At 52.6% G+C, this 57671-nt stretch carries 56 protein-coding genes and 2 pseudogenes (2 of these 58 only partly in view); 34 read left to right on the plus strand and 24 right to left on the minus strand.

Going from position 1 to position 57671, the window contains the following annotated elements:
* Window positions 1-953: the 5' portion of an aldehyde dehydrogenase family protein gene (locus LAC65_RS17905; protein ID WP_040113752.1), read on the minus strand. Its footprint begins 424 nt before the window's first position; only the first 953 of its 1377 coding nucleotides appear in the window; the start codon lies at window positions 951-953; its stop codon lies off the left edge, out of view.
* Between the two features lie 397 nt (window positions 954-1350).
* Between LAC65_RS17905 and LAC65_RS17910 the strand changes: the two genes are divergently transcribed.
* From LAC65_RS17910 to LAC65_RS17930, 5 genes are all read left to right on the plus strand, one after another.
* The gene (locus LAC65_RS17910; RefSeq protein WP_040113754.1) at window positions 1351-2286 is read left to right on the plus strand and encodes a RepB family plasmid replication initiator protein; all 936 of its coding nucleotides are present in this window, start codon (window positions 1351-1353) and stop codon (window positions 2284-2286) included.
* Window positions 2287-3317: 1031 nt separating this feature from the next.
* On the plus strand, window positions 3318-4517 hold the full coding sequence (locus LAC65_RS17915) for an AAA family ATPase (RefSeq protein ID WP_071668117.1): 1200 nt from the start codon (window positions 3318-3320) through the stop codon (window positions 4515-4517).
* Window positions 4518-4524: 7 nt separating this feature from the next.
* Window positions 4525-5496: a ParB family protein gene (locus LAC65_RS17920; RefSeq protein WP_040113758.1), complete on the plus strand. Its 972-nt coding sequence runs from the start codon at window positions 4525-4527 to the stop codon at window positions 5494-5496.
* A gap of 258 nt (window positions 5497-5754) precedes the next feature.
* Window positions 5755-6861, plus strand: a complete 1107-nt coding sequence (locus LAC65_RS17925) for an ABC transporter substrate-binding protein (RefSeq protein ID WP_040113760.1) — start codon at window positions 5755-5757, stop codon at window positions 6859-6861.
* Window positions 6862-7103: 242 nt separating this feature from the next.
* The gene (locus LAC65_RS17930; protein WP_040113762.1) at window positions 7104-7925 is read left to right on the plus strand and encodes a Cof-type HAD-IIB family hydrolase; all 822 of its coding nucleotides are present in this window, start codon (window positions 7104-7106) and stop codon (window positions 7923-7925) included.
* Window positions 7926-7959: 34 nt separating this feature from the next.
* Here LAC65_RS17930 and LAC65_RS17935 read toward each other — a convergent pair whose 3' ends face one another.
* Window positions 7960-8361, minus strand: coding sequence for a winged helix-turn-helix transcriptional regulator (locus tag LAC65_RS17935; RefSeq protein WP_040113764.1), 402 nt, complete (start codon window positions 8359-8361; stop codon window positions 7960-7962).
* A 108-nt stretch (window positions 8362-8469) separates the two neighbouring features.
* On the opposite strand from LAC65_RS17935, the gene LAC65_RS17940 reads away from it, so the two are divergent.
* Window positions 8470-9519, plus strand: a complete 1050-nt coding sequence (locus tag LAC65_RS17940) for an NAD(P)-dependent alcohol dehydrogenase (RefSeq protein ID WP_040113766.1) — start codon at window positions 8470-8472, stop codon at window positions 9517-9519.
* Window positions 9520-9861: 342 nt separating this feature from the next.
* The gene (locus tag LAC65_RS17945; RefSeq protein WP_040113770.1) at window positions 9862-10917 is read left to right on the plus strand and encodes a diguanylate cyclase; all 1056 of its coding nucleotides are present in this window, start codon (window positions 9862-9864) and stop codon (window positions 10915-10917) included.
* A 21-nt stretch (window positions 10918-10938) separates the two neighbouring features.
* On the opposite strand, the gene LAC65_RS17950 is transcribed toward LAC65_RS17945, so the two are convergent.
* The 4 genes from LAC65_RS17950 to hpxD all read right to left on the minus strand — a co-directional run bounded on the left by LAC65_RS17950 (window position 10939) and on the right by hpxD (window position 14367).
* On the minus strand, window positions 10939-11205 hold the full coding sequence (locus LAC65_RS17950; RefSeq protein WP_040113772.1) for a DksA/TraR family C4-type zinc finger protein: 267 nt from the start codon (window positions 11203-11205) through the stop codon (window positions 10939-10941).
* A gap of 513 nt (window positions 11206-11718) precedes the next feature.
* Window positions 11719-11922, minus strand: a complete 204-nt coding sequence (locus tag LAC65_RS17955) for a con-10 family general stress protein (RefSeq protein WP_040113773.1) — start codon at window positions 11920-11922, stop codon at window positions 11719-11721.
* Between the two features lie 435 nt (window positions 11923-12357).
* A complete protein-coding gene (locus tag LAC65_RS17960) occupies window positions 12358-13326 on the minus strand; it encodes a PDR/VanB family oxidoreductase (protein ID WP_040113779.1) in 969 nt (322 codons plus the stop codon).
* 9 nt (window positions 13327-13335) lie between these two features.
* Window positions 13336-14367 carry a molybdenum cofactor-independent xanthine hydroxylase subunit HpxD gene (gene hpxD / locus LAC65_RS17965; RefSeq protein WP_040113781.1) on the minus strand — a complete coding sequence of 344 codons (1032 nt, stop codon included), beginning with the start codon at window positions 14365-14367 and terminating at the stop codon, window positions 13336-13338.
* Window positions 14368-14500: 133 nt separating this feature from the next.
* On the opposite strand from hpxD, the gene LAC65_RS17970 reads away from it, so the two are divergent.
* Window positions 14501-15415, plus strand: coding sequence for a LysR family transcriptional regulator (locus tag LAC65_RS17970; protein WP_040113783.1), 915 nt, complete (start codon window positions 14501-14503; stop codon window positions 15413-15415).
* On the opposite strand, the gene map is transcribed toward LAC65_RS17970, so the two are convergent.
* Both map and LAC65_RS17980 read right to left on the minus strand, forming a co-directional pair.
* Window positions 15412-16194, minus strand: coding sequence for a type I methionyl aminopeptidase (gene map, locus LAC65_RS17975; protein WP_394661925.1), 783 nt, complete (start codon window positions 16192-16194; stop codon window positions 15412-15414). The genes LAC65_RS17970 and map overlap by 4 nt on opposite strands.
* The gene (locus LAC65_RS17980) at window positions 16191-16436 is read right to left on the minus strand and encodes a ParD-like family protein (RefSeq protein WP_040113787.1); all 246 of its coding nucleotides are present in this window, start codon (window positions 16434-16436) and stop codon (window positions 16191-16193) included. Before LAC65_RS17980 ends, map begins: the two co-directional genes overlap by 4 nt.
* Before the next feature lie 349 nt (window positions 16437-16785).
* On the opposite strand from LAC65_RS17980, the gene LAC65_RS17985 reads away from it, so the two are divergent.
* The gene (locus LAC65_RS17985) at window positions 16786-17022 is read left to right on the plus strand and encodes a hypothetical protein (RefSeq protein ID WP_040113789.1); all 237 of its coding nucleotides are present in this window, start codon (window positions 16786-16788) and stop codon (window positions 17020-17022) included.
* Between the two features lie 322 nt (window positions 17023-17344).
* Here the strand turns inward: LAC65_RS17985 and LAC65_RS17990 are convergent, their stop codons facing one another.
* Entirely contained in the window at window positions 17345-17833 is a 489-nt protein-coding gene (locus tag LAC65_RS17990; RefSeq protein WP_040113792.1) for a MarR family winged helix-turn-helix transcriptional regulator, read from the minus strand.
* 163 nt (window positions 17834-17996) lie between these two features.
* Between LAC65_RS17990 and LAC65_RS17995 the strand changes: the two genes are divergently transcribed.
* From LAC65_RS17995 to LAC65_RS18025, 7 genes are all read left to right on the plus strand, one after another.
* Entirely contained in the window at window positions 17997-18674 is a 678-nt protein-coding gene (locus LAC65_RS17995; RefSeq protein WP_040113794.1) for an SOS response-associated peptidase family protein, read from the plus strand.
* 78 nt (window positions 18675-18752) lie between these two features.
* Window positions 18753-19013: a hypothetical protein gene (locus LAC65_RS18000; protein ID WP_071668189.1), complete on the plus strand. Its 261-nt coding sequence runs from the start codon at window positions 18753-18755 to the stop codon at window positions 19011-19013.
* A 121-nt stretch (window positions 19014-19134) separates the two neighbouring features.
* Entirely contained in the window at window positions 19135-19983 is an 849-nt protein-coding gene (gene hchA / locus LAC65_RS18005; protein WP_040113796.1) for a glyoxalase III HchA, read from the plus strand.
* A 459-nt stretch (window positions 19984-20442) separates the two neighbouring features.
* Complete coding sequence (locus LAC65_RS18010) at window positions 20443-22371, plus strand: methyl-accepting chemotaxis protein (protein WP_040113798.1); 1929 nt, start codon at window positions 20443-20445, stop codon at window positions 22369-22371.
* 307 nt (window positions 22372-22678) lie between these two features.
* Entirely contained in the window at window positions 22679-23839 is a 1161-nt protein-coding gene (locus LAC65_RS18015; protein WP_040113800.1) for a diguanylate phosphodiesterase, read from the plus strand.
* 242 nt (window positions 23840-24081) lie between these two features.
* Window positions 24082-24345: a hypothetical protein gene (locus LAC65_RS18020; protein WP_040113802.1), complete on the plus strand. Its 264-nt coding sequence runs from the start codon at window positions 24082-24084 to the stop codon at window positions 24343-24345.
* Between the two features lie 102 nt (window positions 24346-24447).
* Window positions 24448-24645, plus strand: a complete 198-nt coding sequence (locus tag LAC65_RS18025) for a hypothetical protein (RefSeq protein WP_040113804.1) — start codon at window positions 24448-24450, stop codon at window positions 24643-24645.
* A gap of 17 nt (window positions 24646-24662) precedes the next feature.
* Here the strand turns inward: LAC65_RS18025 and ycgZ are convergent, their stop codons facing one another.
* From ycgZ to LAC65_RS18045, 4 genes and pseudogenes are all read right to left on the minus strand, one after another.
* On the minus strand, window positions 24663-24905 hold the full coding sequence (gene ycgZ / locus LAC65_RS18030; RefSeq protein WP_040113806.1) for a regulatory protein YcgZ: 243 nt from the start codon (window positions 24903-24905) through the stop codon (window positions 24663-24665).
* Window positions 24906-25132: 227 nt separating this feature from the next.
* Window positions 25133-25441: a hypothetical protein gene (locus LAC65_RS18035; RefSeq protein WP_040113808.1), complete on the minus strand. Its 309-nt coding sequence runs from the start codon at window positions 25439-25441 to the stop codon at window positions 25133-25135.
* A gap of 520 nt (window positions 25442-25961) precedes the next feature.
* Window positions 25962-26612 carry a hypothetical protein gene (locus tag LAC65_RS18040; RefSeq protein WP_040113810.1) on the minus strand — a complete coding sequence of 217 codons (651 nt, stop codon included), beginning with the start codon at window positions 26610-26612 and terminating at the stop codon, window positions 25962-25964.
* A gap of 234 nt (window positions 26613-26846) precedes the next feature.
* A pseudogene (locus LAC65_RS18045) lies at window positions 26847-27107 on the minus strand (hypothetical protein).
* Between the two features lie 980 nt (window positions 27108-28087).
* Between LAC65_RS18045 and budC the strand changes: the two are divergent.
* Complete coding sequence (gene budC / locus LAC65_RS18050; protein ID WP_040113812.1) at window positions 28088-28852, plus strand: meso-2,3-butanediol dehydrogenase; 765 nt, start codon at window positions 28088-28090, stop codon at window positions 28850-28852.
* Window positions 28853-28906: 54 nt separating this feature from the next.
* On the opposite strand, the gene LAC65_RS18055 is transcribed toward budC, so the two are convergent.
* The 5 genes from LAC65_RS18055 to LAC65_RS18075 all read right to left on the minus strand — a co-directional run bounded on the left by LAC65_RS18055 (window position 28907) and on the right by LAC65_RS18075 (window position 30952).
* Complete coding sequence (locus LAC65_RS18055) at window positions 28907-29137, minus strand: YgdI/YgdR family lipoprotein (RefSeq protein WP_040113814.1); 231 nt, start codon at window positions 29135-29137, stop codon at window positions 28907-28909.
* A gap of 22 nt (window positions 29138-29159) precedes the next feature.
* A complete protein-coding gene (locus LAC65_RS18060; protein ID WP_175540442.1) occupies window positions 29160-29387 on the minus strand; it encodes a YgdI/YgdR family lipoprotein in 228 nt (75 codons plus the stop codon).
* A gap of 314 nt (window positions 29388-29701) precedes the next feature.
* Entirely contained in the window at window positions 29702-29953 is a 252-nt protein-coding gene (locus LAC65_RS18065; protein WP_071668136.1) for a hypothetical protein, read from the minus strand.
* Window positions 29954-30003: 50 nt separating this feature from the next.
* Entirely contained in the window at window positions 30004-30207 is a 204-nt protein-coding gene (locus tag LAC65_RS18070; protein ID WP_040113920.1) for a hypothetical protein, read from the minus strand.
* Between the two features lie 127 nt (window positions 30208-30334).
* Window positions 30335-30952 (minus strand): TetR/AcrR family transcriptional regulator, encoded by a 618-nt coding sequence (locus LAC65_RS18075; RefSeq protein ID WP_040113820.1) that lies wholly within the window; start codon window positions 30950-30952, stop codon window positions 30335-30337.
* Window positions 30953-31095: 143 nt separating this feature from the next.
* Here LAC65_RS18075 and LAC65_RS18080 point away from each other — a divergent pair, with 143 nt between their 5' ends.
* The 4 genes from LAC65_RS18080 to LAC65_RS18095 all read left to right on the plus strand — a co-directional run bounded on the left by LAC65_RS18080 (window position 31096) and on the right by LAC65_RS18095 (window position 34747).
* The gene (locus LAC65_RS18080) at window positions 31096-31755 is read left to right on the plus strand and encodes an NAD(P)H-binding protein (RefSeq protein ID WP_040113821.1); all 660 of its coding nucleotides are present in this window, start codon (window positions 31096-31098) and stop codon (window positions 31753-31755) included.
* 24 nt (window positions 31756-31779) lie between these two features.
* The gene (locus LAC65_RS18085) at window positions 31780-32355 is read left to right on the plus strand and encodes a pyridoxamine 5'-phosphate oxidase family protein (RefSeq protein ID WP_040113823.1); all 576 of its coding nucleotides are present in this window, start codon (window positions 31780-31782) and stop codon (window positions 32353-32355) included.
* A gap of 352 nt (window positions 32356-32707) precedes the next feature.
* Window positions 32708-33691: a DUF1852 domain-containing protein gene (locus tag LAC65_RS18090; protein ID WP_040113825.1), complete on the plus strand. Its 984-nt coding sequence runs from the start codon at window positions 32708-32710 to the stop codon at window positions 33689-33691.
* A gap of 24 nt (window positions 33692-33715) precedes the next feature.
* Entirely contained in the window at window positions 33716-34747 is a 1032-nt protein-coding gene (locus tag LAC65_RS18095; protein WP_040113826.1) for a methionine synthase, read from the plus strand.
* 56 nt (window positions 34748-34803) lie between these two features.
* Here the strand turns inward: LAC65_RS18095 and LAC65_RS18100 are convergent, their stop codons facing one another.
* Window positions 34804-35685, minus strand: a complete 882-nt coding sequence (locus LAC65_RS18100) for an AraC family transcriptional regulator (RefSeq protein WP_224144884.1) — start codon at window positions 35683-35685, stop codon at window positions 34804-34806.
* 163 nt (window positions 35686-35848) lie between these two features.
* Between LAC65_RS18100 and LAC65_RS18105 the strand changes: the two genes are divergently transcribed.
* Window positions 35849-36595 carry an SDR family oxidoreductase gene (locus LAC65_RS18105; protein ID WP_040113828.1) on the plus strand — a complete coding sequence of 249 codons (747 nt, stop codon included), beginning with the start codon at window positions 35849-35851 and terminating at the stop codon, window positions 36593-36595.
* Window positions 36596-36698: 103 nt separating this feature from the next.
* Complete coding sequence (locus LAC65_RS18110; RefSeq protein WP_040113830.1) at window positions 36699-37319, plus strand: pyridoxamine 5'-phosphate oxidase family protein; 621 nt, start codon at window positions 36699-36701, stop codon at window positions 37317-37319.
* 68 nt (window positions 37320-37387) lie between these two features.
* Here the strand turns inward: LAC65_RS18110 and LAC65_RS18115 are convergent, their stop codons facing one another.
* A complete protein-coding gene (locus LAC65_RS18115) occupies window positions 37388-37852 on the minus strand; it encodes a YlaC family protein (RefSeq protein ID WP_040113832.1) in 465 nt (154 codons plus the stop codon).
* A 67-nt stretch (window positions 37853-37919) separates the two neighbouring features.
* Window positions 37920-39323, minus strand: a complete 1404-nt coding sequence (locus LAC65_RS18120) for an aminotransferase-like domain-containing protein (protein WP_040113834.1) — start codon at window positions 39321-39323, stop codon at window positions 37920-37922.
* Between the two features lie 423 nt (window positions 39324-39746).
* Between LAC65_RS18120 and LAC65_RS18125 the strand changes: the two genes are divergently transcribed.
* From LAC65_RS18125 to LAC65_RS18135, 3 genes are all read left to right on the plus strand, one after another.
* Entirely contained in the window at window positions 39747-40997 is a 1251-nt protein-coding gene (locus tag LAC65_RS18125; RefSeq protein WP_145339719.1) for a sensor domain-containing diguanylate cyclase, read from the plus strand.
* A gap of 392 nt (window positions 40998-41389) precedes the next feature.
* Complete coding sequence (locus LAC65_RS18130; RefSeq protein ID WP_203025760.1) at window positions 41390-42094, plus strand: hypothetical protein; 705 nt, start codon at window positions 41390-41392, stop codon at window positions 42092-42094.
* A 21-nt stretch (window positions 42095-42115) separates the two neighbouring features.
* Window positions 42116-47455, plus strand: coding sequence for an autotransporter outer membrane beta-barrel domain-containing protein (locus LAC65_RS18135; RefSeq protein ID WP_224144885.1), 5340 nt, complete (start codon window positions 42116-42118; stop codon window positions 47453-47455).
* 68 nt (window positions 47456-47523) lie between these two features.
* Here the strand turns inward: LAC65_RS18135 and LAC65_RS18140 are convergent, their stop codons facing one another.
* Window positions 47524-48144, minus strand: a complete 621-nt coding sequence (locus tag LAC65_RS18140) for a LysE family translocator (protein WP_192415526.1) — start codon at window positions 48142-48144, stop codon at window positions 47524-47526.
* Between the two features lie 621 nt (window positions 48145-48765).
* Here LAC65_RS18140 and LAC65_RS18145 point away from each other — a divergent pair.
* The 3 genes from LAC65_RS18145 to LAC65_RS18155 all read left to right on the plus strand — a co-directional run bounded on the left by LAC65_RS18145 (window position 48766) and on the right by LAC65_RS18155 (window position 52281).
* Entirely contained in the window at window positions 48766-49032 is a 267-nt protein-coding gene (locus LAC65_RS18145; protein WP_192415513.1) for a YdgH/BhsA/McbA-like domain containing protein, read from the plus strand.
* Between the two features lie 344 nt (window positions 49033-49376).
* Window positions 49377-51539, plus strand: a complete 2163-nt coding sequence (fhuE, locus tag LAC65_RS18150) for a ferric-rhodotorulic acid/ferric-coprogen receptor FhuE (protein WP_192415515.1) — start codon at window positions 49377-49379, stop codon at window positions 51537-51539.
* A gap of 268 nt (window positions 51540-51807) precedes the next feature.
* On the plus strand, window positions 51808-52281 hold the full coding sequence (locus LAC65_RS18155) for a hypothetical protein (protein ID WP_192415517.1): 474 nt from the start codon (window positions 51808-51810) through the stop codon (window positions 52279-52281).
* Between the two features lie 200 nt (window positions 52282-52481).
* Here LAC65_RS18155 and LAC65_RS18160 read toward each other — a convergent pair whose 3' ends face one another.
* Window positions 52482-52748 (minus strand): hypothetical protein, encoded by a 267-nt coding sequence (locus tag LAC65_RS18160; protein ID WP_192415519.1) that lies wholly within the window; start codon window positions 52746-52748, stop codon window positions 52482-52484.
* 380 nt (window positions 52749-53128) lie between these two features.
* On the opposite strand from LAC65_RS18160, the gene LAC65_RS18165 reads away from it, so the two are divergent.
* From LAC65_RS18165 to LAC65_RS18175, 3 genes and pseudogenes are all read left to right on the plus strand, one after another.
* Window positions 53129-54013, plus strand: a complete 885-nt coding sequence (locus LAC65_RS18165) for an NAD-dependent epimerase/dehydratase family protein (RefSeq protein ID WP_071668146.1) — start codon at window positions 53129-53131, stop codon at window positions 54011-54013.
* A gap of 59 nt (window positions 54014-54072) precedes the next feature.
* Window positions 54073-54876 (plus strand): SDR family NAD(P)-dependent oxidoreductase, encoded by an 804-nt coding sequence (locus tag LAC65_RS18170; RefSeq protein WP_071668147.1) that lies wholly within the window; start codon window positions 54073-54075, stop codon window positions 54874-54876.
* Window positions 54877-55096: 220 nt separating this feature from the next.
* Window positions 55097-55801 (plus strand): annotated as a pseudogene (locus LAC65_RS18175) (LysR family transcriptional regulator); the annotation flags it as partial.
* A 14-nt stretch (window positions 55802-55815) separates the two neighbouring features.
* Here the strand turns inward: LAC65_RS18175 and LAC65_RS18180 are convergent.
* Window positions 55816-56513, minus strand: a protein-coding gene (locus tag LAC65_RS18180; RefSeq protein ID WP_223429336.1) for an IS1 family transposase whose coding sequence is annotated in 2 segments (ribosomal slippage) — window positions 55816-56264 and window positions 56264-56513 — 699 coding nt in all. Because the reading frame shifts where the segments join, the coding sequence is not laid out codon by codon here.
* A 100-nt stretch (window positions 56514-56613) separates the two neighbouring features.
* On the opposite strand from LAC65_RS18180, the gene LAC65_RS18185 reads away from it, so the two are divergent.
* Window positions 56614-57384: an MFS transporter gene (locus LAC65_RS18185; protein WP_263433222.1), complete on the plus strand. Its 771-nt coding sequence runs from the start codon at window positions 56614-56616 to the stop codon at window positions 57382-57384.
* 25 nt (window positions 57385-57409) lie between these two features.
* Window positions 57410-57671, plus strand: partial view of a Gfo/Idh/MocA family protein gene (locus LAC65_RS18190; RefSeq protein WP_192415521.1) — the 5' portion only. The gene runs 749 nt beyond the window's last position; only the first 262 of its 1011 coding nucleotides appear in the window; its start codon is at window positions 57410-57412; its stop codon lies off the right edge, out of view.

Here is a 57671-nt window from a genome sequence, read left to right on the forward strand (position 1 = left end):
TGCCCATCCAGTTCATCACGCAGATCGTAGCGTGCCATCGGACCGATAAAGGTCTGCTCATCAAGCGGATCGCCAATTTTTAGTGCGGTTACGGCCTGGCTGAAACGCGCTTCAAACTCGGCGGCGATACTCTCTTCGATGATAAAGCGCTTCGCTGCCATGCAAACCTGTCCGGTATTCTGATAGCGCCCCACAACGGCTGAAGCGACAGCAGCGTCAAGATCTGCGTCGGCCAGTACGATGAAAGGATCGGCACCGCCCAGCTCCAGTACTGTTTTCTTCAGTACCGCACCGGCCTGTGTTGCGATAGCGGCGCCTGCGCGTACGCTCCCGGTGACTGCAACGGCTGCAACGCGTGAATCGCTGATTGCTGCTGAAACGCCGTCGTTATCCGTATTGATAACGGTAAAAGCACCGTGCGGCAGTTCTGTTGCCTCAAACAGTTCAGCCATCAGATAAGCCGATCCCATTACGCTGGGTGCATGTTTTAACAGATAGGTATTGCCGGCAAGCAGCATGCTGACAGCGCCACGCAGCACCTGCCAGTAAGGAAAATTCCACGGCATCACAGCCAGTATGACGCCCAGTGGTCTGAATGACTGCCACGCCTGCTGACCCTCTACCGGAGCTGGTTTATCAGCAATCATGGCCGGGCCATGTTCGGCATACCAGTCACATAAGCTGGCACATTTCAGGACTTCTGCACGTGCCTGGGCAACAGGTTTACCCATTTCCCGTGTTGCCATAGTGGCCAGTTCATCCTGACGCTGACGCAGCTGTTCACCCAGCTGACGCAGTACCTTCACACGCTGTTCAATCGTTGTATTACGCCACAGCTCAGCGGCTTCAGCGCTCTGTGCAAGGGAGCGATCAAGTTCCTCAGCGGTCTGGAGTGGATACGTTGCGAGAATGGCACCCGTTGCAGGATTACGTGAAATTACATGGTCAGTCATCAGAATTCCTCAGTACATGGCTGTTGATCATGCCTGTTACGATACGCCTGATTACTATTGATATAAAATGAATAATATTGATCAAGTTGTTCTCTTATTGAAAGCAATTAAGAGAGAGTGTCTGCCGTGGGATCCTGAGTTATCCACTTATACATAAACCAGATCCTAATAAGAGATCATAAAGAGATCAAAGATAGATCCTAAGAGATCCCCGATCGTCGCAGGCCGCACCACACAAGGCCTCAAAGGGTGATCATGTTCACTATAATCAGTAAAGCATTCACTGTAATCAGTGCTATATTCACTGTACTCTGTGGAATGTTCACTATAATCAGTGCTAATGTTCACTGTAATCAGAAAACGATCCCTTTCATCCACAAAATGAAGATCTCATGCCATGGCAGACAAAGAGAGTAAAAACAAGGCGTTACTGGAACCTTTTCTGTCGGTGACAAAAAACAGTGGCGAAGTTATCCAGCTCCATCCTAACAAGAATAATACTGTCCAGCCTGTGGCACTGATGCGTCTGGGATTGTTTGTTCCCACCCTTAAATCCACTGCTCGCGGCAAATCCGGGGCTATGGCCTCCACTGATGCGACCAAAGAGCTGAAAAACCTCTCGCTGGTAAAAGCGGAAGGGTATGAGAAGATCACCATAACCGGTGCCAGACTGGATATGGATAACGATTTCAAAACCTGGGCAGGGATTATTCAATCCTTCTCCCGTTATCCGACCAAAGGCGACACGGTTACGCTGCCTTTTATCGATTTCGTTAAGATGTGTGGTATTCCGTCAGCGAACTCTTCTGCGGCCCTGCGCAGGCGTCTGGATGCCTCATTACGGCGCATTGCAACCAATACGCTCTCCTTTGAAGGTAACGGCAAGGCTTATCATACTCACCTTGTACAATCTGCCTATTACGATCGGGAAAAAGATCTGGTGCGCATTCAGGCCGATCCGAAGCTGTTTGAGTTATATAACTTTGATCACAAGGTTCTGCTTCAGTTGCGGGCCATTTCGCGCCTGAAACGTAAAGAGTCTGCTCAGGCGCTCTATACCTATCTGGAAAGCCTTCCTGTTAATCCGGCCCCTATCTCGCTGGCGCGACTGCGTATGCGTCTTAACCTGGGATCGAAAACCACCACGCAGAACCATGTGGTGCGGCGTGCTATGGAGCAGCTGAAAGAGATAGGCTATCTCGACTATTCCGAGATTAAGCGTGGACGTTCCGTGTTTTTCATCATCCATAGCAGGACGCCCAAGCTGGATGGTATCGGAAATCTGGAGAGCATCGACGTGCTGGATGAGATCGAGTTTGACGACGAGTCGTGATGTTCACTGTAATCAGCAAAACATCTTTTCCCGCCGCTGTGCCGTATCAGCCGTGCAGCGCTACTCTGCTCCTTAATGTTCCCCATGCAGGCTGGCTGTTCACTGTAATCAGTAACGTTCACTGTAAACAGCAGGCTTCTTTAGCCAGGCTGGGAACAATCAGGCACGGTATGCACCAGACGTGGCATAAATTGATAGTAAGCACTAACATATCTTTTCAGGCAGCTTAATCCCGCTCTGTTTACTGATTACAGTGAACGCCTGCTAACCCTCTGCCCTGCCCTGCCCTGCTGTGACCACTGTATAGAGTACACAGCTGCTGTTCACTGTAATCAGCAGAGGGCCAGATAGCGTTACGACAGCTGAAAGCAATACCTTTTACGGCCCGCTCTATTGCCCAGGCCGCCTGCGGACCTGTCTGCTGATTATAGTGAACGCTGCCAGCGATAAGACGGGCCGTTACTGACTACAGTGAATGTGGCCAGGCTTTACTGCAGTGAGAGCGGGCATCCGCTACTGATTACAGTGAACGTGCTGCGTATAGACGATCCAGGCGCCGGTGATACTAAACGACCGCGTTCTGTGGCTCTCCTGATTACAGTGAACGTTACAGCCAGAGAGAGGCTAATTTGCCGGAGAATGCTGACTACAGTGAATGCTGCCGAAGAGGGTCTCCTCTGTTTTTAACAGCTGACTATTGACTACAGTGAACGTGCAGAGAGATACCGGCCAGAGCCTGCTTCACACAGCGTGTTTGCAGCAGCCTGCAGTGAATCTTTTACTGATTACAGTGAACGCTGCGCCCTCATTTACTGATTACAGTGAATCTTTGGACTTCCGACTTATATCTGAACGCCTGCAACTTTACGTTTGCTGATTACAGTGAACGTTTAGCGGCTACTGATTACAGTGAATGCTGCGGGCAATACATTCTGCAGGCATAATTAAGCATTCCGGTTTACAGGATAAGTAATTGCCTTATGTGCAGGATTTAAGTATAAAGTCATAAATCCTACATGTGTGGAGCAGGTATGGCTAATGATGAGAAGCAGATTCTGAAGGTTGCTCAACGTTCAGAAAGAATGCTGATGAGTCTCACCGAGCAGATTCAGGCGCAAAAAGAAGAACTCAAAGAAAATACGTTTTATCAGGTCTATGCGAAAGCCGCGCTGGCTAAACTGCCAAAACTGACGCGCGCCAGCGTTGATTATGCGGTCAATGAGATGGAAGAAAATGGCTACGTGTTTGATAAACGCGCTGCCGGCAGCTCCACCAAATATGCGATGTCGATTGAAAACATTGTCGATATCTACCATCACCGGGGCGTACCTAAATATCGCGATCGCCACGCGGAAGCCTATACCCTCTTCGTTGGCAATCTGAAAGGTGGCGTCTCCAAAACGGTCTCAACCGTCTCGCTGGCACATGCGCTGCGGGCGCATCCGCATCTGCTGTTTGAAGATTTACGTATTCTGGTCATCGATCTGGATCCGCAATCTTCGGCCACCATGTTTCTGAATCATGAACGTTCAGTGGGTCTGGTAGAAGCCACTGCCGCCCAGGCGATGCTGCAGAATGTCAGCGGCGAAGAGCTGAAAAGCGACTTTATTGTGCCCTCAATCATCCCGGGCGTGGATGTACTGCCCGCTTCAATTGATGATGCGTTTATCGCTTCACGCTGGGAGGAGCTTTGTCATGAACACCTGCCAGGGCAGAACGTGCACGCTGTGCTGTATGAAAACGTTGTGGCAAAGCTCAAAAAAGATTACGACTTCATTTTTATTGATAGCGGCCCGCATCTGGATGCGTTTCTCAAAAATGCGATTGCTGCTTCTGATTTGCTGATGACGCCCGTTCCGCCTGCGCAGGTCGATTTTCATTCGACGCTCAAATACCTTACCCGACTGCCTGAGCTGGTAGAGATTATTGAAGCCTCAGGGGCTGAATGCCGGCTGCAGGGCAATATCGGCTTTATGTCGAAACTCTCCAACAAAGCCGATCATAAGATGTGCCATAGCCTGGCTAAAGAGATTTTCGGTGGCGATATGCTGGACGCGGCGCTGCCGCGGCTTGACGGATTTGAGCGCTGCGGTGAGTCGTTTGATACGGTGATTTCAGCTAACCCTTCTACCTATGTGGGCAGCAGTGAGGCACTGAAAAACGCGCGATCGGCTGCAGAGGATTTTGCCAAAGCCGTATTTGACCGTATTGAATTTATTCGTTTGAACTGAGGTTAAGATGAGCGCAAAACGCATTACTATTGGCCGTACTTTCAGCCAGTCACCTCTGCAAAATGAACACACTGCTGCAGAACATACGCAAACGTTTGTGCTGAATACCGGCAAACGCGCGCTGTTCTCACTTCAGCACGTCTCTGCCCGCGATGTGGAAGCAAAGACTTTTGTCGTGCAGGAGACCAACGGTCGCGATCAGTCTGGCCTGACGCCAGAATCGCTGCGTGACATCATTCGTACAATTAAACTGCAGCAGTTTTTTCCCGCCATCGGGGTAAAGCGCGGTGAGCGCATCGAAGTACTTGATGGCTCCCGCCGTCGCGCTGCCGCGCTGCTCTGCAAAACGGGTCTGAGCATACTGGTGACTGATGAGGATATCTCTGCCGAAGAAGCACGTCGCCTGGCTCAGGATATTCAGACTGCGCGTGAGCATAATTTGCGTGAAGTAGGTCTGCGCCTGCTGGCTCTAAAGCAGAGTGGCCTGTCGCAAAAAGAGATTGCTGAGCAACAGGGACTGTCACAGGCTAAAGTGACACGCGCCTTACAGGCCGCGAGTGTGCCGGCTGAACTGATCATGCTGTTTCCTAACCATGCTGAACTCGCTTATCCGGACTATAAGCTGCTGCTGCAGGCATGTGAAAGGCTTCAGGAGAAGCAACAGAGCATAACCACGCTGGTAGAGACTATCAGCGCGGATATTGATGAGATTGCCTCTGAAGATGGCCTGGCTGAAGATGAAGTGAAGAATGCCATTTTGCGTCTGGTGCGCAATGGCAGTAACGCACTGCTTGAGGCTCCGGGAAAAGAGAAAGTCGTGACGACGTCGCTCTGGGACTTTGCTGACAAAGATCGCTTTGCCCGGAAAAAATCCAAAGGGCGCACCTTTAGTTATGAATTTAATCGCCAGCCTAAAGAGCTACAGGATGAGCTGGATAAGGTCATCAGCAGCACGCTTGCTAAATATCTGGAGCAGTAAACATACCGCCTGCGGGCGGTTTATTTGCTTTCGCCACCCCTTTTTCACGCCTAAGTGATTGTCAGTTATAGATTTGAGCTAAAAATTTCAGCCTGAAATCGCCACTGTTTCAGGCTGTTTTACGTAACAAAAGAGAGCCTTTATCCGGCAGGATGACGCATTCCGTTACAACCGCACCCGCACGGACCCTGCTCCGGCTTTACCAGTTATGATAAATTAGATGATAATAATTACTATTCAGTAACGAACGGAGTTCAAATGAAAGTTATTTGCGGCGTGGCGCTGAGCCTGGGTGTGGCTTTATCAGCGTCAGCCACCACCTATCCACTGACCATCACCGATCTGGATGGACAGCAACATACGTTTTCTAAAGAGCCTCGCCATATTATTTTACAGGATGGGCGTGATGTACTGACGCTGGCTCTGCTCGATCGTGATAATCCTTTTGAACGCATTGTAGCCTGGAATAACCTGCCTAAAAAACAGGATACGCAAACCTGGGAAATGCTGAAAGCACGCTGGCCGCAGGCGGAAAAAATTGTTGATATGGGATTCAACGATCAGGGTCAGGTCAACCTTGAAAGCGTGCTGGCGCAGCAGCCGGATGTGATGATTGCACAGTTACGTGCAAAACCGGCGTTGATCCAGTCTGGTGTGGTCAGGACGCTTGAAAATCTGCACATCCCGGTTGTGTTTGTAGACTATGAACTGCACCCGGCGCAGAACACAGCTAAAAGTGTTTCTCTGCTTGGGCAGATCCTTAACCGCGAAGAGCAGGCCCGGGACTATACAACTTTCTATCAGCAAAAAATGTCCGCTATTACGAATAAAGTCAGCGGCATTGAAAAGAAACCCACAGTGTTTATCGAGCCTATTGCCGGCAACAGCGATAACTGCTGTTTTACGCACAGTCATAACGGCTGGGGCGGACTGGTCGAAGCGGTAGGAGGCAAAAATATCGGTTCTGCACTTTTACCGGGCAACTCAGGTTTTGTTTCGCTGGAAAAAATCATCGCGATGAAGCCTGATGTCTATATCATGACCGGTTCTAAACGGCCTAACAGCAACGTGTTACCGTTTGGCTATGGGGTTAAGCCTCAGGAGGTCACTGCAACCTTCCAGACCCTGACGCGCCGTACCGGCGTGGCACAGATTGAGCCGGTGAAGCAGAACCGGGCTTATGGTATCTATCACCATTTCTACAACCATCCGTGGAATATCATCGGCATGGAAATCCTGGCGAAAGATCTCTATCCGCAGCAGTTTGCCGCACTGAATCCGGTTGCCGATTATCACCAGCTGGTTAAAACCTTCACGCATCTGCCAGATGACGCTATTACCCTGAGCTATCCTGACAATAACTGATTGAGCCGGGCGGCCTTAATGCGCCGCCGGCAACCTTCTTTGCCTGGCATCTTCCGCTGTGCAACTCATCTTATTCACTGTAATCAGTAAACCATACAGATGCTCCGCGTCTGCCAGCGAGAAATCTCTGAAAGCAGTGAACATCGTCACTATTAACATTCTCATTAATCCACGTCGCGAGTAAGCTTATACTCTATAACAGGCCGGACGGGCTGACGGCAGATTCTATATGGGAGAGAGTAATGGCAGTTAAGATGATTGCAGTAGATATGGATGGCACCTTCCTTGATGATAACAAGCACTATAATCAGCAGCGTTTTGCCCGCCAGTACGCACTGCTCAAAGAGAAAGGGATCCGCTTTGTTGTTGCCAGCGGCAATCAGTATTATCAGCTGCAACACTATTTTCCTGATATCAAGGATGAGATCGCGTTTGTTGCTGAAAACGGCGCCTGGGTCTCAGACTGCAATGAGGAACTGTTTTGCGGAGAGCTGGCGCCTGAGCGGGTAGAGCAGATCCTGACTATCCTGGCGAAAGAGCCTGATATCAGCGTCGTGGTCTGCGGCCGCAACAGCGCCTATGTGCACAACTCTATGCCTGAACATGTGGTGAATAAACTCAGCAATCACTATCGCCGGCTGGAAAAGCGCGACGATCTGAGCAGCATCGACGACACCATTTTTAAATTCTCATTAAATCTTGAGCATGAAGGCGTTGAGGCGCTGATGGCGCGGCTGCATCATGAGCTGAGCGCAATTGAGAACATTATGCATCCGGTCTCCAGCGGATTCGGCTTTATTGACCTGATTATTCCTGGCTGTCATAAAGCGCACGGCATTGCCATGCTGCAGCAAAAATGGGGCATTGATGATTGTGAGGTGCTGGCGATTGGCGACAGCGCAAATGATATCGAGATGTTGCGACAGGCTTGCTACAGCTTTGCCATGGATAACGCTGCCCCGTCGGTTGCGGCAGTCGCCCGCTATCGTACGCAGAACAATAACGAAGAGGGCGCACTCAACGTCATTGCGCGCCTGCTGGCCCGGGAAACGCCGTTTAACTAAGTCTGACCTGACAGAGCCGCCCGCGGCGGCTCTGTTACTCCTCTGACTCAGCTTTAAGCCGGGCAGCGTGCAGATTAGCCTCCATACTATCCAGCGCGGCCTGGTTCTTAAGCCCCCACGTATACATCTCCTCCACCGGTCGGGCAAATGTCATTCCCAGCGGGGTGAGCCGGTAGTCGACTTTAGCAGGCGTAACGTCATATTCCCGCCGTTCAACCAGGCCGCGCTGTTCCAGCGCTTTTAGCGTCTGAAACAGCATTTTTTTTGATATGCCCTGCAGGCTGCGCTGCAGCTCGCCGGTTCTGGCACAGTGATCTGGCCAGTGATAAAGCGCATGCAGCACCATCGTGCTCCATTTGACAGAGAACAGCTCCAGCAGTCTGCGCGGAGGTGAATCCGCATAAAAGACCAGTTTACCCTCTTCCCAGGCTGGCATGCCTGACTCCTTATAAGGTCACCGTTTGGTGCCTACTGTTAATTCTTTTTCGCATTCACTATAGTCTGCCGCCTCTCAGCTTATTAAGCCATCTTTGCCGGAGGCACAATGAAAATCAATGCACTGGTTGCACATAATGCAACCGCACCCCTGACGTCCGATAGCGTCGCGCTGCGCCCGCTGCAAAAACAGGATGTCAAAATTGAGATCCTCTATTGCGGCGTCTGCCATTCTGATCTGCACATGGCGCGTAATGAATGGGGCGTCAGCCGCTATCCGCTGGTACCGGGACATGAGATTGTTGGCCGGGTAACGGAGGCGGGCAGTGAAGTCAGCAAATTCAGGCCAGGCGATCTGGTTGGCGTTGGCGTAATGGTGGATTCCTGCCGGACCTGCCATTTCTGTCAGCAGCATGAAGAGCAATATTGTGAAGCGGGTTTTACCGCGACCTATAACGGGACCGACAAGTACACCGGCGGCACCACCTGGGGAGGATACGCTGAGAGCGTAATTGTCGATGAGCACTTCGTGGTCGCCGTTCCGCAAAATCTGCCACCAGCCGGGGTAGCACCGCTTCTCTGTGCCGGGGTTACGGTCTGGTCGCCATTACGCCATTTCAATGTTAAAGCAGGCGACCGTGTGGGCGTGGTTGGACTGGGCGGACTTGGACACATGGCGGTTAAGCTGGCCAGCGCAATGGGGGCAGACGTCACTCTGTTTACCACTTCTGCCGCCAAGCGCGACGATGCACTGCGCCTGGGGGCCAGTCGGGTAGTGGTATCTCGCAATGAGGAGGAGATGGCAGCCTGCCAGACTTCGCTGGATATCATCATCAATTGCGTGGCAGCTCCGCACGACCTTAATCCCTATCTTGCCACGCTGAAAACCAATGGACGTATGGTGCTGGTAGGTATTCCGGATCGGCCACATATTTCGCCGGATATCACCCCAATGGTTTTCCGCAGGCTGAGCATCACTGGCTCTTCAATCGGCAGCGTACAGGAAACGCAGGAGATGCTCGATTTCTGCGGCCAGCATAATATTGTGGCGGATATCGAGACTATTACCGGGGATGAGATAGAACAGGCATTTGAGCGTATGCTACGCGGCGATGTGCACTATCGCTTTGTCATCGATATGCAAGCGACTCAATGGTAAGTCTATGATTAACAGCGATTTCAGCCTGAAATCGCCAACAGAGGCTCTTCAGGTGACATGTTAAACGATGTAATCTGAAAAAATAATCTCTTAAGCCGGGCTTTACTGGCAGTCTGAATAGTGCAGCATTTATTTCAGGCTGTCAGATTTATCCAGCTTATCTGTTTGATAAGTATAATTATTTTATTAATGAAAGGATGATGGTAAAAACAGCCGTTGTGCGCCAGCGTAATTACATAAGCACGGTAACTTCAATCGATAAGGGGGAAGCGTCAAAATAATTCGCTGTTTGCGCCTTTTTCCCGATAAACTGCGGTTCCTGTTGATCAGATTTATCTTAGAATGAACTATTACACCCCTGATGATGATCATCTGAAAAAACGATCGAGACGTTTCGTCCGGCGCATGTTTTTTATGCGTCAGCTCGGTACTGTACTCTGTTTCTTTCCTATTCTTTCTGTGCTGCTCGATACGCAGCGCGAGCTGTTCTACAGCGCTTTACTGTTCATTAATGCCTTTGCCTGGCCGTGGCTTGCCTGCCAGCGTGCACTGCGCGCTGAAGATCCGACCAGCGCTGAACGTAACAACCTTACGCTCGATGCCGCTTTTGGCGGGATATGGGTGGCGCTGATGTCGCTCACTCCGGTGCCCTCGGTGATTATCATGGCCGTACTGGCCTCAGATCGCTATGCGGCGGGAGGCAGTACGCTTCTCATCTCCGCTATTAAAGCGTTTATAGTGGCTTTCCTGTCGGTGTGGATACTCGATGGTGCACGGATAGAGAGTGCCTTTACGACGCAGACGGTGTGGCTGACGCTGCCGCTCGCCAGCTGTTACATGCTGGCGCTGAGTATCGCTTCTTATAATCTGACCTGGCAGCTGCGCAAGCGTAATCGCGAACTGGAGCGCGTAGCTCTGATGGATCCGGGCCTGCAGATCCCTAACCGACGGCTATTTGAACGACGGCTGGAGAGTGAGTTTTTAAGTACGCGGCGTGGCGACAGTAACGGCTATCTGCTGCTGCTGGATCTGGACCATTTCAAGGCCGTCAATGGCACCTGGGGGCATGAAGCCGGAGACTTTCTGCTGGCAGAAATTTCCGCTCTGCTGCGCAACTATGTCGGTATTCAGGATATACCCGCGCGTCTGGGAGGTGATGAGCTAAGCGTTATTGTTCACCATGCCAGTGATGAAACCGTGGTTGCTCTCGCCAGGCGACTGCGTGAAAAAATAGCGCAGGTTGCTTTGCCTGCCGCTCCTGATTTTCACTGCACGGTTAGCATCGGTATCGCTCCTGCGAGCAGCGCTGATTCTCTGCGCGACTGGCTGCGCCATGCGGATGAGGCCCTCTATCAGGTAAAGCGGGCAGGGCGTAACGACGTTCTGCTCTGGAGCTGAGTAACACAAGTCTGCGCCAGGCTAACGCAGCTGGCTGTCTTTACTGCCCCGGCGATTATAACCGCTACTGCTGGCTTCTTTCTTATCCAGTTCAGACTGACACTGGATACAGTAGCGTACGCCGGGCAGTGCCGCGCGACGTGCTTCGGGTATCGGTTCTCCACACTCATCACAGAAGCGTGCACTGTCACCCTGCTTAAGATGACTTCGCGCCCGGGCGATAGCATCATCAACCGTCGCATCAATCTGTTTCTGGACTGCGCCATCTTCCGACCAGCCACCTGCCATAAAGCCCCCTTATCGTTGCTGAATATTAACTATAGTCAGCGGTGATGCACGCGTCGCACTTTGCGTGCGGTTGCAGTCATCCCTCATTGCTGCCTCCTCAAACGAAATACCCGGCATTTGCGCAGGCAACGATAAGATGCATCATTAATGCAATTTTTCTTTATTAAATATAGAGTTAGGTCGTTTATTATTTAAAATGCGTTGTAGTATGGGTTTATATTTTTAATAAAAGTGTACAAAGGGTTGTGCGTTGTACAAATATATCCATTCATGTTGCTGGTTAATAAAAATGCCATTTGTAAGTCAGTCAGAAAATATAGAACGTTTTTTTGTTAATAAAGCGAAGCGGTAAAAAAGGGTATCGATCAAGTTTTAATCGAAAATTCTTCTCCGAATGAAAAAATAACTCTCCTGACAGGTCAATTCTTTCGCGTAAGCGAAGCGTAAACGATGTCAGGAGAGTGTCATTTTCAGAATTAAATGAAGTGCAGAGATATCGGGCTCTGTATAAGTTTACTTACGACGGCTGATCTTCCCTCCTTTTCTGCCCGCTTCAATAGCCCGTTCAGGATCGTTTCTGAAGTTGCCACCGCTGACCTGGCCGCCCTTGCGGCCTGCCTCGGCAGCACGTTCTTTGTTAGCAGCAAAGTTACCTGCACCACCGCGGCGTGGTTTGGTTTTTTCAGCTTCTTCCGGGTTATTGCTGGAATCCTGCATTTTTTCCTCTCTGTTCATGCTGACTTGTGGCAAAAATAAATGTAGCGCTGTTTTTACCATGTTCAAGACAGAATTTATCCTGACTTTTTAATTTACGACGGGTCGTTTGTTTAAGTAAGAATCGATCTTAAGCGATTCTGTTATCTTAATCTTACGCAGGTGAATAGTTAGCATTTTACTTTGATAAAGGAAAGCGTTCTTTGCGTCCTGAAAAGGTTTAATGAAAAGTTGTGATAATTAGCCGGGCACAGCATTACGTCATGCAATAAAAGGGTGCAGGTATTCATTTGCGCTTCGTTTATTTTTTTCGTGACAGAGTATTGAGGACCGGAACATAAGCCGGGACTAAAAATAGACAGAAAATGATAGATGATAACAGGCGTGTTTATCGGGGCAGGGGAGGCCAGGCTGCTGGCCGGGTCAGCAGCCAGCTGTTCAGAGATCGATTGTCAGGCTGACGGTATGGCTGCGGGAGCAGCAGAGTGCAATACACTGGGAGGGCGCCGCTTTTTCTTTGTCAGACTGAACCGTATCGCGATGGTCCGGCTGGCCTTCAGTAACAGGTGTCAGACAGGCTCCGCACATACCCATTTCACATGACAGCGCAACCTCCACACCCTGTTCAGTCAGCACTGCTGCAATGGAACGGTCCGGCGGAACCAGCCAGCTTCTGCCCGATCGCGCCAGGGTTATAGTGAACGCTGCGCCTTGCTCAGTTACCTGCTGCGGTGCAGCTGCTTTAAATGCCTCTATATGAATCGCCTCAGGAGGCCAGCCGCAGGTTTCAGCCTGAAGCTGCAGATGGGACATAAAAGGCAGCGGACCACAGAGATAGATATGTGCGCCGGGCTGATAGCGAGCGATACTCTCAGGCTGATGAGTGCGGGCGCTGACACCCTCACTGCTGTACCAGATGTGACAAATGCCGTGCGCAAAATTCTGGTTCAGGAGTGCTGCAAACGCCTCATCGCCCCGCTCTCTGAGATAATAGTGCAGTTCAAACGCCTGGCCTGCTGCCTCCAGCGCCTGTGCCATCACAGAAAGCGGAGTAATGCCGATGCCTGCGGCCAGCAGGATAACCTTCCTGGCAGCGACCAGCGGAAAAAGATTACGTGGCGGAGAAATAGCAAGCTGCATGCCCGGGCGCAGCGTTTCATGTATGTAGCGCGACCCACCGCGCGACTCAGCCTCAAGCGCCACGCAAATTTCATAGCAGTCACGTCTGTTTTCCGCTCCGGTCAATGAATATTGCCGGATCATTCCCGGCTGCAGATGCACATCAATGTGCGCACCTGCCTGCCATGCGGGCAGCAATTGCCCGTCTGTCGTCATCAGCCTGACGCTCAGGTTACGGCGGCCCTGACGCCAGATGCCGTCTGTCACCACATTAATCAGTTCGTTCATTGCCGCCCCTCACACCAGAAAAAATTCACCAAATCCCATACGTTTTAGCCCACGCCGGTAGGCCACTGAACTGCGATCGGCCGGAATATGCGCCTCCAGCGTAAGATCCAGCGGCAGACGTTCAGGGCGCTGGGTCTCCACCATCAGCCGATCCTCCTCAAAAACGCGCAGGTTAAAGGCGTGCACCTCTTCCGGAGGAATGTGCAGATCAAAGTTGCGTGCGATAGGCGCAAACATGCGCGTCTGGCGGGCTGAAACCGGAGAGGCCGCATTCATGATTGTCAGGCGGGCGTCGCCAGGGAAGAAAATGGTCAGCGTGGTCGTAAAGGGCAGATGCATCTCAAAACGTCGCAGCCACTCAAAGCCGTCGGGCGCCTGCTGCGGGCTGCCGGCAGCAAAATTACTGACGGTACTCCAGTAGTCCACGCTAAAGCCGTAGTCGGTTTCAACCGGGTTATATGCCGGCACCAGCTGGTTAGCCGCATCGGCAAAGGTGTCCGTATGCACCCAGGCAAAATGCGCGACGTCCAGAAAGCCCTCTACCTGGCGGCCGGCAAAGCCTGCGACATCAAATCCAGGGCAGTTGATTTGCTGAAACCCGCTGTCATCCCAGTGCGGCATCGTCGGCAGTTTTGCCGGCTGTTCACTGTCGGGCGCCAGACAAACCCAGATCAGTCCAAAACGTTCCGTCACGGCATAAGAGGTAAGATGCAGTTTGGCAGGCACCGGCTGGTCCGGACTCGATGGAATACGGTTACACCGGCCATTTTCCCCAAAACGCAGGCCGTGATAGGGACAGATAATGCCCTCATCATCATGGAAACCCAGCGTCAGCGGTACGCCACGATGTGGACAGATATCACGTGCGGCCACAACGTCCCCCTTAATCCGATACAGCACCAGCTGTTCATCCAGCAGAGTCGCCTTCACCGGCGCGCTGCTGATATCGCCGCTGCGCGCAACAGGATGCCAGTGACGCGCAAGGCGCAGCCAGTCTTCGGGATCAAAAGTGCAGTGGGCGGGCGGTGTCGGACCGGACATAGTTATCTCCTGATAATCAGTTCACACAGCGTGATAAACATAATGTTTGTCAGGACATTGTTATTACGCTTCTGTGTTACGATCCATCGCTAAGATTACAGTCTGCTGTTGCAAAAAAGTGTACAGGTGCACGATGAGCCCATTCTCCCGCTTCGCTCTCTATTTTACCGAAGTCGCCCGCAGCGGCAGCCTGCGCAAAGCGGCAGAAAAGCTGCACGTGTCGGCCTCTGCGATCAACCGGCAAATTTTGCAGGCAGAGGCCGCCTTTAACACGCCGCTGTTTGAGCGTCTGCCTGAGGGTCTGCGTATGACCACTGCCGGAGAGTTGCTCTACAGCGATCTCACGCGCTGGCAGCGCGAATTTCGCGTTACGCGTCAGCGGTTCGATGAGATACAGGGGCTAAAACGCGGCAATGTCACTCTGGGAATGGTGCAGTCTCTGACCCGGGGCCGGATAGCTGAACGGATAGCGGCAATGGCGCAGACGCACCTCTGGCTGAATCTGACGCTTACCGTTGATAACAGCCAGCGCATCAGCCAGCTTATCCGGCAATCTGAAATCGATTTTGGTCTGATCCTCGACCCGGATGGGCAGAGCGGCCTTAATGTACTGGCTTTTGCCGAACTGGAAATGGGCGTGGTGATGAACAACCGGCATCCGCTCAGCACCCGTGACGCTGTCTCGCTCAGTGAACTGAGTCACGAGCGGCATATTCTGCCGGGCGACTCACTGGTTGTTCATGAGCGCGTCGCTGCGCTCTATCACCGGCAGGGATTCCAGCCTGAAAATGTAATCGGCTGTAATGATATACGGCTTATCCATACGCTGGTGGCGCAGAACAGCGGTATCTGTGTGCTGAGCCTGCTGGATGTCATGACTGAGGTTGAACAGGGTGAGTTAAGCTTCGTACCGCTCAGGCACAGCGTTATGCGCCCCCTGACGCTGGCCTTATGCACCGCACCGTCGCGACAGCTTTCGCGCGCGGCGCAGATGCTGATTCAGCAGATGACAGAGGTGATTGACGCGATGAGTGTCACTCAGCGCTAAACCGGAGAGTAGCTGCCGGTGCCATCCGGCCAGGGTGTAAGAAGATCAAAGCCGTTATCCGTAACCGCAACGGTATGCTCCCACTGCGCGGAGAGGGAACGATCTTTGGTCACTACCGTCCAGCCATCACTCAATACGCTGGTTGCCGCTTTGCCGGCGTTGATCATGGGCTCAATAGTAAAGATCATGCCGGGTTCCAGCGCCAGGCCTTTACCGGCCGTACCATAATGAAGCACCTGTGGTTCATCATGATAGATCCGTCCGGTGCCATGACCGCAATACTCGCGCACAACCGAGAACCCTGCGCCTTCAGCTACCCGCTGGATGGCTGCACCGATATCGCCCAGCGTGGCGCCGGGTTTAACCACGTGGATACCCGCTACCATGGCATCGTATGTGATATCCACCAGTCGTCTGGCACGAACTGAAGGCTGGCCCACAAAGTACATACGACTGGTATCGCCATACCAGCCCTCTTTGATGACCGCGACATCAATATTAATGATATCGCCCTCTTTCAGTCGTTTCGGGCCGGGGATACCGTGGCAGACTACATGATTAACTGACGTGCAGACCGTGCGGGTATAGCCGTGATAGCCGATATTTGCCGGCGTGATGTTTAAAACATCAACGATATAATCGTGACAGAGACGATCCAGTTCGTCGGTGCTGATACCCGGCTTCACATGAGGACCAATCATCGCCAGTACGGCAGCAGCGGCCTGGCCCGCGGCGCGCGCCTGTTCAATTTCAGCGGCATTATGGAGCGTAATATTCACGATGCTTTCTCCTGAGTCAGAAAGAGAGGATGGTTTAAGAGTGCGGCCAGGTCGCTGCCCCCGTCGCGCTCTATGCGCATGAGCAGCCGGACCAGCGCCTGATGATCTTTGTCAGGATAGAGTTCCGCCAGCATGCCCATTTTCATCCAGTGTTCCGCCTGTGCGTTGACTGAACGGCTCAATGCGCCGCTGGCGATACGCAGATTTTCGTGCATCAAATCGGAAATTTTCACAATGCCCATCGCTGTGCCTTATATGTTTTATATATGAAGCATATACTACCCGCAATAAAGAAAGAAACAAGGTGCCTGCAGCGAATACAACAAAGCCGCAGCCGTTAAGGCAGTGGTAAAACGCACATCAGGCCTGTTAATTGTTTACTCTTTATCCTGAAGCGAGCCTCTCAGACATGCAGTAAAAAATTTCAAGTATCGGTTTAACCTTTTATTATTCATGTGGTTAGAGAGAAGGGAAGGCTCTGGTCCGATGTTAGTGACGGATTGTTTCTGAATGGACATAAATTTTGTAGTATCTTTTTAGCGGTATGAAAAGCCCTTTCTCCAGATGTAAACTGACCCGGCGACCGCAAATATGAACAAAGCAGATGATAGTGAATGGGTAGACATAGTAATAGGCGAGGCGGTAATGGCTCTGTTCAGTGAGGAGTTACCCGTCTCTTATGATGCTTTGCTCAGCAAATTGCAGGAGATGCTGGCAGCAGAGAAGAGCGCCGCAAAAACCCGTTCACTGTTTTTTGCCATCCGGGAAATTCAGGGAGCAGAGCACCCGGCGATCAACGTGGCATCAAATGAACAGACTTTGCACTAAACGTTGAGGCGTACCGCTCCGTCATGACTTATTGCTTTCTGGCTGTCAGGGCGCGCGCCGCGCTCGCGTAGATCTCTTTCATCCCATCCAGCGCCTCTTTTTCCTGCTGGCGCAGACGCGTCAGAATGTTATCCGTACTCAAAGGCTGCCCTGATTTACGTAAAAACGAAACGGCGCGCCCGATGACGGCATGAATAGCACTGTTGTTATCCAAAACGCTGAGTTTCACGCTTTATCCCTCTGCCTGGTTTTCTGATATTCATGGCTGCCACTACATACTCTGCACAGATCAATTCCTGAGCAGAGTGCTTCTTATTTGCGCTCAGGGCAGTGCCCGATGCAGCTTCTCCCGCAGGGCTGCCACTCTTACGGTAAGATCGTGCAACTCTTCATAGGGGGTATCCATTACCGATATCATATCGGCGGGCACGCCGGCGGCTTTGCTTTTAAGCTGCAGCCCTTCATGCGTCAGAAAAATGCGTACCCGGCGTTCGTCTCCTCCCGCATCACGTTTGCGCAAAATAAAACCGGCCGCTTCAAGTCTCTTCAGCAGCTGGCTGAGCGTGCCGGAGTCCAGCCGCACACGTGCGCCAACCTCCGATACTGTCACCTCATCTTTTTCCCACAGCGCCAGTAAAACCAGATACTGGGGATAGGTAAGCCCAAGCGGTTTTAGTCTGGACTGATAAAGCTTGGTCATCGCCAGCGATGCAGAGTAGAGCGCAAAACAGAGAAACTGGTCGACGGTGACCGGTGCATCAGAAAGCGCACCATCATGCTCACCGCTTTGATCATTTATATCAGTACACATTCACAATCCATTTTAGTGAGCTGGCCGGCAGGGAAAACGCACGCTGCGTCCGGGCAGCCACAAGTATTGAATCAAATTAAATTGATGTCAATGTAACCTGGCACAAACGCTGTCGCCGTCGCGGGTCTGGCAAACTGGCCTATGCTTACAGCCGGAGGCCGATATGTGTGGACGATTCGCGCAGTACAGCAGCAGAGATGACTATTTTATGGCGCTGGGTATTGCGCCGGACGAAATCCAGTACGATCCGTTGCCCGTCGGGCGCTACAACGTTGCGCCTGGTACCCGGGTATTACTGCTCAGCGAACGCGAAGAGGCGCTGCAGCTGGATCCGGTCTACTGGGGATATGGACCAGAGTGGTGGCATAAGCAGCCTTTGATTAATGCCCGCAGCGAAACCGCGGCCAGCGGCCGGATGTTTAAGCCTCTCTGGGAACAGGGCCGGGCGATAGTGCCGGCTGATGGCTGGTTTGAGTGGAAAAAAGAGAAGGGGAGAAAACAGCCGTTCTTTATTTATCACCAGCGTAAAACGCCGCTGTTTTTTGCTGCCATCGGTAAGGCGCCGTTTAATCACGTTCAGGGGCATGAAGGCTTTGTCATCGTGACCGCCGCCAGCAATAAAGGCATGGTCGATATCCACGATCGCCGCCCGCTGGTTCTGACCGCAGAAGGCGTTCATGAATGGCTGAGCAGCAGCACCTCTGCGCGTCGCGCGCAGGAGATTGCTCATGAAGCTGCTGAGCCGGAAGAGGCATTCTGCTGGCATGCGGTGACCACGCGGGTAGGCAGCGTACGTCAGCAGGATGCTGAGCTGATTGAAGAGATCGTGCCGGAAAAGTAGTGGCTGATACATTTTATCTATTGAAATGAAAACCGGTGTCCGGTTGCAGCCAGCGGTATGCCATTCAATAATCGAAGCATGACAACTTATCGCGTTAGAGTCGGGTATCATAACCCGTCAGCCCTGACTTTCAGGCAACTTGATGAACTGCTGGAGCCGCAGCGTTTCTGGCGTACTGCTACTCACACCAGTCGCTTCCGGTACTATATGGAGTATGAGTATGAATCTGACGTACGTGACCTGTGCGCAGTCTGCGCGCTGGCTTACTCTCAGGCCTGCCGCGTGCGGCGGTGTCCGCTGGTATTAGTTGAGGAAATGTCTGCCGCTGTGACGCAATAAGTTGTGCGTACCGATGTTCTCTACGGCGCAACAGGCGCAGCGGCATTCAGAATTGGCTCAGTGAGCCAGGCCGTTTTTTCACCTACGCTTCTTTCTGTATTTATTCACAGAGGAAGCATAAATGACGAACGAACTCAGCAGGAAACCCGTTGCCGATCGTGCCGAGGCAGACGCATTTTTCCCCTCCGACTACTCGCGCGATCGGTTTACCTCTCCTCTATCCGATCTGGAGGGCGCAGACTATCCGGCGCCCGGCGACGGAAGCAAAAAAATTCTGGTCCTGTGTGCTGATGAACGCTATCTGCCGCTGGATAACGATACGCTGTTCTCAACCGGCAATCATCCGGTGGAAACGCTGCTGCCGATGTATCACCTGCATCAGGCGGGCTTCGGTATCGACATTGCAACGCTCTCTGGTCAGATGGCAAAGTTTGAACACTGGGCCATGCCCGGAGAGGATGAAGCGGTATTACAGTTCTATCAGCGCTACCAGTCAGCCTTCCGCTCTCCGCTCAGGCTGGCAGATGTGTTAGCGTCCCTCTCTCCTCATAGCGACTACGCGGCAGTGTTTATCCCGGGCGGGCATGGCGCGCTGATCGGCTTACCGGAGAGTAAAGAGGTGGCGACATTGCTTCGCTGGACGCTGGAAAACGACCGCTATCTGATCTCACTCTGTCACGGCCCGGCGGCGTTTCTTTCACTCGCCGGATCCGATAATCCGCTGGCTGGCTATGAAATCTGTGCTTTCCCTGATGCCATTGATAAGCAGACGCCGGACATAGGCTATATGCCAGGCCATCTTACCTGGTACTTCGGTGAGAAGCTGCGCGCAATGGGTCTTCATATTATCAATGAAGATATCAAAGGTACGGTACATCGCGATCGCAATGTTATAACGGGCGACAGCCCTTATGCTGCAAATGCGTTAGGCAAACTTGCTGCAGAAACGTTGCTGAAAGCTTACGGTTAAGGCGTCTGATTTCCCAGGCCCTGACAGGCATCTTTGTCAGGGCTGATATTTCTTCCTGATTAAAATTCAAATCGTAAACGTATTTCTCTGTTTTATTTTTTATAAAAAATAAGCTGTTTATCGGCGAGGTTAGCTAAAACTTTAGCACTTTATTATAATATAAGCTTTTCCGATATATAACGAGTCAGGGTGTTTTTGACATACCTGCTTTAATTTTTATCTTGTTGTTATTAAATGATTTATGTTTATTTGGCTTTGGCAGTTACGCAAGAATATATCGTCAATACACTTCCTGTAAAATAACCCTGAGCAATCTATAATTTTTCACTTCATCAGTGCCTGCAATAACCGGCAGGCCCGGATGCAGAGTGGCTATCTCATGGATGAGCAGATTGCACCGTTTAATAACAATAATTTTTATTCAGAATTGCTCACTTAAGGCTCACCCAGGAATATTGCATGAAAAAGATACTTAACACGATTAATTTGCCAGCGAAGTTTATTTTGCTGGGACTGTTTGCTCTCGGGCTGTTTATATTTCCAACCTGTCTGTTTATTCAAAGCGGGAACCAGGCCATTGATGCAAAAAAGCTTGAGCTTACCGGCATACCGGTTGAAAAGAAGATGCTATCACTGATTAACCTGGTCCAGCGCCATCGGGCAGAAAGCGCTATTGCTATTGCGAGTGACGATCCAGCCCGAGCGTCACGCGTGGCGCTGGCAGAGGAGGCCGATGCGCTCTACAGCGGTGTAGTGACTGTACTGGGCGATAACGCGGAGGCTGCGCAACCGCTGGCGCGTTTGAATAAAGCTGACGGCGAGTGGAAAAAACTGCAGGCAGAGTTGGGCAATAAGCAGCTTTCGCTGGAAGCGAGCCTCAGCCAGCACGCCAGTCTGATTCAGACATTGTTAATAGCCAATCAGGACATCCTGGATTTTTACGGCTTGTCACTGGACAGCGACTTAAATACTTATCAGCTTATTGTCAGCATTTTCAACCGGTTGCCGCTATTAACAGAAACCCTCGGGCAGATCAGAGCAAGCGGCACATCGCTGATTGCGTCTGGCATGGGCGCATCAGAGGCAACGCTCAGCCAGATGGACTTCCGGCTGCAAAACGGCAACGTAGCGCTGGAGCAGTTCAGCAACAATATGGATAAAGTTTTTACTATTGAACCGGCGCTAAAAGCGCTGTTTGCCAGCGGAGAGACCACCGCCGTGCAGCAGGCGCAGGATGCACTGGCGCTGGCCAATACTGTTTTTGTATCCAAAACCAAAACCGTCACGCCGGCAGAATATGTCCGGGTATTCACTGAGGCGATCAATCAATTTGCCACACTGGGAACACAGAGCGCCGATCGGCTTTCGGTTATGCTTAGCCAGCAGATCGATGCGCGCCGTCATGCGCAATATAGCCTGCTGGGCGTACTGTTCGCGGTGGCGTTACTGGCTGTCTGGGTTGCCGTTATGATATCCCGCTCGATTACGCGCCCGGTGGAAGAAGCCGTTAATGCTGCCCGTCGCGTGGCAGAGGGCGACCTGACGTGTCCGGTTAACATTACCGGCAGCAATGAAATGGGGCAGCTGCTGCAATCATTGCAGTATATGCAGCAGCATCTTGCCGGGCTGGTCTCAGATATCAAGGAGAGCGCGCTGACGATCGCTTCATCCTCTGAAGAGATCGCAAACGGCAATGGAAATCTCTCAGCCCGGACTGAAGAGCAGGCCGCATCGCTGGCAGAGACCGCCGCCAGCATGGAGCAGATGGCATCCATTATCAGTCAGAATGCTGAAAATACCCATCACGCCACGACCATGGCAGAAGCGGCAACGCAGGCTTCATCGCTCAGCGGAGAGGCAATGTCGTCAGTGATGGACACCATGGGGCGTATCCGGGGCAGCTCGGCCAAAATTGAAGAGATCACCAGCGTTATCGACAGTATCGCTTTCCAGACAAACATTCTGGCCCTCAATGCGGCAGTAGAGGCAGCCAGAGCAGGGGAATCGGGTAAAGGCTTTGCCGTCGTCGCAGCAGAAGTGCGCTCGCTGGCGCAGCGTTCCGCTTCTGCTGCCAAAGAGATTAAAGAGCTGATTGCGCACTCGGTCAGCCACGCCGAAGAGGGAATGGTGATGGCCAGAAATGCCGGTGACAAAGTGAAACAGAGCGTAGATGCTATTGGACAGACGGCGCAGCTTATCCGCGATATATCTGCCTCCTCTCAGGAGCAGAGCAGCGGGATTTCGCAAATTAATATCGCAGTAAACCAGATGGATCAGGTGACACAGCAAAACGCAGCGCTGGTTGAAGAGTCTGCCTCTTCAGCAGGCGATCTCGCAGAACGCGCCTCGCGTCTGCGTCAGCTGGTGGCTGTTTTCCACACGGCGTAATCTTTGCGACGATGCGGGCGCGTCCCGCATCTGCTCGCGCAGTAAAAAAGCAGAGAATCGTTGCGAACCAACACGATTTGTCAAAAAACTTGTCTGCAGCGGATTACAATCCCACCCCGTTTCGCTTATTTACTGCGCTTCTGTATGATTCTGAAAAAAGGCGATTTTGTGCACTTTTGCTGGTTTTTACTGGAAACGTAGCTTTAATATTGACAGTAATTCAGCCAGATTATTTCAGACAGGATTATACGTAGCTGCCGCCGGCTGATAAAGTAGACAGGTACACTCACGTAAACTGGAGTATTTAATGCTAACCACAATCATTTACCGTAGCCACATCTCTGCGGATGTGCCTGTGAAAATTTTGCCGGGTATGGTTGAGAAGGCGAGTCTCCTGAATGAGTCACACCAGGTTACCGGTATTCTGCTCTTTAACGGTACACATTTCTTTCAGATCCTTGAGGGACCTGAAGAGGGTGTTATGACGATCTACAATCGCATCTGTGCTGACCGTCGTCATCACAATGTGGTTGAACTTATGCGTGACTACTCCCCTTATCGCCGTTTCGGTAATTCCGGGATGGAGCTGTTTGACCTGCGCGAACATGACCAGTCAACCGTACTTCAGGCGGTACTGGATCGCGGTACTTCACGCTTCCGGCTGACCTATGACGATCGGGGCCTGCAGTTCCTGCGCACGTTTGTTGAATCGCGGGAAAAAGAAAACTATTTCGAAGTGCTGCCTGCCGATCTGTGGGATTTTATTCCCGACATGACGGGATCGCTTCAGGAAGAGCACGGCATTCATTTCCGCCCGGTTGTGGATCCACTTGGCCGCGAGATCACCGCACTGGAGGCTATTTCTGATAGTCCGGAGAGCGCAGGTGAAGATGAAGATAAGTATATTGCTAATCTGAACGCCGTACGCATGGCGCTGATGAAGGCGGGCAAAGCCTGTCCGGATGGCATGACGCTCTATCTGACTATTCTGCCTATGACGCTGGTTGCGGTGCCTAACGCGGTTGACACTATCACGGACGCCATTAAAAACGCCGGACTGGTGCCGGAACAGATTATTCTGGGCGTCAGTGAAACGGAAGTTATCCCGGGCCTGAATGATTTTACCGAAGCGGTTAAGCAGCTGAAACAGGCAGGCATCAGCCTGTCGATTGATAACTTTGGTGACGGCTCTGCCGGGCTTTCACTGCTGACTCATGTGCAGCCCGATCGCGTGCGTATTGCTTCCGGAATTATTCGCGATGTTCATCGCAGTGGTCCAAAGCAGGCTGTCGTTCAGGCTATTATCAAATGCTGTTCAGCGCTCGAAATCAACGTCATCGCTTCTGGTATTGAACAGCCGGAAGAGTGGATGTGGCTTGAGGCTGCAGGTGTTATCGACTTCCAGGGCTCGCTCTTTACCCCGCAGGGCACATCCGTGTCATGGCCGGAATATCGCGCGGCGATGTAACGCTTACTCTTTCACTATCAGTATCAGTCTGACCGACCGGCACATCAAAAGCCGGTCGGTTGTTTTTTGTCATACCCTTTCCGGCTCTGCTCTTTTTTCAACCAGAAAAGATCTTTTCTGACAGCACTGCTGCGATAAATATGTGAAATTTATAAGAAACGCTCAGGCTCGCTGCGGTTCAGGGTTACACACTAAAATTCTGTGGTAAACTTTGCGCCCCCGAACCTGCAGGCGGACACATCATGAAAAAAGAATTTGAAGAAAAGATGACGGAAATTTTGATCGGTGAGGCGGTTACTGACTTACTTGATGCTAATGCAGCCATTTCATGGACCGCTTTACTTGATCGTCTGCGCGCTGGTCTTGATAAAGAGACCGATGAGCATCGCATCCGTGCCGGATTGCGTGCTATCGACGAAGTCAGACGTGAAATGCAGGTTAGGGCGTCTGAAAAAGCGATCGGGACTGAATCTGATATACGGCCTGCACGCGGAAAAATGCATTAAAATTGATTTAAATCAAAGACTCTCTAAGTTCTGACGCTAAATTGTTTCCCGGGAACAATTTCTGTTAGACTGTATGCTTATCCACCTACGGACGGAGGTCATGTGAAAAATGACGCAGCCGCCGAAGATATCTACGCCGTTATTGGAACGGTTGTGGCGCGCCTTCTTAAGCCGGACCAGCATCTGACTCTGCATGAGATTACTACTGCACTGCATCACATGGGTGAGACAGCGACAGGGCAGGATGTTCGTGAGGCCTGCCGTAAAGCTGTCATTTTGCTTGCTCGTCAGATGCACTAACTAAAGCTCACGCAGTATTAACGATCAAACAACAGTCCAATCAGTGCCTGATAATGCTGCTCTTCTTCGGCGCTGGTTGCTGCTTCAAGACGACCAAGCAGTTTTGTGCATAACGCCTTACGGTTAAGGTTTTTGCCTGAGGTCAGAATTTCAACTACCAATTGTCCCAGCGTTTCCTGCTGGCTCAGAGTAGAAGCTTTGTTGAAATAGTTAGCGATGTCACTAGCGGATGATGGATGCTGTACCATATTCTGACGCATAGTTAGCCTCGTTGTAATAAGTAAGTTGTACTGACAGAGGTAAAGTTATACAACTAACTTTTACTTGTACAGTTTTTTTTGCCACTAATTTATCGCCTGCGATCTTTTAATTCTTATTTTTCTTTTATATCAAATAGTTAAATGAAATTTTTTGAGTGGAAATTTTACTTCTTCTTTGTACAGCTTCTGCATTGAGACGTGTACAACGTGGTTGCGCTGATATTCTGCTAACTCTCTTCATCGTCACCTGAGGTAAAACGTATCGGTTTAGCCGATAACGCTGCCTGTTCATGACGTAGTGCCTGGGCCTGCCACTCTGTCTGAGTTTGGTGAATTCGCTCAGGCTGTACAAAATTTTTCAGCCAGCTTCTGGCATCGGCAATTTGTGCCAGACGCTCATCGTTCTCTTCTCTCTCTGCCATGCGACCCAGCTCTGCGATCAGGGCCTGAACGCTGATATCCCGATCGCCCAGTGCCAGATTGAGTGTCGCTTCGCCAATAATGACGTGACCTACTACCTTTTCATGAAATAACACTTCCGCTCTCCTCATCATAGTTTTGTAATGATTTTAAAGTGTAATGAGCAGCAATACTTCTACAATACGCTGTAAACGATCAGCTGAGTCCCGATGCAAAACGTATTTGATGATTCTGAGATACAGGTTTGTAACGTACTGATAGCGTGCAGCATCATCTATTCATGCAGTGTAAACCGGCTAAAGGCAGAATAATCTTAAAAAATTTGAACGTTATTCATCGCTGTCTGTTTCAGCTCTGGCGCTTTTTCAGACGTTGCATGCCACTTTTTATAGCCCGCTGATTGCTGATGATTACAGCCTGGTCATGGGAGACAAACCTGAACCCGGTTAACAAAAGCCACGCTTTAGGACAATTGCCCGCTCTATACTCAGGCCTGGGTCTGCATTTATTCTGATAACTGCAACCCTGGCTGGCGTGCTCTGCTTTTACTCTATACGTGTGTTAAGCATGGCACGCGCTTACCTTATTAGCTTTATATCAGCAGAGTAAATTTTGCGCATGCAGGAGGGTGAGAGGTTAATGCTCCGGATTATCCGGAGTGAGGGGAAGGGTACTGATGATCACTCTGCGCAGCAGATGGCTGTCAGGCTGGCTGCCCCAGCAAAAGGTGATCCAGTGTTCACAAAATGCGTGCCAGTCAGAAACCGGCACCAGCGGTTTGTCGCGACGTGTCCCGTCCCACACATAGACATAGTGATCGCGATCGCGCAGTGCCCAGGCAATCATACTCTCCCACATCACCTTTGCCGCATTGGTCTGAGCGCTATCGGTAACAATAATTGAACGCGTATGCAGGAAATAACAAAAAAAGCGACGTGCCAGGCCATGCACCGCCTGTTCATGCTGCGGCTGACGCGTGCGCCAGACCATAATCTGAATGCAGGCGCGTAACGGCGAGGTAAAATCCTCTGTTTCTTCCAGCCTTACTGCATAGACCGTTTCAGGTTTCGGTTCCTGGGTAACCAGCCGGTATTGTTTATCCTCCGGACAGACATAGAGCGCATAGCCAAAGGGAATAATAAAGCCTGGCAGCGTAAATACGCGCGTCTTACCTGTAAGAAAAGCACAGGTATCGTCCCGGTTTGGCACTTCACGGCTCAGAATCTGATTAAAGTGCGTATCAGGTAAGGTGATGGGCATGTGGTTATCCGCTGTCGTACGTTCCAAAAGACCTCCCTGAAAACCGGAGTGGATTTGATCATCAGTTTGAATGAGTAATAAGCTGGTACAGCAGGAAAAAGTGTAGCCGGAGATAAGGTTATAAGCGTCTGCTCAGATACGCCGTAGCAGGGCGGAGGTGTCGTCCATGACAGTTTCTCCGGCCGGTAAACGCTTGCGCGTAACCGATAAGGTTATCTTTATCGTCGTCTTCCAGCCGGAGCCGGATTACGTCCATAGGCGTCAGTTCTTTTCGTCGTTCAGGCTTGTCAGTGTCTGCAAATAGGGCACGTGCGGAACAACGTGCTCGGGTTTATCGAAACTTTTCAGCTAGCTTCTGGCCTCTGAGATCTCAATAAGACGGGCATCGCTGCCACCCGCATTTGCCATTGATTCGAGCTCATTAATCAGTGAACGAACGCTGATCTTTTTTTCGCTCAGTGCAAGGCTGAGTGCCGCTTCGCCGATAATGACATGACCTATCTCGTCGTGTTGAATAGACAAACAAACCTCCTTTACGATTGCATGATAACCTCACCACTTACTGTAGGCGTAACGGCAGAATTTGCCGGATATATTTTGAAATTTCCCAAATCAGCTAGCAGAATTTTTTGATCGAACGCTTTTTAGCCAATGAAAATTCTGCGGGCTTTCGCCAGCGACCCTTCTGAAATTCTGCAAAAAAAAAGCCCGCGCAGGGCGGGCTAACAAAATGTTGAAGAGGATTTCTCTCGCTGAAAACGCATCCTGTGTGTTGTTTGCCAGAATAGGCTGGCTCATACACTATAGATGACAAATCATTTTAAATTGGGTTTTAGCTGTAAACCCGACGAAAATCTGCGTTGCTCATCGGACCAGCATAAAATAGGGCAATAAGCTAATCAGGCAGGCTATAAGCAGTTTACAGAAATGGATAACCGGGCCAGAGGTAAGTAGATAACAACAACCCGTGAAATTAACAAAAAAATGCCTCCGCGAGGAGGCAAGGTAGGAGTTACTCAGCTCAGTGCTTAGTTGGATTTCTCACTGAACACTTTAAGAATAGAGAAATTTGTCAGTTTTTCCGACTCGCTTAGGAAAAAATTATACATACAAAACTTATAGTTAGCATGATTACTAATTAACTATATGAATAATATGGCTTTAGTTTGTGATGAAATCGTTTTCTAAGAATTTACTTATATTTTCATTAACCTGCTCATATCACCCTTTCTAATCTTATTCTTCAGGTAGCGACTTTTCTGTGGATGGATTTTTAACCAAGCTCAGTACCGCACACCTTTTGCTTTCATATCTGAAGTGCGCCACCGACTGCAAACCAATACAAATATGCGCCTTAAAAGAGGCGTGATTGTCACTTTTGACAAAAAGCACAGGGTGACGCGTGCTCCATTGAGAGTCATCCTAAAACTTACGTTTCGCTTGATGACTGGCGAGAGCTTGCCAGGCTTAGGAGTGTCATTTCCATCAGATAAGGAGAAATCATGTCACGGTTTGCAGATAAAGTTGTCGTTATTACTGGTGCAGGCTCAGGTATTGGCGCTGCATCAGCACAACGTTTTGCTGCTGAAGGGGCATCAGTGGTGCTGGTGGGAAGAACTGAAGAGAAGCTGCAGAAAGTCAAAGAGGCTTTACCTGCCGGAAAACATCTTGTTGTTCCCTGTGATGTTTCAGATGCCGGGCAGGTCAGGCAGCTTAGTGAAAAGGTGAACCAGCATTACGGGCGCGCGGATGTACTGGTCAACAATGCGGGCAGTATCGTTCAGGGCAAGATCCATGAAGTCTCTCCTGATGACTGGAAAAAGCTGATGGGCACCGATCTGGATGGCGTCTATTACTGCACGCACTACTTTATGCCAGCCCTGCTGAAAACCAAAGGTAACGTTATCAACATCTCTTCCGTATCCGGACTTGGTGGCGACTGGGGAATGAGCGTATATAACGCGGCCAAAGGCGCTGTGACCAACTTCACGCGCGCACTGGCGATGGACTATGGCTCAGACGGCGTCAGAGTCAATGCTATCTGTCCGGGATTTACGTTTACTGATTTAACGGAAAACGCAAAACAGGATGAGGAGCTGCTGGCACGCTTTTACGACCGCATTCCGCTACGCCGTGCGGGAGAGGCTGATGACATTGCGGGCGCAATTGTCTTTATTGCCAGCGATGATGCGCGCTATATCACGGGCGCTAACCTGCCGGTTGATGGCGGTTTAACGGCATCGAACGGTCAGCCAAAACAGGCCTGATAGCAGCAAAAAAGCCCGCGCAACTGCGCGGGCTTATCTTTGACGTCACACAAACTATGAGCGTGGGATCTCAGACACTTCTTTGACATCAGCTTTATTAATCTGCTGTTTAACGCCGTTGGCATCAACATAACCCAGCAGTCCTGATTCCGCTTCTTTTGGCTTACCATCGCTGACAATAGTACGACCATCATTAGTATGAATCGCATAGGTGGTGCGGGTGCAGCCGGTAAGGGCGGACAGGGCAATAATCGCTGCTACTGGAAGTAAAATAACTTTCTTCATTGTACTCTCCTTGATAGATGGATCAGTTATTCAGTTCACTCATGTTCGTGATTTGATCACGATTGATCTGCTCAGTTTTGCCGGTTTGCGCGTTTTCATACGATACCAGCCCGGTATCGCTATCTACCTGTGGTTTACCACTGGTAATAATGGTGCGGCCATCAGTCGTTTTAATCGCCTGGTTAGACGAGCAGCCGGTTACGGCTAAAAGAGATGTCAGGACTGCGGCAGCAACAACCATTTTTTTCATCATATTTCCCTATTTTCTGGACACGTTATAAGAGGAGCATAGTCCATAATTTCCGGGGGTGGTCTGACCTTGATGATTTTTTTGTGCAATTGATGCGGTGAACAGCAGGGGAGTACGGCCGTAGCGGAGCATATATTTTGCTATCCTTCCGGTGATGCCTGAGAAACAGATAAAGGCAGGCGAACCATCAGAAAAGAGACAGGCTTGTTAAGAAAATTTTGGCTAAAGAGAGGGCACGCCACGGAGGCGCACTTTATAGCCCGCAGGAAAACGAGTATGCAGCGAGCTGACGCAGATAAAGTAAATAAATATTGTCAGGCCGCTTCTGCACGCCCTAAAAGCAGATTGAAAAGATTCTCATAATGCATCTTCTCACTGGCATCTGTACATTTATCCAGCCGGGAAAGTAAAGCGATACAGAGCGCTTTGCGATTAAGAATTTTATCAGAACATAAAATATCTTTAACCATTTCACCCAGCAATTCAAATTCTGTGGACTGACGTATTCTGGCCTGCTCTTCAGCGCTGACTTTATCCATTACGGGAAGATAATGATTCTGGCACATAGTTCTCTCTTATTAATTTAACCGGCTGATGGATCGGCACTGAAGCACTATTAATTCATTTTCCTGGCCAGCAACCGAATAACTTTTTCGCACGCCTGCTGCATTTCAGGGCTGTCCGCTCGTAAGCCTGTTCGGTATAACGCGCCGATGATCTCCTGCAAAGAAAGCGTTTCACCCGGTTTTAAAATCTGTGTAATTACGTCACCCAGTAAAGCGTACATCGCTTCCGCATCTTCTGAATCGTCTTGCTGCACATAACCCCCGTCCATTTTTAAAATTGCTTGATGTTTGTAATATGTCAGGGACGCCTGTTACTGAAAATCGCGACGACAGCACAGTAGCTTAATTAGGAAATGCGTATTTCCTAATAGCGCAGCAGCGTTAATCCAGCAGGCGCAGCGCCATCTTAATAGTTTCTTCGCCATTAGTCACATCCTGAATTTTGCCCACTACGCGCATACCAAACGCAATACAGAGCAGTAAACCGGCAGTCGTATCGGCATCCAGATGACTTGCTATAGAACCATCAGCCTGGCCCTGCTGAATCAGCGACATCAGGAAAGCGCGGTTGCGCAGCACTGCCTGGCGTACCAGATGAGATAACTCTTCATCAAGCGTCTGCAGCTCCACGGTGCTGCCCACCACCAGACAGCCGCGCCGTCCCTCTATCTCGCTGGCGGAATCGAGATAGAACTGGAGTAGCTCAGCGACGCGTTCACGACCCGTAGAGAATGCGTTCAGACGTTCGCGCAGATCGGTATTGCGAATGGCAATGTAGCGCTCGAACACGCGCAGAAAAAGCGAGCGCTTGTCCTGAAAAGCTTTGTAGATACTCCCCGCAGTAAGCTGCATAGCATCACCAAGATCGGCAATAGAGGCAGCGTGAAACCCTTTCTGGCGGAAAATGATCATCGCATTATCAAGCGCAACATCAATATCAAAATTGCGCGGCCTGCCGCGTTCGCGGGGAGCTGTGGCAGAGGATTTTACTGGTGGCATTTTCAGCCCTTATGAAGCGATTATTTCCAAATTATCCCGGTTGCGTCCGGGCCGGTCAACGCCGGAGATTTGCGCTAGAGTTAAGTGGTTAAATTACATCGTATTGCGATAAATATTTCAGCCTTTGTGACAGGGGGATCAGCATGAAAGATGTCTTTATTGTGGGTGGTGCAGGAAAGATTGGTCGTGAGCTGGGTCAGCAGCTGACCCGTGCCGGCGTGACGGCACGGGCGTTGTGTCGTACCGCTGAGCAGGAAGCCAGCCTGCAGCAGCAGGGTATCCAGGCTGTCAGAGGCGACCTGGTTGCCCTCGATGAACAGCAACTCACCGAACTGATGCAGGGATGTGGAGTCGTGGTCTTCACCGCTGGTGCCGGCGGAAAAGGCGGAGAGGCGATGACAAATGCCGTTGATGGCGACGGGCTGGCTAAGTCAGTTGCAGCCGCACAGCGGGCCGGTATTGAACGCTTTATTCTGGTCTCCGCCTTTCCGGAAGCGGGGCGTAGCAGGCAGCTTTCTGACACTTTTGAAAACTATATGCGCGTAAAAAAACAGACCGACGTGGTTCTCGCCGCCAGCGCGCTTGAATGGGTTATTCTGCGTCCCGGCACGTTAACAGATGAGCCGGCAACCGGCAAAATCAGCGCCGGACCGGCAATTGCCTATGGCACGATTGCCCGTGCCGATGTTGCAGCCACCCTGGCGGCGCTGGTCCATCAGCCTGCCGTATCCCGCGTCATTATTGAGCTGACGGCGGGAGAGACACCCGTTGCAGAGGCGATAGACGCGCTGGTTTCACGCTAACCGGTTCAGCCGCGAGGAGACGTTATGGCACATTTACCGGATGCGCATCTGCAGGCAATCTGGCAAAAGCTGACTCATGCGGTCAGCGCGCGCTCACCCTTTACCCTGATGCAGCTGGCCAGCGTGGCAGAGAATGCACAGCCTAAGATCAGAACCATAGTGCTGCGCGATTTCAGCCTCGCGCCAGCTTCCTTACTGTTTACCACTGACGTGCGCAGCGCCAAAGTGCAGGAGATGAGAGATAATCCGCAAGTTTCGCTGCTGGGCTGGGATGCGGAGAACAGCTTTCAGCTGCGTCTTGAGGGTAAGGCAGGCTGCGTGGATGAAGGCGAACTGCGCCGTACCGTCTGGCAGAAGCTGCGGCCCGCTGCGCAGCAGTTATTTTACTCGCCTGATTCACCCGGTGGGATCCTTGATGATCCGGATGCGCTGCGTAGCGGACACGCCTCCGCTTCGTTAGCTGACCCCCCGGAAAATTTTGCGCTGATACGCATCATGATAGAGCGTGTTGAGTCGCTTGATGTTAGTAGCGAACCTCATCAGCGCCGTGAGTTCTTACTGCAGGCGAACGGATGGACAGGACGGTGGCTGGTGCCTTAGCTCGCCTGACTCAAATATTTTCAGCTAAGTGAAAATGTGGATGTTGAGATTTATTCATCCTGATTAAACGGGGTGCAGATTAATCGCGCCTTAAAAAACATAAGGTTATGCGCCTTTCGGTTCACGCCTGCCTTCATTTCAATTTAGTTATGGGCTTAATGAAGCCGCTGCCCATCTGAACATGAAAAAGCTTCAGGTTCGGTGAAATTTAATCACTTTTTTTCAGCAGGGGAGTAAGGCATAAAAGAGTCAGCCCATTGAGGAAATGGTTATATCAAATCAGCATTCAGCGTCGGTTGTACAGGCAGACAGAGAAGCAGGTTTACATCAGAAATTGAGGTGAGAAATTACGATGAACAAAGAATTTACCTTTTCAATTAAAAGCCTTCGTTTTGACGAAAACTATAATCCTTCTGCAAACACGCGTATCACGACTAACTTCGCCAATCTGGCAAGGGGTGAAATGCGTGAGGAAAACCTGCGCAACGCACTGAAGATGATTGATAACCGCTTTAACTCGCTGGCGCACTGGGACAACCCGAAAGCTGACCGCTATGCCGTTGAGCTGGATATCATCTCTGTTGAGCTGAATATCGATCCGGCGGGAAATGAAAAGCCGTTTCCGGTCATCGAAGTCCTGAAGACAACCGTAGTTGATAAAACAAGCGGGCAGCGCTTTGAAGGCGTCGTCGGGAACAATTTCTCTTCCTGGGTGCGCGATTACGATTTCAGCGTTGTGTTATCTGAGCACAACAAAAACCAGGCCGGTTTCAGTACGCCGAAAAACTTCGGTGATCTGCACGGCAATATCTTCAAAGGCTTCGTCAGCTCAGATATCTATAAAGCCAGCTTCAGCAAGCGTCCGATTATCTGCCTGAGCGTCTCCAGTAAAAATACCTATTACCGTACCGGTAATCATCATCCGGTTCTGGGGATTGAATATCGGCAGGACGCGGATTCGCTGACCGATCACTACTTTGCCAAAATGGGCCTGCAGGCGCGCTATTTCATGCCGCAGGGCAGCGTTGCGCCGCTGGCTTTCTATTTTGCCGGCGATCTGCTGCGTGATTACAGCGATCTGGAGCTTATCAGCACCATCAGCACGATGGAGACGTTTCAGAAAATCTATCGTCCGGAGATCTACAACGCGAACTCAGCGGCCGGACAGGAGTATCAGCCGAGCCTGTCACACAAGGATTATTCACTGACACGCATCGTTTATGACCGTGAAGAGCGTACGCATCTGGCGGTTGAGCAGGGTAAATTCACCGAACAGCATTTTATCAAACCTTACCAGACTCGTCTGGAGCAATGGTCTGCTGAGTTTGCGCACTGATTAATGGAAAAAAGGTTATCTATAGTGAAAAAGTTATTACCGACATCGACGTCTGGCAGTTTACCGAAACCTTCATGGCTGGCGCAGCCGGAAACATTATGGTCCCCGTGGAAACCGGCGGGTGACGATCTGGCAGATGCCAAGCGCGATGCGCTACGTCTCTGCCTCGACGACCAGCTGCGGGCCGGTATTGATATCGTCAGCGATGGTGAGCAGACGCGTCAGCATTTTGTGACGACGTTTATTGAGCATCTCAACGGCGTGGATTTTGAAAAGCGCGAAACGGTGCGGATCCGCAACCGCTACGATGCGAGCGTACCGTCGGTGGTAGGTGAAGTTTCACGCACTAAACCTGTATTTGTTGATGATGCAAAATTCCTGCGTCAGCTGACCACTCAGCCGATCAAATGGGCGCTGCCTGGCCCGATGACCATGATCGACACGCTGCATGACGGTCACTATAAAAGTCGCGAAAAACTCGCCTGGGAGTTTGCTAAAATCCTCAATCAGGAAGCCAAAGAGCTGGAAGCCGCAGGCGTGGATATCATCCAGTTTGATGAGCCTGCCTTCAACGTCTTCTTTGATGAGGTTAATGACTGGGGTATTGCGGCGCTGGAGCGTGCCATTGAGGGATTACAGTGCGAAACCGCTGTACATATCTGCTATGGCTACGGCATTAAAGCCAATACTGACTGGAAGAAAACGCTGGGTTCTGAGTGGCGCCAGTATGAAGAAATTTTCCCGCGCCTGCAGCGCTCAAATATCGATATCGTCTCACTGGAGTGCCAGAACTCCCGCGTGCCGATGGAGCTGATTGAACTGATCCGCGGGAAAAAAGTGATGGTCGGTGCCATCGATGTGGCAACCAATACTGTCGAAACGCCGGAGCAGGTAGCGGAAACGCTGCGTAAAGCGCTGCAGTTTGTCGATGCGGATAAGCTCTATCCCTGCACCAACTGCGGTATGACGCCGCTGTCGCGTCAGGTTGCTCGCGGCAAGCTGGATGCGCTGAGCGCCGGTGCTGATATCGTGCGCCGCGAACTGCTGGGCCAGTAATACGCCTGAGGGTGTATCAGGGCTGACGTCTGACGTCGGCCCTTTTTTTATCATTCTTAACCGCGCCGTACGCTTGTGCGGCTATCCCGGCCAGGCGGCTCGCCAAACAATCGGGTATATTCGCGCGTAAACTGCGTCAGGCTCTGGTAGCCCACCTCCAGGGCAACAGCAGCAATATTTCCCTGCCGGATAAGTAACTGCTTACGTGCGGCACACAACCGCAGACGCTTTTGATATTGCAGCGGTGAAAGCCCGGTGCTGGTTTTAAAGCGGCGGTGAAATGCGGAAATGCTCATGCCAGCCAGGGAAGCGAGCAACGTGGCGCTGAAAGGGTCACTATAACAGGTCTGAAGATGGGTAATCGCCTTACGCACATTGGCAAAATGCCTGCTGTGGTCCGCTATCTGCCGCAATACTCCTCCCTGCGCGCCGCTTAACAAGCGATAAAGTACCTCCCGCTCCAGCAGCGGCACCATGATCGCTTTGTCATCCGGTTTTGCTCCGGCACGCAGCAGACGCAGCCAGGCGTCAATCAGCGCCTCTTCTGCCTCACCCACCGCAAAACCGCGCTGCACAGCTGGCATAGCCGTCGCCGGCAGCTGGCACATCAGCTCGCTTACGGCTGCAATATCAATAGTCAGCCGGATAGCCAGATAGGGGGCGGTTTCGCTGGCAACGGTGACTTTGCCGGCTGCGGGCAGATCAACGGCGGCCATAAAGAACTCGCCTGCACGATAGCACACCGTTTCGTTACCCATATGCAGCACCTTCTCACCCTGCAGAATCAGGCTGACAAAGGGGTGATAAACCTCCAGCGGCAGGTCAGCGGGTGCGGTGACGCAAAACAGATCGAGGCGCGGTATACCTGCCGGCATCAGGCCTGTACCTGCACGCTGCAACACTTCAAGCGCCAGCGCGCTCAGCGTCTCACTCATCATGGTATCGCGTTCACTCCTGCAGCGGTCATGCTGCATAAAAGCAGAATCGGGCAAAAATCGGGCAGGTATGCTGGCGCGAGCACGCTCCGGACATATTACTCTCAGGATCGAACAGTCTGCGCAGCCTGCAGCATGGTGATGTTATGACAGAGAGAGGATAAGAATGGAACTGAATAACCGGGTAGTCATCATAACAGGAGCGTCGTCCGGCATCGGCGAGGCGACCGCGCGTGCAGCACTACAGGCGGGCGCGCGCGTCGCTATGCTGGCACGCAGGCGCGAACGCCTTGAAGCGCTGGCTGTTCCGGCCACACGGGCGCTGGCAATCGCCTGTGACCTTACCCAATCAGAAGCATGCGCGCGGGCCGTTCAGCAGGTTATCGCCAGCTGGGGCCGGGTCGATGTCGTGATAAATAATGCCGGGCAGGGGCTGTACGCGCCGGTGGAAGCGATCGACGTCAGCGACTTCAGAGAGGTGCTGGCGCTCAATCTTATTGCCCCGCTACAGATGATGCAGGCGGTGGTGCCCGTTATGCGTCAGCAGGGAGGCGGAAGTATAGTCAACGTCAGCTCGGGTGCCACACTCGGAACATACAGCGGCTCTGCTGCCTATACCAGTGCCAAAGCGGCGCTGAATATGCTTTCGGCGGTTGCGCGTCTGGAGCTGGCTTCAGCAGGTATCAGCGTGTCACTGCTTTATCCTTTCGTAACGGCAACGGCGTTTTATCATTCGGTAAAAGCGGGACAGGCCGAGGCCTGCGCTCAGGCGGCAGAAAGTGCTGCGCTTTTGCACGCGCCTGCGCTGGTGGCAGAGGCTATTCTGGATTTGGTACGCAGCGGTGCAGCAGAAGCCGATCTGGTTCCTGTCGCCTTTGGCGGCAGCTGGCAGCCTGAGAACGAGTGCAGATGAAAATAAGTGTGCAGCGGCGCAGCAATATGCCATTCGCGCGTTGCTTCCGGCGTAATGCATCCCTTACGTTAGCGGCAGGCCCGTTAAACACAGGATTCCGGCAATGGCGGATGGAAGCAATACGATTACCGATTTAAGAGCGCTTGCAGCGTGCTACGGCGCGGTGGCGAAACCGTCGCTGACCAAAGTCACCGATCATATTCACCCGGCGTATCGTCCCTTTATCGCCGCCTCACCCTTTGTCGCGCTGGCCACCAGCGGACCGGATGGGCTGGACGTTTCACCCAGAGGCGATCCGGCAGGTTTTGTGCATATTGAGGATGAGCGCACGCTCTTGCTGCCGGACAGACGCGGCAATAACCGTATCGATAGCCTGCGCAACATTTTGCATGATAATCGGGTAGCGCTGCTGTTTCTGATCCCGGGTATCGGGGAGACATTGCGCGTAAACGGAACCGCCACCATAAGCGTCGATCCCGCCTTACTTACCCGCTTCGCGATGAATAATCAGCTGCCAAAAACGGTGTTAACCATCACCGTTGAGAGCGTCTTTTTCCAGTGCAGCCGGGCCATCATTCGCTCCCGGCTCTGGGATCCGGCGACGCAAATTACGCGGGAGGCGCTGCCAAGCACCGGTTCCATACTGAACAGCATTTCGCAGGATATTGACGCCGGCGCCTACGATGCGGCACTCCCTGGTCGCCTGAAAGAGACACTCTATTAATCCGGCCTGATGCCGCACAGCAACCTGCACTCTACAGCCTGCCAGCAGGCTGTTTTCAGTTCCGCAGACTACCGGGTTCTCAGACGGTAAATATCAGCAAAGTAAAGATGGCCTTTACGGGCATACTGCGCCTGCAGGGTAGCTTTTTCGCTTTCGGTGAGTACATCTCCATTGAGCAGGTCATGAATAAAGGCTTCGCGAACGTAAACTTCCATGTACCAGTCGCCGGTATAGCAGTTCTTCCATGCGCCTTTATCGATATCTTTTACCCGGTAAGACGGGTTCACGTGAAAAAAGAAAAAGAAGTTACAGACGGCAAAAATGGCACAGCAGACGACATACTCAATTGTGCCGAAGGAGTCGGAGTAGAGTAAAAGTGCCATGGTCAGCACAAACAGGAAACACATCAGGCCATACAGGCCCGGGTACTGACGGATAAACGATACGTCGAAATAGGGTCGATCGTTGCGTTTTTCCGCGCGGTTGATGCTGTCCAGCTCCTGCTGCAGAAGCGCATTAAGTTGATTGCTCATGTTTTAAACCTTATCTGCCCATAATGATGGAGTTAACGTTTTACTGGCTGTTGTTAGCGTCACGCTGCTAAATCGCCATACCGGAAAAGTGGATGGGATCGGCCAGCATGGCGGCCAGAATTTTCAGGCCCTCTTCACACTGCTGCCGCGACTGAGAACCGCCCAGACAGATGCGCAGCGCGTCAGCAGGAAGATTACCAGTGCAAAACGCGGCACCGGAGACGGCGCTGATCCCTTTTTCACGCAGCTTTGCCGCGATGTCGGAGGCGTTGGCGTTGACCAGACCGGGCAGCGGCAGCCAGAGGTGATAGCCTGCGCTGTCAGCCTCAAACGGGTATCCGGTCAGGCAGGCCGCTGCAATCTGCTGGCGGATGCCCGCCTCCTGTCTGATAGCGATCAGCATGCGATCTGCCGTCCCGTCATTGATCCACTGCCGCGCCAGCGCATTAGTGAGCGGGCTGGACATCACCGTCAGCGCCCGCAGCACGCCGGAAAGCAGCTGCATCATCTGTCTGTCAGGGCCCTTCACAAACGCGATCCGCAATCCGGGGCCAAAGCACTTCGACAGGCCGGTAAGATACCAGGTCAGTTCCGGTATTAATCCGGCAAACGTTGGCACCGGCGCATCGCTGAGCGCCGCATAAGCGTCATCTTCAATGACCGTAATGTTATAGCGCTGACAGCACTCAGCCAGCGCCCGCCGGCGCGCTTCCGGGATCGTCATCGTGGTCGGATTTTGCAGCGTCGGGTTGATATAGAATGCGCCGATCTCGCCGCTGCGACACAGCGCCTCAAACGCCAGCGGATCGGGCCCCTGCGCGTCACAGAGCACCGGCTGCAGCCGCACGCCCAGATGACTGGCAATCGCCTTCATGCCAGGGTAAATCAGGCTGCTGACACAGACCGCACCTTTCCTGCGCTTCAGCAGCGTCATGATGCCCATCAGAGCGCTGTGAATGCCCGGACAAACCAGCACGTCGGCCTCGCTCTCTACGTGAAGTTTGCGCCCGATCCAGCGCATCGCTGCTGCTTTATCCTCTGCCGTCCCGCCAAAATCCTGATAGCGCAGCAGACTCAGCATGTCGGTCTGGTTAAAAAGGTTGATGGCTCCTGCGCGCAGCGCTTCCTCAACGGCGGCACCGGCAGGCTCTGTCGGCGCATTCATGGTCATTTCATAAGTGCTGGCAGGCAGAGCTGAAGAGGCTGATGCCCGTGCACGAATAAAGCTGCCGAGTCCGGGGCGTGAGTCAATTAATCCTCTGCGCCGCGCTTCCGCATAACCGCGCGTTACCGTGGTGTAATTCAGACCCAGCGTTTCAGCCAGTTCACGCAGCGGCGGCAGACGGTAGCGTGAAGGCAATTCGCCTGTACTGATGCCCTCTGCAATGAAATCCGCGATGCGCAGATAGGCCGGACGTTGCGTCTGCTGCTGAAGCAGGGCTGCCCAGCGCGTAAAAAGCGGCGTAATCATATTAAATCCTGTCTCAGGACGTTACGCAGACAGGTATATCACAGCCATAATCAAGGCGTAACTTGATTGCATGGTTGATTGCATCAGTTTTTCCATTTGACTCACTTTGCGTGTTATCTGTACAGCGACAGGACGGGGCAGATTGCCGTAAAAGGAGGCTCTCGCTGCCCGCCGCGGGGAATAACGCTTTACCGATTAAAGATTGCAGGCGGGTCAGCCGATAACGCTTCTGTGCTGCGTCAGTTTTTGTATCGGGTCAGAGAAACAGCGACGTTTTGCCAAATCAGGCAGGCGTAAAATGATTCTCTGACTATCATCGTTCTTTTACGCGCGTGCAGGATAGCAAGCCGGGCGATCGGGATATCTGCCACAATACGTTTTATGCTCTTTGAGTATCGTCAGAATAAACCAGGTCCAGCTATCATGAGCACAACGATCAAACCTATCTTATCCGCCGTTTGGTCCACCAACGCCCTGGGGATCTGCGTCACCAGCCAGGAGTGCCCTGCCGGCCTGATGCCTGCGCTCAAAGGCGTCACGCTACGGGAGTGGCTGAGCATCGCCCAGGCTGATGAGGATGCAAAAATTGCGCTGCTGCTGACTGCGGCCCTGGAGCGCGTACAGCCTTTTCATATTGAAGTGCCGATCAACTGCCTGGATGGCACCCTGCGCCATGTCATCGTGTCAGGATTGCCGGGCGAGCGGGCGGAAGCGCCACACCTGCAGTACAGCGGTTTCGTACTGGATGTCACCGGACAGCGTAAGGCGCTGGAGGAGGCGCTGCGCACGGCCGCTGAATATCGCCTGCTGATTGAAAACAGCACGGATCTTATCGCTCACTGCGATGCCGAAGGGCGGTATGTCTCAATTTCTCCCTCCTACAGCGAAATGATTGGCTGGTCAGCCGAAGAGATGCTGGGCCAGCGGGTGACGGACTTTCTGCACCCTGACGATCGCGCACCTGCAGCCGCGGTGCTGAGTGCTATTTTCGCCGGGGGGGAGCAGCCGGATGTGGTGGAGGTGCACAAACGTCATCGCAATGGCCACTATATTACGCTTGGCACAAAAGCCTGCGGCGTGACCGATCCCTCCACGGGAAAGAACATCGGTGCGGTACTGGTATCGCGCGATATCACCCGCGACAAAGAGAAAATGCTGCAGCTGGAGCAGCAGGCGATGCGTGACGCGCTGACCGGCCTGCCAAACCGCTCCTGGTTTTATAAGCAGGTTGACGCCCTGCTCGCACAGCAGCAGGAGCAGCGCCTTGTCACGGTGCTGTTTCTCGATCTGAACGGATTTAAAGCCGTTAACGATTCAATGGGCCATGCGGCAGGTGACACGCTGCTGTTACAGATAAGCGAGCGGCTGCAGAGCTGCCTGGCGCCGGATGAGTCGGTTGCCCGACTCGGCGGCGATGAGTTTGTGGTAGCAGCCCGATGCCGCGATCGCCGGGAGGCCTCTGCGCTTGCTGAACGTCTGATTGCCAGCTTCAATGCCCCTTTCAGCATCAACAGCAGGACGATAAGCATCGGGGCCGCCATCGGCATAAGCCAGGCGCGACCTGCGACATTATCCGCTAAATTACTGATTCAGCAGGCTGACACCGCCATGTACCAGGCAAAAGCCCGCCGTGACGTCGCATACCAGTTTTTCTGCTTGCCCTCGCATCTGTGACGGGCATCAGGCTGGCTATCAGGATTAAATCGCCATTCCCTCCTCTCTGACCGGGTGGCTGAAACAGGTTATGCGCACGATAAAGCAGCTCGCAGCTTTCGCTGGTTTATGCATTTGGCTAATCGGTGTGGCTGTGATTTTTCTGAGTGTCGGGTTAATAATGTATGTTAATAAACGGTACTTTTATTCTTTTCATTCTTTTTAATAACTAATTGGTTAATGAATTTTTTAGCTCCGCCGAAATAAATCTATGTGAAAGGCTTTTATCTTAATTTATGATTTATGCGCTAACGAAGCGTAAGCCAGGCTGGACAATACATTAGTAACGTGATGTTATTGTCTGCGCATTGATTACTTTTATCTGACATTTCCAAAATAAATACGCTCTGCCGATGCCTGAAAGCCGTGTTCTGTTTTCAGGTTTTGCTTTTTTCTCAGCTGAGGAAAATATCGTGTTTAAATTAAATCCTGTACTTCTGGCCCTTATTGCAGCACAAGGTATGATGTTTCCGGTTTTAAATGCATCGGCGGAGATATTAAAGCCCTATACGCCTGAAAATAATGATTATAAAGCGGGTGCATTGTATTTGCGTGATGGTTCAGTGCGGACGCTGACCGGGCTGCCGCAGTTCACGCCGGGGGTGAGTGGCGTAACCCGCACAACGCTGGGTGAGCTGCAGCGTGAGGGCCGGATCGTTACCGATACGCTCACGGGGCAACCCCGTATTAACGTCGGGCAGCAAAATCTGAATATCGTTATTCCCGATCCCGAAAACAACAGCTATAAATCCTTTCATGTTTATGACAGCTTAGCCTTTACAGATTTACCAGAAATTAATACAGAGACACAGGCAGAGGACTTTTATGCTGTAAACGATCGTCAATATATAGATGCCCGCATCGCCTCAGTTACGCGCGGCACGCTTAATATTAATATCGGGCGACCTGAAAAAATCGCAGGTTCGGACACAAACCGCTGGTCAATGGCGGCCAGGCAAAGCCAGCTTTTTACCACGGCACAGCGCGGCCATCTGAACTGGAACAGTAATAATCGTGTTACTTTCACCGCCGTTGAGGCACCTCCCGCAAATAATTAACTGACGCTGAGCAGAGATAGCGTGGTGAGATATACCGGGACTTTTAGCGTAAATACGCGGGATGGCGAAGTCACCACGTTCACGGTAGCCTCCCTTGCGGAATTAAGAAATTATAATGACTGGTTAATCAATCAGCTGCTGAATGACAATATTACGCAGGAGGAGTATGGCAACGCGTTTAATAAAGCGTTTTCGCTTAATGAAGGCCGCGTGGTTTATCGCACCGGTGCCGGCAACCGCCGCGATGAAGTCAGGCTGCCGGCGGGCGACCGGATAGTGCTAAGTGCGAATGGTCGTGACGCCAGCGTGAAAATTTCTGCAGGGCGTACGCTTGAGGTCATCAACGCCAGCACGGCGATGCAGGCCAGCAACGGCGCGACCGCAATCATTGATGGCAAGCTCGCCGTGACCGCCACCGGGATTGCTGAGAGCAGGGCGCTGGCACTTCTCTCGGGCAGCACCGGAATCAACAATGGCACGCTGAACGCCGGCTTCCTGAATAACGCCAGCGGCACGGGTGTCGACAGAAGCACGCTGGGCTATATCGGTAAGGCCGTTGCGGTAAAAAACGGCAGCCGTTTTACCAATAATGGCGTGATTAATCTTGCCCCCGGCGATGCGCCTGAAGGCCAGGAAAGCAGCGCCATCTGGATTAATCAGGGCAGTGCGATTAACCGCGGCAGCATCAACGTCGGCGTCACGGATGTGGTTAATAACAGTTCAGCGGCAGGGGTTACGTTAGGCGCTGCAGGGCACTTTATTAACACGGCACAAGGCACCATCGCCATCGGGCGCTCGCCGCAAAACCGCAAAACGGACAGAACGCAGGATGTCGCGGTTACGCTGAGCGGCGGCGTCAGTGCTATTGAGCAACGCCACAACAGCAGCGCGATCAATAATGGCCGTATTGTCATCGGCTCCCGCGTGCAGAACGCCGTGGGTATGCGCGTGGAAAATGCACCCTCTGCGCTGACGCTGAATAACGGCGTTATCGATATCAACGGACGGGCACAGCCTCAGCCGCTGGAAAACATCGGCATGCTGGTGCTGAATGCCGGGCAGTACGGGCGGGTGGGCAACGCAGGAACAATCAATCTTAACGGTGATAACAGTACCGGCCTGCGCATCCTTGCCATGCAGAACCATCGCGCCAGCGCCTGGTCTACCGGCACCATCAATGTCAGGGGTCATGCTGACCTCCCTGGCGGCACGCAGAATACCGCCGTCTGGGTAACCGGCGAACAGGGCGCTCAGGCGCACGCCGCGCTGGGCGGACGGATCAATTTACAGGGCGATGCGGCTATCGGTGTGCGTGCAGATGGAAACGCCCGGGTGGAGGTGGCCGCCAGCGCGGTGCCGCGCGCCGGAGAGGGCCGTAATCAGATCAGTTTCTTTATCAGTGGTCCGGACGCACGTCTCCGGCTGCCCGCCAGCGGCCGCTACGCCACCTCCAGCCCCGACGGTACGCTATTTCGCTTCGCGGATGGCGCAGACTTCAGCGCCAGCGGTACTACGCTCTCGCTCAACGCACCGGGCGCCACCGGTATCGTGGGCAGCGGCAGGGGCAGCGATATTGTGACGCGTGATGCAACATTCAATGTAGGTGCTGGCGCCAGCGTCATGCGGATAGAAGGCGGTGCGCAGGGTACACTCAGTGCTGCCACCCGGCTGCGCCTGACGGGCAAAGGCGCCAGTGCCGCAACGGTTGACGGGTATAAATATGATCTGAGCGGCCGCAATATCAGCGCTGATTACCTGCCGGATAGCCGCACGCTGCTGACCAGCCATGCCGCTATCAGCGGGCTGGCGGATGCGCAGGTGGGACTGGCGGCAGTAAACCAGGCGCAGCTGGTGAATACCGGTCGCATCACTTCAGGAGGAGAAGGATCGGTGGGGATCCTCGCGCGCCTAGGGGCGAAAGTCATCAATCAGGGCGATATCAGCGTGACGCGCGGGGGAACCGGCTTATACGCCGGGGGATTCGCCACCCCCGGGGAGAACCTCCCGACCACAGAAATAACCACCCGCGGCGTGTTAAATGTGTATGGCGGATCGGGCAGCCAGCAGACAACGCTGGGCGCGATCGCCAGCGGCGAGCAGGCGGTGCTGAACCAGAACGGCATTATCAATCTGTACGGGGCCAATGTGATTGGTGCCCGCGCCGAAAAGAACGCCATTATCAACAGCGGGGCAACAAGTCGCGTGGTGTTTCATCATGCTAACCAGGTCGGCTATCAGGTGACGGACACGGACAGTATTATTTTCAGCAGCGGAGGCAGCACAGACGTCAGTACAGCCGGCTCAACGCTTTACCAGGCCAGCAACGGAGGCGATGTCTATGCGCGTGAGCCCGGTACGGTAACGCTGAGCGGGGCTGATACGACCGGCGTGTCGGTCTCCGGCAGTACGTCTTACGCCTACCGCACTGACAGGTATAACGTGAACGGCAGAGGGGCTGCGGCGCTGCGCGTCTATGAACGGGGTGAGGGGATTGTCACCAGTCCCATTGCACTTAACGGCAACAATACCAGCGGCGTAATAGCGTCGGGCGATCGGGCAACCGTCTATGCCGCTTCTGACATTACCGGTCGCGGCCGGCAGATCACCGCTTTCGACGCGGGTTATTATTCAGCGATCTTCAATCAGTATCAGGGCGTGGTGAATTTAACCGGCCCTGAGAGTACGGGCGTGCGCGTGCATGACAACGCGTCATTTCTTAACTTTGGCAGCGTGCGTATCGCCTCGGGCACCGGCATCGATGCCAGCAGTGGTTATGGTTACTACTATCCGCGCGAGAGCAGTCGTCTGCAGGTAGATGACGGGATCGCCGCGCTGCGGGTCGGCAACAGTGGCGGTCTGGCGGTTCAGGGTGATGGTCAGGGCTACAGTACCATTACCGCCAGCGGACGCGCCGACGGCGTGCTGCTGGATAACGGGGCGCAGTTTTTCCAGGCCAGCGATATCACGCTGGGCGCTTATGGTCGTGGCAGCGTCATCAATAACCGTGCCGGAATTACCGCTATTTCACTGCAAAATGTGCGGCTGGAAACCGGGCGCGGAGCCGGTATCCGTTCAGCCGTCTCTTTTGACGGCGAAGGGAGTGCGCAGATTGTCACAGGCGAAGGCGGAACCGGCTATCTGTTTGCGAATGAAGATGGTTCAGCAACGCGTAACGATCTGTTTATCGGGCAGGGCTATTCCATCACGGTGCCCGGTAAGGGCACCGCCATACGTGCCAATACAACCGGAGATGTTGTCACCGCAGGAACGATTGCCATTGAGTCCGCTAACGGCGGATCCGCCGTAGTGACGCGCACCGCCAGGCGGGTGATTAACCAGGGCAGTATCACGTCACAAAGCCTGGTGGCACCCATCATCGATTTGCGCGGCGGTGCGTCGGTCTTTATCAATGAAGGCACCGTGACGGCACCCAATCCGCAGACTGTGGTGGTGGCGGGTGGAGCGGCCCGGGATGTTGTTGCCCTGCTGGACGGCAGGGTAACCGGCGATGTGCATACCGGTAACGGAGAGGATACGCTGATTGTCACCGGCGGCACGCTGAAGGGCAGTCTGACAATGGGCAGCGGCGTAAATAACCGCGCCACCGTACAGAACATCAGCCTGGAAAATACCCGGCACATCACCACGGCTGGTGGCGCAGGCAGTACTCTCAATCTCCATGACATTACGGCGCGCGGCGGATCTTTTGCCAGTGACGATCCGGTAAAAGGCACCAATATTGGCGCCGGCTGGAGCACGCTGAATTTTTCCGGCACCCGCTGGACGCTGACGGATAACCTTCGGCTGGCGCACAGTACCATCAATATTGACGCGGATTCGACCCTGCTGGCAGGGGATGGTATTCAGCCGCTGCTGCAGGGCGGAAGCGCCACCTCGCTGCAGGTGAATAACGCCGGTACGCTGGATTTGACCAATGGCAGCAGCCAGGCCAGTAACTCGCTGACGCTTAACGGCGATCTGGCTTCGGCAAACGGCACGCTGCGGCTTAACTCTGCGGCCACCCGCAGCGATATATTGCGCGTTAACGGTAACGTCAGCGGCACGACGCTGATTGATGATGTTCTGCGCGGCGCGCCGCAGCTGGATCGCAACGGTGACGGAATCATCGGGCCGGCGGAGGGGGTTTCGCTTGCGCAGGTGTCGGGCAGAGCCGCTCCGCAGAGTTTTGTTCTGAAGCAGGGGTATGTTGCTTCAGGCCCGTGGCAATACAGCCTGTATAGTTTTGCCCCAGGCAGCAGCGCCGCCAGTGAACGTCAGCTTAGCGGCAGCGGTAATGATTTCCGCGACTACCGTCTGGCTAACACGTTTGTCTGCGCAGACGGCGAGCTTTGTCAGCCGCGGCCAGGCAATGGCAAAACCGGCCTGCGCAGGGCGGTAACGCCGCAGCTCCCGTCATATATCTCAGCGCCGGTTGGCCTGGCACTCTATACGCTGGCGATCACGGACGATCTGCACAAGCGGCTGGGCGAGCTGCGCCAGCAGCACGATCCCGATGCAGCGGGCGGTGAGATGTTTGTTCGCTACCTGGGAGCCAACCTGCACTATCAGAGCAACCGCGGCCTGAGTCACTACGGCTATGACGCTGACCTTGACTACAGCGCGGCGCAGCTCGGCGGTAACGTCATCCGACTGGATGGCGCAGACGATAGCCTGCGCGGCGGTATCGCCTGGACGCGCGGCAACACGCGTATTCGTCCGCACGCGGTGGATGGCTACAGCTCAACCGCTTTCGACAGCGACAGCGTGGCGCTGTATGGCACCTGGCAGCATAGCAGCGGCCTCTATGTTGACAGCTCGCTGTCATGGAACCGCTATCGTGGCGAAACTGACATCATGCGGCAAAAAGCGGTGGCTTCGCCGGAAGGCAGCGGCTGGGCGGCTTCACTGGAGTCAGGCTACGCCATTGAGCTGACGCAGGGATGGCGTATCGAACCCCAGGCGCAGCTGACCTGGCAGCGTCTCGATATGGACAGCCTGACCGATCGGGACCAGACGCGGGTTTCCTGGGATCGTTATGAGCAGACCGTTGGCCGGCTCGGGGCGCGGCTGGACCGCACGTGGCAGGATGAGAGCCTGCGGCAGTACACGCCTTATCTGCGCGCAAACTACTATCGCGGCTGGGGCGGAACGGCGAAAACCCGGGCCGGCTCTGCTGACGGCACGGAGAGTCAGCGTTTTGACAGCGGTAAGTTTGGTCAGATGTGGGATGTCGGCCTTGGCGGCACCGCGACGCTCACCCGGGATGTGTCACTTTATGCCGAAACCGATTATCGCAAAGAGGTTAACGGGAACGGCGCGCACGGCTGGCACTACAATGCCGGTGTTCGCTGGTCGTTTTAAGCGGCGGCCATTGCCGGCCTGAGCAGCGTTTCAGGCCGGCTGCGGCAGGTTTACCGCAGCCGCGCTGTTCAGCGACGGCTCAGGGCCAGACGGGCAGCAAAGGCCAGAAAAATGGCGCCGGTGGTACGATCCATCCAGCGAATGACCTTCTCTTTTCGCAGTATCGTTGCCAGCGGGCGCGTGGCGCTTATCAGTGCCATCGACCAGCTCGTCCCGATCACAATATGGATACCGACCAGAATAAAGGTCCAGAGTACCGGTGAGTGACCCTGCGGAATAAACTGCGGTAAAAAGGAGACATAGAAAATGCCAATCTTAGGGTTGAGTGCATTGCCGAGCACGCCTTTCAAAAACCAGTTTGAGTCTTTTTTAGCGGTATTATCCGCCAGCGTCAGCTGCTTTCTCGGACGCAGCAGCATGTTAATGCCCAGCCAGCTCAGGTAGAGCGCGCCACAATACTTCAGGATGTCGTAAGCCAGTTCCGACACTGCGATGAGCGCCCCCAGCCCGAACGCCACGGCGGCTCCCCAGACCAGACAGCCGGTGCTGATACCCAGCGCCGCGTGAACCGCCTGTTTTCGTCCCTCAACCGTTGCCGTTCTCAATACCAGCGCGGTATCCAGGCCCGGCGTCAGAGTCAGTAACAGCGCGGCAAAGCTGAATGCCAGCAGCGCATCCATTATGGTCATCATATCTCTCCTTCAGGCAACAGGTTGTTCTGGTCGCAGGCATCCATCTGAGGCAAACCTTTACTCAGGCTAATCCGGGCTGCTGAGCAACGGACGAGTGCAGCAGCAGCTTTTCGGCCGACGGGCGAACGGCTTATACAGCATATAGCGTTTACGATAAACGCTCAATTATCGCCAAAGAGCAACACGCACCTGCTGCGTTACCCGACCCGGAAAAATAAATATCATCCTGGCAACGGCCGTCATACAGAAATAAATATCAGATGCAGCGATCTGCTGTGAAAAAGTAGAAATGCTGCCTGTGATAATAAAACCGGCGGGTGGTTTGAAGGCAGTATATATATATTTACGCGCGGCGACGCCTGCCGCTGGCTATAACGTGCGGCCGCTTCGCAGGAAGCGCTCGCGCTACCGTGAATCGCCCGGCAGGCCGTTGTATTCAGGAAGAAAGTGGCCGTTTCGACATCACGCACGTATCACCGGACCGGACAGCCGGCTGCGGGTAAAAGCTGTCTGCCCGCATAATTAAAAAATCTCCTGAAAGAACGTTGCTTTATTTTTATTCTGAACTATCTGTTTATAGGGATATCCGGTTATTTTTTATTTCACGAGGACTAATGTATGAAACGTAAAATAATGGCCGCTGCTGCTCTGTTTCTGGGAACACTTGCCTCTGGCTCTGTTTTAGCCGCGCAGGAGATCACTAAAGAACAGGCCAGCCAGTATCAGGAAGTGGGCAAGATAAGCTCGATGAAAGAGCAGACTGCGCCTTCAGATGCCAAAGCCGATCTCTCCAAAAAGGCAGATGAACTGGGCGGTAAATACTACGTCATCACCTCTGCAAAAGAGGGTTCAAAGATGTCAGCTACCGCTACCGTCTATAAATAACAGCGGGTCTGTTGTATGCAAGCGGCAGGCTATGGATGGCCTGCCTGAATGGCACCGCGATCTCTCCCGTAATCATCGCTGATCACCTCCTGCACTCTGCCTTTCTCTGAATCGGTATAACCTAAACCACCGCTATTTCCGGGTTTTAACTCCCTATATCACTGAATATTATGATGTTTACATGAAGTTACATTTGCAATGGAATCTTTTAGATAATTGCTAAAGCAAATGATTATCATTGTCTTTCTCATATGTTGCGGGCCTCTGCCTGCCTGCGCTGAACGGATAAATATAAAAACAGCGCATCACTGCTTAACCTAATACCAATGTTTAAGAGAGAGTTTATGGCTTTTTGTAGCAGGGAATCAGGGTTCAATAACCTCTTCAGCATCTCATTACTGGCACTGACCGTGCATTCCCTTCTCACTCCCGCCCGGGCGGCAGAGGAGGATGCGCAGGAGATGATCGTCAGCACTGATTCGGCCGATAACAGTGCGCTCAGTAACCAGAACTATGCGGTGCAGACCACCCGTGCGGGCACTAAGCTGATGCTGACACCGCGCGATGTACCGCAGTCTCTTAGCGTCGTGACACAGCAGCGCATGCAGGATCAGGATTTGCAGTCGGTTAATGATGTATTAACCAACGTTACCGGCATATCCACTAATCTTGTCGACAGTGAACGCTCTGAGTACTATTCGCGCGGCTTCAAAGTCAGCAATTTTACGTTTGATGGTATTCCGGCTTTAGTCAACGACGCATGGAATTATGGCGATGCGGCTTCCGACTCCGCTATTTATGACCGCATTGAGATCGTGCGCGGTGCAACCGGCTTGATGACCGGCGCAGGCAGCCCGGCGGCTTCAATCAACATGGTGCGCAAACATGCCGACAGCAAAATCGCCACCGGAACGCTGAGTGCCAGCTATGGCAGCTGGAATAAGCAGCGTTATGTGGCCGATCTCTCTTCTCCGCTGAACGGGGATGGCAGCCTGCGTGGCCGCATTGTAAGTGGCTACACTGATCAGCAGAGCTGGCTGGATCGCTATCAGAAGACCAAAAAGTTTATCTACGGCGTCATTGATGCCGATCTCTCTGAAAGCACCACCGTGTCACTGGGATATGACTACGAAGATAACAACACCGGCAACCCAACCTGGGGCGGTTTGCCGATGTTTTACAGTAACAATGCCACCACCCATTACGATCGCAGCCTGAATTCAGCAGCCAACTGGGCGCGGTATAATACCAACTCTCGTAAAGTCTTTGCCGATATTGAACATAACTTTGATAACGGCTGGAATGTTCATGTTAACGGCACGCACGCTGAAAACACATTCAGCGATAAGCTGCTCTATGTGATGGGCAATCCCGATCGGGAGAGCGGTGAGGGTACGACCGGCTACGGCAGTATGGATCGCGGCAAACGTAAACTGGACTCTGTCGATGGCTTCGCCAGCGGCCCGTTTGAGCTGGCTGGTCGTCAGCATCTGTTAATGGCGGGTGCCAGTTACAGCCGGCAGCACAATGCAACGTATAGCCAGGATGGTTTCAGCGATGCAGAAGCGCGTGAGATCACGGCAGCCGATATGGGTATTTTTGATAACCACTGGAGCGGTAATGTAGCGGAGCCGGCGTGGCAGGGCTGGTATCGCAACGCTAATGACACGGTGCGGCAGAAATCCGTTTACAGCGCAGCACGTCTGTCGCTGGCCGATCCGCTGTCACTGATTGTTGGCGCGCGCTATACCCAGTGGAGCACCACCGGCAGCAGCGGAGAGGCGACTAAAAATAACACCACGCCTTATGCAGGGCTGGTGTATGACATCAACGATACCTGGTCCGCCTATGGCAGTTACACTGCTATTTTCCTGCCGCAGACTTATCGCGATACCCGAGGCGGCTACCTGTCACCCGTAACCGGAAAAAGCTACGAAACCGGGCTGAAATCTGCCTGGAACGATGGCCTGCTCACCGCCACCGTGGCGATATTCCGTATCGAAGAGGATGATGTCGGTCAGGCACTTGATGGTGTCTACCTGAATGGCAGCGAGCAGGCTTATGTCGCCGCTAAAGGTGCCGTGAGTAAAGGCGCCGAGTTTGAACTGAATGGTGCACTGACTGATAATCTGCAACTGACATTTGGTGCCACCCGCTATGTTGCGCGTGACAAAAGTGGCCGCTTTAACAGTTACCAGCCGCAGACCTCCTTTAAGCTATTCACCCGTTATCAGCTGGCCGCTATTCCTGACCTGACTATTGGCGGCGGCGTTAACTGGCAGAATCGGGTATTTAAGGATGTGACCAACGCCAGCGGTGAGAGCGTACGGGTATATCAGGGCAGCTATCCGCTGGCATCGCTGTTTGCGCGCTATCAGGTGAATAAACAGGTTGCGGTACAGGCCAACCTCGATAATCTCTTTGATCGCCACTACTACAGCTATATGAACAGTTACGTCTATGGTGAGCCACGAAATATGAACGTCAGCGTTTCCTGGCAGTTCTGACAGATCGAATAGTCGATATTCACATTCAGGCATGCAACACGCTGACATGCCTGAATGCTTCCACTATTACCCGCCCGCTTCTCTTCTTTCTGCACGCTCAAACCGCTCATCTATACTGATTATTCCAGCAGGCATGCTGCTGGCAGTATAGCTCCCAACACTCAGATAATGTGACCATGTAAATGTGCTTGTTAAATAGCGCGTTCCTGCCTTATATCCCGGCGGAGCGTAAGAGCAAATAGATCTCTCACTATCCGGAAAACCAATAATGAAAATAACGCGTTTTGTTTATTCTGCCCTGATTGGCGTGGTCGCCAGTTGCCGTTCAATGACGCCGATGGCGGCTCTTGCTGCGGCACGTCTTGCGAAGCGCAATACGTCAGGCGCTCTGCTGCTGCTGGATCGGCCGCTCTTTAAATATGGGGCGTTAGCGATGGGAGCAGGGGAGCTGTATGGCGACAAAATGAAATCAGCACCGGACCGCACTGTGTTTCTTGGCCTCTCGGCGCGCGTGGCCAGTGCCGGGATTGCCGGTGCCGCGCTGGCACCTCGTGGCGAAGAGAAGACCGGGGCCGCGGTGGCTATTTCTGCCGCGGTGCCACTGGCTTATGCCACGCTTGCAGCCCGCAAAAAGGCGATAACAAAAATCGGACAGACCCGAAGCGGCCTGATTGAAGATACGCTGGTTGTCGCTCTTGGAGCCGCCGTGGTCTTCTTTGCCACGCGTTCTGACCGTCACTAAACGCCTTCCCCAGCCTGACAGAACAGGAAGTTTGTGATGGGGGTGGGGCAGGTTATTTATCTTTTGCCCGTTCTGATTGGTGTTGCCTAAGTTAACAACCGGGTGTCATCCCTGACAGTTTCTCCGGCCGGTACGCGTCGGACGCGCCCGTTATGAGGTTGGCTTATCTTCGTCGTCTTCCGGCCGGGGCCGGGCAACGGTTAGTGATGTTTTCTGTCGTCGTCCGGGTCTGCTTTCATCTTTAAGTGCAGCCCAGCCTTGTCGCGCATATCAGTTTGAGAGAAACCATTGAGCCAGTGTCTGGCTTTTCTGATTTTCTCCGCCCTGACCGCGTTAGTAGCGTTACCAGCCATCAAATCCAGCTCCGCCGTCAGGGTTCGCTGGTTAATGTCCTGTCCCGCCATTGCAAGGTTGAGTGCTGCCTCTCCGATGACAGGTTTCTCCTGATCGTCGTCGTGATCAAACACTGAATACACCTCCTGATACGAGTCAATGACAACCTCACCGGTAACTGTAGTCCCAAAATGAATACGATGCCTGCCCGAACACGCGACCGCTTAAGGCCGCAGGCTTCACGTCGCTTAAAAGCCGCACTGCTTAAGCGTTGTTTACTCTGCGGTAGTTTTGAACACTAAGAGAGGCGTATGACGTCCGCTATGAGCGAAAAGCGGGCCTTTAATTATGAAGCCTTATAAGCACCCTTGCCGATTGATGGATTCCGCCTGTTCTGTAAATAAAACTAGATCGATGAATTAAAGTAATCGTAGCTTTTAGCCAGGCTCATCGCTAATTTTCTGTTGTCATCAAAACTTAGGGTTGATTTGCACCTCAACCATAAGGACGAAGTATGTCAGATAAGAAACGTATAGCCATTACCGGTGCGTCAGGGAAAATTGGCAGGGTCACAGTAGAGTGGCTTGAAAAAGCAGGGTATGACCTGTTCCTCATTGATAAGAAAGAACCGTCAACCAGCAAACATCCGGCGATGATTGCGGATTTAGAGGATTTTGGTGCAACACTTGACGCCCTTTCCTCCGTCGGGGAAGACATCTATTCACGACCCGAACCTGCAGCTTTTGATGCTCTGGTTCACCTCGCCAGTATCCCCCATCCCCGGATGATCCCCGACTCTGACGAGTTCAGAAACAATATGCTGGCCACTTTCAACGTATTTGAAGCATCCAGGCGTCTGGGGATTAAAAATATCATCTGGTCATCGAGCGAGGTTCCTACCGGCGTGCCTTACGATCGGTGGGCGCCCCCATATGTGCCGATTGATGAACACTACCCGGCACGGGGGATTAGCATTTACGCGCTGACGAAAGTGCTGGGTGAGGAAATGGCCCGTCAGTTCTGCCTTAATAACGCTGATATGCGCATTACCTGTCTCCGGCTTTCTAATGTTATGGGGCCGGATGAATACGCCCGGTTTGAAAGCTGGCAGGACGATCCGGCCGTCAGGTTATGGAATATGTGGACCTACGTTGACGTTCGTGACGTTGCCCAGGCGATTGAAAAAGCTCTCGAATATGACGTCAGGGGCAAAGATGAGTTCTTTATTACCAGTGATGTCACCTGCATGCGAATCCCCACAAAGGAACTTCTCGACCATTACTACCCTGAAGTTGAGCAGCGTAAACAATTTGCAGGCAATGAATCGGTGCTGAGCAGCGAAAAGGCAATGCGCATCCTGGGTTATCATCCGGCTTACCGCTGGACCGACAGTATCTGATGATCCCTTTGTTACCGGCCTGTACAGGGCCGGGTAAACCGTCTCAACAGGAGAATGATATGAGTGAGAAAAAACTGGCTCTCATAACCGGCGCAAGTAACGGTATTGGCCTGGCGCTTGCGGAAGAATTTGCGGCTAACGGATACGATCTTGCCATCGTGGCCCGGGATGATAAAAAGCTATCAGCTACACGCGAACATCTGCAAAAACACTTTTCAGTTAGCGTACACTCATTCAGTGCTGACCTTAGTGAGTATGATCAGATAATCGGCCTGCAGACCAGAATAGATGCGGCCGGTTTAAACCCCAGCGCGCTGGTTATCAACGCCGGCCAAGGCCTCGGCGGCGCCTTTATTGATGGTACCGATCTTGAAAAAGAGCTCAGGTTAATCCGGCTTAACGTTGATGCTGTGGTTCATCTTTCTAAAATATTTATCCCGCGGCTCGTTGAAAAAGGCAACGGGCACGTTCTTATCACCTCCTCGCTCTCCGGCTCGGCACCGATACCTTTTGAAGCTGTTTACGGGGCGTCGAAGGCTTTCGTCAACTCCTTCTTTTACGCCATACGTAACGAGCTGATGGGAAGCGGTTTGTCGATGACGCTTCTGATGCCCGGGGCAACGGAGACAAACTTCTTCAAAAATGCAGGGCAGGCAAGTACGACGGTAGGATCCATGAAAAAGGACGATCCGAAAGAAGTAGCCAGACGCGCCTGGTATGCCCTGATGACAGGGCATGAATTTGTCTACGGCAGCGAGTATGCCGAGTACGAGGGCGAGGTGATGAACAGAATGATGAGTGAATCACACAAAGCTCAGCGTCATCGCATTATTTCTGAACCCAATTCTGCCACGAAAAAGTAAATTCACACGGCGCCGGGCACAAGCCTGGCGCCTCTTTCAACAGGGATAAGCGTCCAGAGATGAGTTACGCGAAGATCCCCCGCGAAATGATGACTTTTCGTCTGCCGTGGCGTCGGGTTGCAACGTTTTGTTGAATCACTCTACACTCAACATCCTTCTGGCGCGATTCCGTGCAATGTCCTTTGATATAGCATTGAATTTTAATCAACGGTTTAACTTCATGCCTACCAGACTTTCCACCAGGCTCACCCGAAGCGATCTGGCTGAGCTCAACGCGTTTCTTATTACTGAGAAAATGCGCAGTTTTACCAAAGCCGCCATAGAACTCGGGATCACGACATCTGCGCTGAGCCATACCATACGTAATCTCGAGACGCGCCTGGGCGTCAGGTTGTTAAACAGAACAAGCCGCACGGTCTCTCCAACCGAAGCAGGCGCAAGCCTGGCATTACGTCTTGAAACAGGGTTTAAAGAAATTGGCGACGCGCTTGAGGAAATTAACCGCATGCGCGATCGGCCTGTGGGAAGACTCAGGCTTAACGTGCTGAGTGACGGCGCCCGCCTCATCATGGCACGCCATCTTCCGCGCTTTATCAGCAAGTATCCGGAAGTGGAGATCGAAATCAGCGTTGATGACAGGATGGTCGATATCGTGCAGGAGGGATTTGATGCCGGAATTCGCTTTGGCGGCACCGTCCCTGAAGATCTGGTTGCAGTTCGGCTGGGCGAAAAGCTCAGGTGGGTGGCGGTAGCATCGCCACGCTATCTTTATCAACATACTCTTCCTGCCATACCTGAAGATCTTCGCTTCCACGACTGTATTCAGTTACGCACCGGGCAGGGCGTTATCTACAAATGGGAATTCCGGAAGGATGAAGACTATCGCGTAGTCGATGTCCGGGGACAGCTTTGCGTGAGCGAAACGGTAATGACTCCAACTTACTGATAGTGTTTTATGTTCAGATAATGCCCGATGACCTTGTCATGCAGCTCCACCGATTTTGAGAACGACAGTGACTTCCGTCCCAGCCTTGCCAGATGTTGTCTCAGATTCAGGTTATGCCGCTCAATTCGCTGAGTGTAACGCTTGCTGATTACGTGCAGCTTTCCCTTCAGGCGGGATTCATACAGCGGCCAGCCATCCGTCATCCATACCACGACCTCAAAGGCCGACAGCAGGCTCAGAAGACGCTCCAGTGTGGCCAGAGTGCGTTCACCGAAGACGTGCGCCACAACCGTCCTCCGTATCCTGTCATACGCGTAAAACAGCCAGCGCTGACGTGATTTAGCACCGACGTAGCCCCACTGTTCGTCCATTTCAGCGCAGACAATCACATCACTGCCCGGCTGTATGCGCGAGGTTACCGACTGCGGCCTGAGTTTTTTAAGTGACGTAAAATCGTGTTGAGGCCAACGCCCATAATGCGGGCGGTTGCCCGGCATCCAACACCATTCATGGCCATATCAATGATTTTCTGGTGCGTACCGGGTTGAGAAGCGGTGTAAGTGAACTGCAGTTGCCATGTTTTACGGCAGTGAGAGCAGAGATAGCGCTGATGTCCGGCAGTGCTTTTGCCGTTACGCACCACCCCGTCAGTAGCTGAACAGGAGGGACAGCTGATAGAAACAGAAGCCACGGGAGCACCTCAAAAACACCATCATACACTAAATCAGTAAGTTGGCAGCATCACCCGTTTCTTTATTCGTCGCGGTGAAACTGAAAAGGCCATAAGCGTATTGAAAACGCTTCGCCTGCCGGAAGAAGTTGACCGCGAAGTGAAAGATATCCAGCAAATCGTCAAAGCCGATCAGATGAAATTAAACCTGTTTGACGAACTGAAAAAACGCTGGGTGATTCAACTGGTGTTAACGGGCTTAATGATCGTACTCGCAACTCGCGTTACCGGGGTCAATACCATCATGTACTACGCGCCAACGGTATTGAAAGCCACGGGCCTGGGCGATGCGGCAGCTGTCACTGGCGCAGTAGCCAATGGCATTATCTCTGTACTGGCTACCCTCCTTGGCATGGCGTTAATTGGCAAACACTCACGCCGGAAAATGTTTTTTACCGGACAGGCCGGCGTCACGCTGAGCCTGCTACTGATTGGTTTAGCGTTTAAGTTCCTGTTTCACACTGAAGTTGTGGATGGTGCAGAAATTCTGCATGCGAATTTTGCCAGCGCACCCTATGTGATCCTTGGCTTGATGCTGGTTTTTCTGGTGTTCATGCAGGGCTGGATAGCACCGGTGTTCTGGCTGATGCTGGCAGAAATCTATCCTCTCAGAATGCGCGGTATCGGTATGGGCTTTGCGGTATTCGGTTTGTGGATATTCGATTTCATAATCCAGTCTATTTTCCCTTTCCTGCTGAACCATTACGGAGGCGGCCTGACCTTTGGCTTCTTCGGGGCAACTAACATCATTATGTTGATTCTGCTGGTGAAATATCTGCCGGAAACACGCGGTCTGACATTAGAACAAATCGAAAAGAAATTTCGTTTCTAACGCTTTAGTAACTGAGGGTAAATAAATGACTGTCAAAATTGGCCTGATTGGTCTGGGCATGATTGGCCAGGATCACCTGAAACGTTTTCAAAATACAATTACTGGCGCGCAGGTTACTGCTGTTTGCGATATAAACCATACGGCAGCCGATGCGGTGGCCAGAGAATTTAACGCTACGGCGTTTTATGATGCTGAAGAGATGATTAATTCGGAGCTGGTCGATGCAGTGTTTATTTGCTCAATAGGCCCGGTTCATAAAACGCAAATCCTTGCGGCATTTAATGCCG

Source organism: Pantoea eucrina (assembly GCF_020079945.1).
Taxonomy (GTDB): Bacteria; Pseudomonadota; Gammaproteobacteria; order Enterobacterales; family Enterobacteriaceae; genus Pantoea; species Pantoea eucrina.

Bases quoted from the DNA above. Each gene is read 5' to 3' on its own strand.
- LAC65_RS17985 (WP_040113789.1), top strand. From the start codon at position 16,786: ATGAACAAAGCAGATGATAGTGAATGGGTAGACATAGTAATAGGCGAG.
- LAC65_RS17930 (WP_040113762.1), top strand. From the start codon at position 7,104: ATGGCAGTTAAGATGATTGCAGTAGATATGGATGGCACCTTCCTTGAT.
- LAC65_RS17935 (WP_040113764.1), bottom strand. From the start codon at position 8,361: ATGCCAGCCTGGGAAGAGGGTAAACTGGTCTTTTATGCGGATTCACCT.
- LAC65_RS18020 (WP_040113802.1), top strand. From the start codon at position 24,082: ATGAAAAAAGAATTTGAAGAAAAGATGACGGAAATTTTGATCGGTGAG.
- LAC65_RS18080 (WP_040113821.1), top strand. From the start codon at position 31,096: ATGAAAGATGTCTTTATTGTGGGTGGTGCAGGAAAGATTGGTCGTGAG.
- LAC65_RS18105 (WP_040113828.1), top strand. From the start codon at position 35,849: ATGGAACTGAATAACCGGGTAGTCATCATAACAGGAGCGTCGTCCGGC.
- LAC65_RS18155 (WP_192415517.1), top strand. From the start codon at position 51,808: ATGAAAATAACGCGTTTTGTTTATTCTGCCCTGATTGGCGTGGTCGCC.
- LAC65_RS18125 (WP_145339719.1), top strand. From the start codon at position 39,747: ATGAGCACAACGATCAAACCTATCTTATCCGCCGTTTGGTCCACCAAC.
- LAC65_RS18110 (WP_040113830.1), top strand. From the start codon at position 36,699: ATGGCGGATGGAAGCAATACGATTACCGATTTAAGAGCGCTTGCAGCG.
- LAC65_RS18130 (WP_203025760.1), top strand. From the start codon at position 41,390: ATGCCTGAAAGCCGTGTTCTGTTTTCAGGTTTTGCTTTTTTCTCAGCT.
- budC (WP_040113812.1), top strand. From the start codon at position 28,088: ATGTCACGGTTTGCAGATAAAGTTGTCGTTATTACTGGTGCAGGCTCA.
- LAC65_RS17915 (WP_071668117.1), top strand. From the start codon at position 3,318: ATGGCTAATGATGAGAAGCAGATTCTGAAGGTTGCTCAACGTTCAGAA.
- LAC65_RS17955 (WP_040113773.1), bottom strand. From the start codon at position 11,922: ATGCAGGATTCCAGCAATAACCCGGAAGAAGCTGAAAAAACCAAACCA.
- LAC65_RS17945 (WP_040113770.1), top strand. From the start codon at position 9,862: ATGAACTATTACACCCCTGATGATGATCATCTGAAAAAACGATCGAGA.
- fhuE (WP_192415515.1), top strand. From the start codon at position 49,377: ATGGCTTTTTGTAGCAGGGAATCAGGGTTCAATAACCTCTTCAGCATC.
- LAC65_RS17920 (WP_040113758.1), top strand. From the start codon at position 4,525: ATGAGCGCAAAACGCATTACTATTGGCCGTACTTTCAGCCAGTCACCT.
- LAC65_RS18115 (WP_040113832.1), bottom strand. From the start codon at position 37,852: ATGAGCAATCAACTTAATGCGCTTCTGCAGCAGGAGCTGGACAGCATC.
- LAC65_RS18055 (WP_040113814.1), bottom strand. From the start codon at position 29,137: ATGAAGAAAGTTATTTTACTTCCAGTAGCAGCGATTATTGCCCTGTCC.
- hchA (WP_040113796.1), top strand. From the start codon at position 19,135: ATGACGAACGAACTCAGCAGGAAACCCGTTGCCGATCGTGCCGAGGCA.
- LAC65_RS17940 (WP_040113766.1), top strand. From the start codon at position 8,470: ATGAAAATCAATGCACTGGTTGCACATAATGCAACCGCACCCCTGACG.
- LAC65_RS17980 (WP_040113787.1), bottom strand. From the start codon at position 16,436: ATGGGCATTGTGAAAATTTCCGATTTGATGCACGAAAATCTGCGTATC.
- LAC65_RS18015 (WP_040113800.1), top strand. From the start codon at position 22,679: ATGCTAACCACAATCATTTACCGTAGCCACATCTCTGCGGATGTGCCT.
- LAC65_RS18145 (WP_192415513.1), top strand. From the start codon at position 48,766: ATGAAACGTAAAATAATGGCCGCTGCTGCTCTGTTTCTGGGAACACTT.
- LAC65_RS18000 (WP_071668189.1), top strand. From the start codon at position 18,753: ATGACAACTTATCGCGTTAGAGTCGGGTATCATAACCCGTCAGCCCTG.
- LAC65_RS17910 (WP_040113754.1), top strand. From the start codon at position 1,351: ATGGCAGACAAAGAGAGTAAAAACAAGGCGTTACTGGAACCTTTTCTG.
- LAC65_RS18120 (WP_040113834.1), bottom strand. From the start codon at position 39,323: ATGATTACGCCGCTTTTTACGCGCTGGGCAGCCCTGCTTCAGCAGCAG.
- LAC65_RS18170 (WP_071668147.1), top strand. From the start codon at position 54,073: ATGAGTGAGAAAAAACTGGCTCTCATAACCGGCGCAAGTAACGGTATT.
- LAC65_RS18085 (WP_040113823.1), top strand. From the start codon at position 31,780: ATGGCACATTTACCGGATGCGCATCTGCAGGCAATCTGGCAAAAGCTG.
- LAC65_RS17990 (WP_040113792.1), bottom strand. From the start codon at position 17,833: ATGTGTACTGATATAAATGATCAAAGCGGTGAGCATGATGGTGCGCTT.
- LAC65_RS17970 (WP_040113783.1), top strand. From the start codon at position 14,501: ATGAGCCCATTCTCCCGCTTCGCTCTCTATTTTACCGAAGTCGCCCGC.
- LAC65_RS18100 (WP_224144884.1), bottom strand. From the start codon at position 35,685: ATGATGAGTGAGACGCTGAGCGCGCTGGCGCTTGAAGTGTTGCAGCGT.
- LAC65_RS18060 (WP_175540442.1), bottom strand. From the start codon at position 29,387: ATGAAAAAAATGGTTGTTGCTGCCGCAGTCCTGACATCTCTTTTAGCC.
- LAC65_RS17995 (WP_040113794.1), top strand. From the start codon at position 17,997: ATGTGTGGACGATTCGCGCAGTACAGCAGCAGAGATGACTATTTTATG.
- LAC65_RS18075 (WP_040113820.1), bottom strand. From the start codon at position 30,952: ATGCCACCAGTAAAATCCTCTGCCACAGCTCCCCGCGAACGCGGCAGG.
- ycgZ (WP_040113806.1), bottom strand. From the start codon at position 24,905: ATGCGTCAGAATATGGTACAGCATCCATCATCCGCTAGTGACATCGCT.
- LAC65_RS18140 (WP_192415526.1), bottom strand. From the start codon at position 48,144: ATGACCATAATGGATGCGCTGCTGGCATTCAGCTTTGCCGCGCTGTTA.
- hpxD (WP_040113781.1), bottom strand. From the start codon at position 14,367: ATGTCCGGTCCGACACCGCCCGCCCACTGCACTTTTGATCCCGAAGAC.
- LAC65_RS17960 (WP_040113779.1), bottom strand. From the start codon at position 13,326: ATGAACGAACTGATTAATGTGGTGACAGACGGCATCTGGCGTCAGGGC.
- LAC65_RS18010 (WP_040113798.1), top strand. From the start codon at position 20,443: ATGAAAAAGATACTTAACACGATTAATTTGCCAGCGAAGTTTATTTTG.
- LAC65_RS17925 (WP_040113760.1), top strand. From the start codon at position 5,755: ATGAAAGTTATTTGCGGCGTGGCGCTGAGCCTGGGTGTGGCTTTATCA.
- LAC65_RS18165 (WP_071668146.1), top strand. From the start codon at position 53,129: ATGTCAGATAAGAAACGTATAGCCATTACCGGTGCGTCAGGGAAAATT.
- LAC65_RS18065 (WP_071668136.1), bottom strand. From the start codon at position 29,953: ATGTGCCAGAATCATTATCTTCCCGTAATGGATAAAGTCAGCGCTGAA.
- LAC65_RS17950 (WP_040113772.1), bottom strand. From the start codon at position 11,205: ATGGCAGGTGGCTGGTCGGAAGATGGCGCAGTCCAGAAACAGATTGAT.
- LAC65_RS18090 (WP_040113825.1), top strand. From the start codon at position 32,708: ATGAACAAAGAATTTACCTTTTCAATTAAAAGCCTTCGTTTTGACGAA.